A 56324-nucleotide genomic window follows, 5' to 3' on the forward strand; every position below is an offset into this window, starting at 1 on the left:
CTTGCTGACGTTGTTTAATTCCGAAGCGAGTTCTAGCAAACTGAGCTTCCTTCGTGCTACTTTGTGTTTGGTGGTCATGATGCTCTCCTGTCTTGAGGTTGATGAAGCTTCGCAACTCCATCTTTACCCCAACCAAGGGAGGCATGACCACCTCTTCATAAAAGAGGCTGACTGTCAGGTTATAACCATCTCAATACAGAAGGGATGCCCCATGGGGAATCCGCCTACTGCCCAAAAGAAAACACCATCCTGATCACAGCGGAACCCCCCACTCTCAAGCAGTACCGCCCCGCATTCCTCGACCAATTTGCGACTGTCATCACCTGCCGCGCCGATCTCAACCATCCCGGCATAATCATCGACCAACCCGGGCTCCCCTGGCATGTCGGCCGGCGCCAAAAGGACCATATGAATCTGTCGTGGTCAAAGGATTATGACGAACTCTCGGCCATCACCCAGTATGAAAAAAGAAAAGAACTGTCCGTCATCTCTTCCACCAAGGCCTTCAGTGACGGGCATCGGCTACGCCTTGCCTTTGTCAGCGCCCTGCAAAATCATTTCGGCGACCGCATTGACGTGTTCGGGCGCGGAATCAGGGAGATCGAGGACAAATGGGACGCCCTTGCTCCGTACAGGTATCACATCGCCATTGAAAATTGCGCGGTCAACGACTATTGGACGGAAAAGATCTCCGATCCGTTTCTGGCCGGCTGCCACCCCATCTATTACGGCTGCCCCAATATCGAAAAATATTTCCCCGAAAAATCTCTCACCAGGATCGACCTCCAACAACCGGAACAGGCCATCGCCATCATCGAAGAATGCCTCGCACGCAAGCGCTACGAGGAGTCCCGGCAGAAAATCCAGGAAGCCCGGGATGCCGTGCTGAACCGATACAACCTCTTTCCCATGCTCGCCTCGCACCTTGAGCGGTTGGCGCAACAAGACCGCGGCACGGGCAAACGCGTCAAAATCCACCTGGTGCCGGAAACCTCTGGCACCTTGTGGGATTATTGCCTCAGGGGGGTGCGGACAATATCTCCTCGTAGATGGTGACAACCTTGCCTGCAACCTCATCCCAGGAATGCTCTGCGGCCCGCTGGCGCGCGGCCCTGCCCATCCTTGCCCTGCGCTGCTCATCGCACAACGACATCAAATGGATGCTCACTGTTTCCGCATCCTCCTTGGCGACAATAAAACCATGCTCGCCATCGATTACGATATCCTTGGCCCCAACCTGGGTGCTGATAATGACCGGAAGCGAAGCGGCCATGGCCTCCAGCACGGTCATGCCGAAGGTGTCAAAGCCGGACAGCAAGACACATACCTCCGATGCCGCATATATTTTCTCGATGCCTTCGCGTTGCACCCCGGCAAAAAGAACATCCCCGCCTATCCCGAGGTCAGCCGCGATTTTGCGGTATTTGTCCTGATTTCCCTTCCCCACGACAAGTAGTTTCATCTCCTTGCCCGGCAGTTTGCCCTTTGCCTTGGCAAGCGCGGAAATTGTGGCCTGCAAGCCCTTGAGCGCAAAGTTCATACCCACAAACAACACCAGGAAATCATCGGCCCCTATCCCGAATTTTTTTCGGATCTCCCCCCGTATCTCCGCACGATCCGGCAGGTCAAACCGCGCAAGCTCGATCCCGGGATGGATCACCCGAACCCGATTTCTCTCCACACCAAATTCCCGGTTGAATTTCTCCAAAGCCAGACTGGATACTGGCAACAGAAATCTGCACCGGTGATCGGCGATCAACCGCTGTTCAACCCATGCGGTTACGCGGTCAAAAAGACTCATCCCTTTTTCCCGGACCTCCCGGACCCAGAAACGGTGCGGCACGCCATGCATGGTAAAGATATCGGCATGAAATATCCGGTCATGGGTGTGGATGAGATCGAAATCCTGGCGGGCGATTGCGGCATTGGCAAAAAAAGCAAAACTTATGGTGGTCAGGAAGCGTGGGAATCGGATCATGGGAACAAAATGAAAGGAAACATTGTTTGAAACCGCCTTCCATTTATTGGCAAAAACGTGGACATCATAGCGTGGGTTTTGGGCGATTTTTTCCGTCAAGTGCAAGGCAAACTGCTCGCCGCCGCCCACCAGCCCATATTTCGGGATGACCACTGCGATCTTCTTCACTTCGGCCGGCACCATCACAACTCCTATTCTGCCATTGAAGGCCGACTGTCCCTGTTGCTTCGCCACAATATTGTCCCCATGGCAAAAATCACGCAGAGAACCGACTCGGGATAATGACTAAAAACCGGTTCAAAAAATCCAATTATAAAAAATGACACCCCTGCTGCAATAACAGCGTTCACCCACGAGACAATGTTGTCGCTCGCGCCATTTTTCCGGAACTGCCACAGCATCCGAAAAAAAACGAAGATGACCCCGAGGAAAAAGATGATCCCCGGAATGCCGGTACGCACCGCAATGTCGGTATACATATTGTGGGGATTCAACAAGATCTCCTGCCCCTGAAACCTTTCCGGCAACCTGGCATTGTAGCGTTGCAAATCCAGATCTCCACCAAATGTTTGCATGCCAAAACCGATCCCGGTTACGGGATAATCCTTCACAACCTCCCACACAAGCAGTCCGTGTTTAATTCTCAGATTGTCCGCCATATTGCTTGTAAATCTTCCCCCGGCAGGACTGACAGACAGGATCACCCCAAGCAACAACAAAACTCCGGCGAGAACCTTCTTCCGCGCAGAAAGAACAACCGTCAAGGAAACAACCAAGGCAATCAATACGCTTCGGGTTTGCGCCAGAAAAATTACGGCCAGGGCGGGCAGAATACAGCTTGCGAAAAACATTCTCCCGGGCCACCCCTTTGCCTGGGAGATGTTGTGTATGCTGAAAACAATGGAAACAACGGCGATGATTCCGACCAGATTGGTGGTCACCTCGGTGAAGCTTGCGCCGAATCTCTCGGCAAAAGGGGTGCCGAGCTTTACATAGTAATAGTACAGCCGCCAGACAAAGAGACTTGAAGCGGAAACGATGAGTATCCAGGAGAGAACCGACAATTTTTTCAGTGAACAAAAACCATTCACCAGAATGAAATAGAGGAGAATATATTTCAATAAATGCGCATAGATATCATGCATGCTGTTTGCCGGGTTCACTGCGAAAAAAAGACCCAAAAAACACCAGGCCACAAAAAGAATCCCGGGAACAGCCAGGGGGGTCTGAAAAGAAAATTGTATTTTTCTGAACAGGATCAGCGCAACAACCACGAACACCGACAAATAATAGCATATTTCCTTGATCGTCGTTGTGTGGGGAAAAGGGACCAGAAAAACAAAAATCCCGAGGAGTACCGGAATACTTGCGGCTAAAAAAGAAACAATTTTACTGGAATTATCGGTTGATGCCGCATTCAAATCCATTTCATTCCGCCCTTTCCAGGACCCCTTTTCTTTTGCGTTTATGATGTCCCTGAAAAACAAAGCGGGCACCTAGTGCGAACGATTACAACAACGTATTGCGCAGATGCGACTCGACTCCCGCCCGGACCTCTTCAAGCGTCAATTCTTCCAGACAGGCACTCTTCTCACTGTCATGGCACCCCTTGTTTCGGCACGGGACACACGGCAGGTTTTTCTGGACGATGAGGTGCTGCTTGCCTCTCGGCGCCCAGGATACCGGAGAGGACGGCCCGAATATCCCGACCGTGGGGGTTCCCACCGCCGCTGCGATATGCAGGCCGGCGCTATCAACCCCTATGAACAACCGGCATTGCTGCAACAAGGCCGCATACATGGCGATGGAGGTCTTCCCGGCGAAATTATAGCATCCCGCGCCACAGCCCCGGACAATTTCCTCGGCCCGGTCTTTTTCCGAGATCGAGCCGGTGACAAGCACCGCCGCCCCGTGTTCCTTTACCAGCCCTTGGATAAGGGCGATATATTTTTCCTTGCCCCACTCCTTGTATTGCCAGAGGGAAAACGGCTGCACGGCAACAAGCTTTTTATCCTGGCAAATCCCCTCTCGCTCGAAAAGCAGCCGGATTTCCTCCTGCTTACCCCCAGCAACGGCCAGCGCCGGGGTTCTCTGTCCGGTTGTAATCCCGAAGGCGGCGAGCAATCCGAGGAGATAGTCGACAACATGCAAATCAGGGGTGTATTCCCGCTGCAGAAGACTGGTAAAAAGGCGATTCCGCCACAGCCTGCCATCCCCGGCATAAAAACCGAGCCGCTGGGACGCCCCGGAAAGAAAGGCCATTATGGCCCCGCGCGTTCCGGTTCGCAGGTCAATGGCCAGTTCGCAATGAAGGCTGCGCAGGTTGCGAAAAAAATCGCGCTGAAAGCGAAGTTCTTCCCGAAGCGACCGGGACCGCTTCGTAACCGCGATAACCTGATCAAGCCAGGGACAATCCTCCAACAGCTCGGCAGCCTTGTCCCATACGGCAACCACGATCCTGGCCTGCGGATAATTTTCCCGCAACGCCCTGATGCAGGGGGTAGAGAGGACAACATCGCCGATATCGCCGAGCTGCACAAGCAGAATGCTGCGCGGTGAACCGGTTATCGTTGTCTTGCCTGTGATCAAGGGGATATCCATAAAGGCCTCAGGGGCACCCCCGCACATGCCATGAAAGCAGTTGCAGATACAGCGCCAATCTCCCCCGGATGCCCCCATGCAATCCCAGGGTCATGATCAGGCCAAGCCCGTTCAATAGGACATTGATGAGCAGACGCGTCACAAGCAACAGGCCATGGAACGGCCAGAGGTGAGGAAACCACTTGCGGAGATAGAGATACCGGGCCCGGTAAAACATGATCCTGGCCCGGACATTATGCCCGGCGCTTTGCCCCTGCAAATGGTAAATATGGGCATCAGGGACAAAAATTGATTTCCACCCCCCCCTGTGCATGGCCAGAGCCCAGTCAGTCTCTTCCATGAAGAAAAAATAACGCTCGTCCAGCAGTCCCACCGTATCCATGGCCGCCTTGCGCACCATCAGGCAGGCGCCGATACAGGACTCCACCTCAATGGGCGCCCGATATTCCTGCCTTTTACTGGGAAATCTTCGCGGCCACAGCAACCGCAGTACGGTTTCATTGCAGAGCAGGCCCAACAAACCCGGGAAATTGGCAATGGAGTTCTGCTTGGAGCCGTCCGCGTTGAGCAACTGGCCGCAGGCCATGCCTGCCTCCCCATGGTTTTCCAGGTATGCAAAAAGTTTGGCAATGGCCCCTTCCGTCAATACCGTGTCGGTGTTAAGCAGCAACGCATACTTGCCCTGCATGATCCGCAAGGCCTTGTTGTTTGCGGCGGCAAAGCCGAGGTTTTTCTCGTTTTGGATGATTGTGACCTGGGGGTACTGGGCCTGCACCGCCGCGACGCTGCCATCGCTTGAGGCGTTATCCACCACGAAAACCTCGAAGCGCAGATCCCCGGCCATGGCATACACCGAGGCCAGGCAATCCAGCAGCAACGCCCTGGTGTTCCAGTTCACGATAACAATGGAGATATCCATGCGCTCAGCTCCTGCCTTTAGACACGGCCAGCGCTGCCTGCACTACCTGATCCACGGTGATCTGGGTCATGCAGGCATGACCGCGGTCGCACTGCTTCTTCAGACAGGGGCTGCAGGCAATATCCGCCCGCAGAATCCTGTGCCCCTCACCGAAAGGCCCGGTACGCCAGGGCGCGGTCGGCCCGAACAGGGCAACCACCGGCGCGCCTGTTGCGGCGGCAAGATGCATGGGGCCGGTGTCGGTGGTAATGAGCACAGCCACCCTTTCATAGAGCGCGGCCAAATCTTTGAGCGTTGTCCTGCCGGCCAGGCTCGCGGCTTTGCCGGTCATGGCGCCACGAATCTCTTCGATGCCCCGCACGTCCTGCGGGCCGCCGCTGAAAACAACGGCCATGCCCTTGTCAAGCAGGGCGTCCGCAACCCGGGCAAAACGGTCATTGCGCCAGTGCTTGGTTTCCCAGGTGGTCATGGGGTTGATCGCCACCAGGGGTTTGGCCGGATCGATTCCTTCGGCCGCAAGCAAATGCTCTATTTTTCCCCGCTGTTCATCGGTAACCGGCAGATCAAAGACAATCTCCTCGCTTTCAATACCGATCGCCTTAAGCAGCAGCAACTCCCGGATGGCCGCATGCTGGTCCATGTTCACCGGCGGGATGGGCTCATTGAGAAAGAGGTAGCTGCATTCGGCATGCTCCATCCCCTTGCCGAAGCCGACCTTTCTTGTGGCCCGGGCCAGCCCGACAAAGATTCCGCTTTTCAGCAGCCCCTGGAAGTCGATGAGCAGATCGTACTCCGTCTCCCGCAACTTTTTGACAAAGTCGGCAAACCCTCGGTAGGCTGCCAGCACCCGGCCCTGCTTCAGGTCCCGGATCCACGCCTTGCGCCGTGAGACCAGCACGGTATCAAGGGCCTTATGACCGATAACCAGATCCGCCGCAGCCTCCTCCACCAGCCAGTCGATCCGGGCGTCCGGATACTTGCGGCGCAGGGCATTGAGGGCGGGAAGGGTATGGATGACGTCGCCGATGGCGCTGGTCTTGACAATGAGGATATTCACGGAATCGGCATCAGGACGGCGTGTCTTTTTCTTTTTGCTTGTGCAGCTCGCGCAGCTTGGCATACTTGAAAAATACGTTCATAAAATCGGAAACAGCCATGATAAAACCTTCGCCCCGGTCAAGAAAACCGCCCCGGAGAATATAGCCATGCAGAAAAGCCCAGACGGCCCGCAGCAGCGCCTTGACGACCGAGGCTGTTTCCCCCTGGGCAAACAGCTCGTTGGCTCCGGCGGAAGAATAGTGGTTCACCTTGTCCAGGGTCTGCGCCAGATCTTTGTTGGCGTAATGGATCAGGGGATAACGCAGAGCCCCCACCGGGCCATGCACCTCCAGGGATTCATGCACCGAGCGCTCGGACATCCCGGCGGAATCCTTACGAAACAACCGGACAACCCGGTCCGGCCACCAGCCGGCATGCCTGAGCCAGCGGCCGCAGAAGTAATTTTTGCGGGGAAAGCTGTAGGCGACACAGGTTCCCGCAGCCAACACCTCCCTGATCTCCCACTGCGTCTCTACCCCAACCCGCTCATCGGCATCGAGCACCAGCACCCAATCGTGGCGGCAGCGGTCAATGGCCAACTGCTTTTGGCGGCCAAATCCCTGCCAGGGCTCGACATACACCACGGCGCCGAACTCGCGGGCAATCTCCACCGTTCTGTCCGTGCTGTCCGAATCCACAACGACGACCTCAGCGGCAAAGGCAACGCTGGCCAGACACTCGGGCAGACGGTCCTCCTCGTTCCTGGTGATGATGGCCACGGAGAGCGGCAGTTTGTCACTAGGCATATTGCTTTTCCAGCCAATCCCGGTAGCTGCCGTTCATCACCGCCCGCCACCATGTCTCATTGGCCAAATACCAATCAATGGTCTTCCGGATCCCGGTTTCAAAGGATTCCAGGGGCGCATATTCCAACTCGTTCCGGCTTTTCGCGGCATCGATGGCGTAGCGCCGGTCATGGCCCGGCCTGTCCTTGACAAAGGTGATGAGGGACTCCGCCGTGTGGCCCTGGCAGACCGGAGAGCGCGGAAAACGCTGCCGCAGGCTCTCGGAAGCGGCAAGCCGTTCGTCCACCAAACTACAGACCAGCCGGACGATCTCGATATTGCGCCATTCGTTGTTGCCTCCGATATTGTACACCTCCCCGACCCTGCCCTTGCGCAGAACCAAGTCGATGCCCCGGCAATGGTCCTCCACATAAAGCCAGTCGCGGATGTTCAGGCCGTCGCCGTAAATGGGCAGCGGTTTTGCTTCGAGGAGATTGAGGATAATGAGCGGGATCAGCTTTTCCGGAAATTGGTAGGGGCCATAGTTGTTGGAACAGTTGCTGGTGGTAACTTCCAGCCCGTAGGTGTGGTGATACGCCCGCACCAGATGGTCCGAGGCCGCCTTGCTCGCCGAATAGGGCGAGTTGGGGGCATAGGGTGAAGTTTCGGTAAAGGGCGGCTCCTCCGAGGTGAGCGAGCCGTAGACCTCATCGGTGGAAACGTGATGGAACCGGTGCGGCCGTCCGCCCCCGTCCAGCCAGACCTTTTTCGCGGCCTTGAGCAGGCTGTGGGTCCCGACCACGTTGGTGGTCACGAAGGGGTCCGGGCCGTGGATGGAGCGGTCCACATGGGATTCGGCGGCAAAGTTGACCACGGTGTCAAGCCCTTCTTCTGCCAACAGGGTTTCGACCAGGTCCTGATCCCCGATGTCGCCGTGGACAAAGCGAAAGTTCTCCAGCTCCAGACACCCGGCAAGACTGGCCATATTCCCGGCATAGGTCAGGGCATCGAGCACCACCACCCGGTCCTGCGGATATTGAGCCAGCCAGTAATGGGCAAAATTGGCCCCGATAAAACCGGCCCCGCCGGTGATCAAAAGCGAGTGCTTAGGGGCGAGTGCTGAGTGCTGAGTGCTTAGGGGCGAGTGCTGAGTGCTGAGTACTGAGGGCATGTTTGTTGTGCTTAACTCTTGATTTGATTGACAGTGCGGCGGAGACCGCCGATTATTCTTCCAACTTCTTCCGTCATGTCCGACAATCCACGAAACAGGTCTTCCGTAATATATCCGACATCCAAGGCAACATAAAGATGGGAGCGCACTTCGGCACATGATGCCTTGGCCACAACCAGAAACTGATGAAACTCTGCCCGGCCGGCCCGTTCAAAACCTTCGGCAATATTTGCCATAACCGACACACTCGCCCGGCGGATCTGGTCCCGCAATCCGAAGTCCTTTGCAAACCCACCAGAAGCAGTAACCAGATAGATTTCTCTGGTGAGAACACGAGCCTTTTGCCAAGCAACAATATCCTCAAATCGACCTATCCCCGCCATTCCAGCCCCTCAACACTCAGCACTCGGTTCTCAGCACTGAATACTCATGCAACATCCCCCGCAGGGCAACCCGCCAGTGAGACGGTGTCATCCCCAGAGCTGCCCAGGTCCCGGTCTTGTCCAGCACGCTGTAGGCTGGCCGCTTGGCCGGGGTCGGGTAATCAGCGGTATTGATGGGTAGAACGGGAATCTCCCGGGCAAGCAGCCCGCAACCAAGCCCCTCTTCCTGTATGGCCACGGCAAAATCATACCAACTGGCCACCCCGGCGTCGGTCCAATGGTAGATCCCCTTGGGCTGCACCCGAGACATCTGCCAGAGAGCCTCAGCCAGGCCGCGTGCCCAGGTCGGAGTGCCGACCTGATCCGCCACCACCCCTATGGTTTCCCGCTCCCCCATGAGCCGCAGCATGGTGGTGACAAAATTATTGCCACAAGCGGAATAGAGCCAGGCGGTGCGGACAATGGCCACCCCTTCCGGGTAGGCCGCCAGGGCCAACTGCTCGCCGGCCAGTTTGCTGGCCCCGTAGACCCCCAAGGGATTTGTCCGGTCCGTGGGCAGATAGGGACGGGATTGCGCTCCGTCAAAAACAAAATCCGTGGACACCTGCAGGCAATAGGCGCCCACCGCGCGGGCCGCCTGGGCCAGGTTCGCCGCGCCCTGGCCGTTGACGCCAAAGGCTGCTTCCCGCTCGTTTTCCGCCCGGTCCACTGCGGTATAGGCGGCGGCATTGATGATCACCCGGGGAAGAAAACCGCTCACCTTGGCCGCCACAGCTTCGGCCTCCCGAAGATCCAGCTCAGCGGAACCAAAGGCCAGCAATTCCATGTCGGCCGGTTTGCAGTGCTGCAGTTCCCTGCCCAACTGGCCGCTGCCGCCGACAAGCAACACCCTCATGGGTACAACTCCGCCTTGGTCAGCGATACCCCGGCAAGATCCTTGGGCGAAAGCAGGGGGGGCTGCCCCAGCAACGGCCAGGCGATAGCCAACTCGGAATCATCCCAACGGATGCAACACTCATCTTCCGGGGCATAGAATTCCGTGCACTTGTAGACAAACTCGGCCTCGGGGCTCAACACATAAAAGCCATGGCCAAAACCCGGCGGCACCCAAAGCATCTTCTTGTTTTCCGCGGAAAGAATCTCGCCGACCCATCGGCCGAAAAAAGGGGAGCTTTTCCGCAAATCCACGGCCACGTCAAACACCTCGCCGCTGATCACCCGCACCAGCTTGCCCTGGGGCTTTTTGATCTGGTAATGCAGCCCGCGCAAGGTTCCCTGCACCGACTTGCTGTGGTTGTCCTGGACAAAATTACAATCAAGCCCGGCCGCGGCAAACTTCGCGGCATGCCAGGTCTCCATGAAAAAGCCGCGGGAATCCCCAAAAACCTGGGGTTCGACGAGCAACACCCCGGGTATCTCGGAGGGCACGAACCTCATTGCCCCTGTCCCTCATCGAGAATCTGCAACAGATACTGGCCGTAGCCGTTTTTCTTAAGGGGCTCGGCCAGCCGCGCCAACTGCTTTCCATCGATATACCCCATCCGGAAGGCGATCTCCTCAAGACAGGCGATCTTCAACCCCTGCCGATCTTCCACAACCTTGATAAAGTTGGCCGCATCCAGCAGGGAATTATGGGTGCCGGTGTCAAGCCAGGCCGTGCCCCGGCCCAAAAGTTCGACCTGCAACTGCCCCTTGGCCAGATAAGCGCGGTTGACATCGGTTATCTCAAGCTCCCCCCGGGCCGAAGGTTTGAGATTGCGGGCAATTTCAACCACCTGGCTGTCATAGAAATAGAGGCCGGTCACGGCGTAGCGGGATTTGGGCTTGGCCGGCTTTTCCTCGATATCAAGCACGGTGCGGTCCGGAGCAAAGGAGATCACCCCATAGCGCTCGGGATCACGCACATAGTAGCCGAAAACCATTCCGCCCTTGGGATCGGCCCCTTTATCCAGAAGGGTCTTGGCCAGGCCATGTCCATAGAAGATATTATCCCCAAGAATGAGACAGACCGGCTCGTTGGCAATAAACTTTTCCCCGATCACAAAGGCCTGGGCAATGCCCTCGGGCCTGGGCTGCACCGCATACTCCAGGGTAATGCCCCACTGACGGCCATCGCCCAATAGCTCCATGAACTGCCCCTGATCCTCGGGGGTGGTGATGAGCAAAACCTCCCGAATCCCCGCCAGCATGAGGGTGGACAGGGGGTAATAAATCATGGGCTTGTCATAGACCGGCAACAGTTGCTTGCTCACCGAACGGGTCAACGGATAGAGCCGCGTGCCGGAGCCACCTGCCAGGATTATTCCCTTCACTTTCGCTCTTCTCCCAAGCAAACACCACGCCAACGGAAAGGCTTGCTTTTCTTGGCGGGTCATTTTATCTTCACACAGGATCTGGCCAGCATTATCCAGCCACCTGAAAAGGTCCGATATCCTAGCGCATTTTACAAGAAATAGAAAGTTTTATGAAGAGTGCCGACGCCCGTGTTGTTCGCCGCGAAGAACAACCCCACCCGCCCCGATTACCATCCGCCGGAGCCGTGCCATGATCAGTCAGGAACTGTTAGATATCCTTGCCTGCCCCAAATGCAAGGGAGAGGTAAAGCTCACCGAAACAAAAGACGGCCTGGTCTGCGAGAGCTGCAAGCTTCTCTATGAGATCCGCGAAGATATCCCCATCATGCTCATCGACGAGGCCAAGAAATTAACAGAAAGTGCTGAGCCAGAGACCAGTGCTTAGTTCTGAGTGCTGAGAAAAAAATCCAGCCTCGGCACTCAGAACTCAGAACTCGGCACTAAATATGTACAAACACATCACCTCGCGCTGTTTTATCAATTTTCCCTTTCGTCGGCTCCAGCAGGAGCTGGACGCTGTTCTCGCCCACCGTTTCCAGCCGGAAATCAGCCTGGAAGGCGATACGCTGTACACCGCCACCGAGGCCGAATACCGGGAGGTTGCCGAGGCGCTGGCTCGTGCCGGACTTGGCTGCACCCTGCACGCCCCTTTTTTCGATCTCGCTCCGGGCGGGCTGGACGAAAATATCCTGGCGGCCACCCGCAGCAAGCTGGGCAAGGGTTTTGACCTCATCGAGATATTTCGTCCTGCCGCGGTGGTCTGCCACCTGAACTACGAAGAAAACAAACACGGCTACAAACAGGCTGCCTGGTTCGACACCTCCCTGGCAACCTGGCGGGAACTGCTGGCAAAAGCCGCCGCCCATCAGGTTCCGCTGATGCTGGAAAACACCTATGAAACCGGGCCCAAGCAGCATATACAAATGCTCGCCGCCCTGGACTCGCCCTTTGCCAGGTTCTGCCTCGACGTGGGCCATGTCGCCGCCTTTGCCAAGAACACCTGGCAGGACTGGCTGCCCGCCCTGACTCCCTGGCTCGGCCACATCCATCTGCACGACAACCATGGCGACCGGGATGCGCACCTTGCTCCGGGCCGCGGGAGTTTTGATTTTTCCGGCCTGTTCGGCTATCTTAAGGCGCAGCGGCTGCAGCCCCTGGTCACCCTGGAGCCCCACAGCGAGGATGACCTGTGGGAAAGCCTGGCCGCCCTGGACCGGATGCAGTTTTTTGACGCAAAATAAACCCTGAACGCCCCCTTCGACAGGCTCAGGGCGAACGGAAATTATGTCTGAATCATTGCCTTTTTCCGTCGCCGTTAACACTGCGCGTGGTGAGCCTGTCGAACCACACATTAAACTTTTGCAATAATCTCATTTACCTGGAACTCCCCATGCCGGAAACCCCGCCAGCCAATTTCGTCCACCTCCATGTCCACACCCAGTACAGCCTGCTCGACGGGGCCATCCGGGTCGGCGACCTGCTGGCCAAGTGCAAGGAATACGGGATGGACGCCGTGGCCATCACCGACCACGGCTCCATGTTCGGCGCCTTGGAGTTCTACGTCCAGGCCAAAAAGGCCGGGATCAAGCCCATCATCGGCTGCGAGTTCTATGTCTCCCCCAGCCACCGCTTCGACAAATCCGCAAAAAGCGCGGGCAAGGCCGCCTTCCACCTCGTGCTCCTGGCCATGAACAACACCGGCTACCAGAACCTGCTCAAGCTGGCCAGCCTGGCCCAGTTGGAAGGGTTCCACTACAAGCCGCGCATCGATCTGGAGGTGCTGGAGGCCCATGCCGAAGGGCTCATCGCCCTCACCGCCTGTCTGCACGGCGGCATTCCCATGCGCATCACCGCCGGCGACATGGAAGGCGCCCGGGAAGAGGCGCGTCGACTCATGGGTCTGTTCGGCGACCGTCTGTATCTGGAGATGCAGGAAAACAATATCCCGGAACAAACGATAGTCAACCAGGGGCTCAAGGAACTTTCCAAGGAGCTGGGCATCCCGCTCATCGCCACCAACGACTGCCACTACCTCAACCGGGAAGAGGCCCAGGCCCACGAGGTGCTGCTCTGCATCCAGACCGGCAAAACCATGCACGATGCCAGCCGCTTCCGCTTCTCCACGGACGAGCTTTTTTTCAAATCACCCGACGAGATGAAGAGGGGGTTTGCCCATTCGCCCGAGGCCATCGCCGAGACGGTCCGCTTGGCTGCGCGCTGCAATGTCGAGCTGACCTTTGGCGAGTCCCATTTTCCCATCTTCCCGGTACCCGAGGGCGACAGCCTTGACTCCCTGTTCGAAAAGGCCGCCCTGGCCGGGCTCGAAGATCGGTTCAGCGACATGCGGGAGATCGATCAACTCACCCCGGAGATTGAAAAGACCTACCGCGACCGGCTGACCCACGAAATCGACGTCATCATCAAGATGGGCTTTCCCGGCTATTTTCTCATTGTGGCCGATTTCATCAACTGGGCCAAGGACCATGAGATTCCGGTGGGCCCGGGCCGCGGCTCCGGCGCGGGCAGCCTTGCCGCCTATTCCATGCGGATCACCGACATCGACCCCATCCCCTACGGCCTGATCTTCGAGCGGTTTTTGAACATCGAGCGCAAGTCCATGCCCGACTTTGACGTGGATTTCTGCCAGGAGCGCCGCGGCGAGGTCATCGAATACGTGCAGCAACGCTACGGCGGCGAGGCGCATGTGGCCCAGATCGTCACCTACGGCTCCATGAAGGCCCGGGCCGTAATCCGCGACGTGGGCCGGGCCCTGGGCGTGGCCTACGGCGACGTGGACCGCATCGCCAAGCTCATCCCGGAAGAGCTGAAAATCACGATCAAGAAGGCCATCGAGGCCGAACCCCGCCTCCAGGAGCTGATAAAACGCGACCCCCAGGTGGAGGAACTCCTGCGCATCGCCCAGACCCTGGAAGGCCTCAACCGGCACACCTCCATCCATGCCGCAGGGGTGGTCATCTCGCCCAGGCCCATGGTGGAATACCTGCCGGTTTGCAAGGGACCCAAGGGCGAGGTCTTGACCCAGTACGACATGATCCACACCGAGATGACCGGGTTGATCAAATTCGATTTTCTGGGCCTCAAGACCCTCACCGTCATCGACCGGGCCCTCAAGCTGATCGCCGCGGATATCGGGCATAAGCCGGACATCAACCGCATCCCCCTGGACGACACCAAGACCTACGACCTGCTGGCCAAGGGCGACGCCCTGGGGGTGTTCCAGTTGGAAAGCTCCGGCATGCGCGGGTTGCTGATGAAGATGAAGCCCGAGGTCTTTTCCGACCTCATCGCCCTGGTGGCCCTCTACCGGCCCGGCCCGCTGGAATCCGGCATGGTGGATCAGTTTGTCGATACCAAGCACGGCCGGATGCAGGCCATTTATCCGCTGCCGCAGTTGGAACCGATCCTGAAAGAGACCTACGGGGTCATCGTCTATCAGGAACAGGTCATGAAGATCGCCAATGTCCTGGCCGGCTACTCCCTGGGCGATGCCGACAACCTCCGGAGGGCCATGGGCAAGAAAAAGGCCGAGGTCATGGAGGCGGAGAAGGAAAAATTCCTGGCCGGGGCCAAGAAGAACAATATCCCCGCGGACAAGGCCGAGTATGTTTTCGACCTGATGGCCAAGTTTGCGGGCTACGGCTTCAACAAGAGCCACAGCGCGGCCTACGCCCTGATCGCCTACCAGACCGCCTGGCTCAAGGCGCACTACCCGGCCCAGTTCATGGCCGCCCTGCTCTCCTGCGACGTGGGCAACACCGACAAGGTGGTGCGCTACATCACCGAGGCGCGAGACATGGATATCGAGGTGCTGCCGCCGGACATCAACGAGTCGGACAAGGACTTTGCCGTGGTCAACGACCGCATCCGCTTCGGCTTGGCTGCGGTCAAGAACGTGGGCGGCGCGGCCCTGGATTCGATCATGGAGGTGCGGGCAGCGGACGGACCTTACGGCGGGCTGGAGGATTTCTGCGACCGGGTCGATTCCCGCAAGGTGAACCGGCGGGTCATCGAAAGCCTAATCAAGGCCGGGGCCTTCGATTCCTTGGGGGCCAAGCGCTCCCAGCTCTTCGCCATCTTGGACATGGCCATGGAGCAGGCGCAATCCGCCCAGCGGGATCGGTTAAGCGGCCAGATCTCGCTGTTCGCCGCCATGCCCCAGGCCCAAGGGAGCAAGGCCAATTCCATCGACCTGCCCAACATCCAGGAATGGACCGAGAAAGAACGGCTCGGTTTTGAAAAAGAAACCGTGGGCTTCTACCTCACCGGCCATCCATTGGACAACTTCCACCAAGAAATCATGGCCGTGGCCGACACCGACCTCACCGGCCTGGGCGACTGGGGCGACAACCAACCGGTGCGCGTGGGCGGGTTGGTGCGGGAATACAAGGACCACCGCAGCAAGAAGGGCGACCGCATGGCCTTCATCGTGCTCGAAGACCGGGCCGGGGCCACCGAGGTGGTCGTGTTCCCCGAGGCCTTTGCCAAATCCGGCCATCTCCTCACCTCCGACGAACCGCTCATCGTCCTGGGCACGGTCAAGCAGGAGGAACAGGGCGCCAAGATCATCGCCGAATCCGTGGACAGCTTAAGCGAGGCCCGGAGCAAATACACCAACGGCGCCCGCATCCTGCTTAAATCAGAGCAGGTGAACAGACAGAGGCTGGAAAGCCTGAAAACCAAGGTGCGCGAATTCCACGGCACCTGCCCGGTTTCCCTGACCCTGCATTTTGCCGGCCGGGGCGAGGTGGATATCGAGCCGCCCTCGGATTTCACCGTCCGGCCGTGCAAGGAATTCGATGCGGCCGTGGAAGGATTGCTGGGCTATGCGGCGGTGATGTATCTGAAAACCAAGGCGGAGATCCAGCCCCGGAACGGGGGCAAGGGCGGGCGCTGGCGGCAGAATGGGCAGGGGTGAGATGACGCATGGATGACCGGAACATACAACCGTACCCTCCCCTGCACACTCTTCCCTACACCGCGGACCAGATCCTGGCCGGCATCAGCCACGGCGTCTATGTCACGGACTTGGCGCGGCGAATCGTCTACTGGAACGAAGCCGCGGAAAAAATCACCGGCTGGAGGGCTTCGGAGGTCCTGGGCAGATCATGCAAGGACAACATCCTCCGCCATACGGACAAGGAAGGCAAGGAGTTGTGCGGCAAGGAATCCTGCCCCCTGTACCGGGCCATGATCACCGGCGCCGGTTCGACCTCCCCCTCCCTGGTGTTCGCCCAAAAAAAAGAAGGCGGCCGCTTGCCGGTGCAGGTCAGCGTCTCGCCCATCTGCAACGAACAGGGCACGGTCATCGGCGGGGTGGAGGTTTTTCAGGATCTTTCCCACCGGATGCGGGACCTGGAAAGGGCCCGGCAGATCCAGGCGTTGTCCATGGCCATGCCGGCCAACGACGACCCGCGCCTGCGCTGGGCTTTCCATTATGCTCCCCATGACATCGTCGGCGGTGATTATTCCACGGTGGAACGACTGGATCAAAACCGCTATGCCTTCCTGCTCGCCGATGTCATGGGGCACGGGGTGGCGGCAGCCCTGTACGCCATGCACCTGCACTCGCTGTGGGAAAGCAACCGCCGCTTGCTGGACCGGCCGGCCACGTTCATGACCGCCGTGAATCGCAATCTCTGCCAGTTGGTCCGGGACGGAGAGTCCTTTGCCACCTGCCTTTTCGGCCTCATCGATCTGGAAGCCCGAACCGTGGCCCTTTGCGGGGCAGGCAGCCCGCCTCTCCTGCTGACGCGGGGAAAAGAAACCCAGCCGATCCAGATGGCTGGACTGCCGCTGGGCATGATGCCGGAAACCCAATACAAAGCGAGCCTCATCCCCTTTTGCCACGACGACGGCCTGCTCTTTTTCAGCGACGGCGCCATCGAAATCGCCGACGCCCGCGGCAACATGCTTGGCAGCGATGGACTGGCTGCATTGGTGAGTAGACAGGGCTTCCCGGACACCGACCAGAAGATGCAGCATCTTATCGAAAAAATGCTGCTTTTTTCCAATGACATCCGCTTCCCGGACGACCTGACCATGCTGGGTGTCCGGTTTCAGACCGAGGTGTAACCCGTTTCTCCCAGTCACACTCTTCCCTGGATCGAGCATGACTCCAACACAGAAAACACCCCCCGCCCCGCCTCTCCTCGGCCGGGAGCATTCAATCCGCACGGCGGACAACGGCGAGATCGACCGGTTTGTAGCCGAGGTCTATGCCACGATGGAACCCGCGCTCATACAGCACCATTTCATCAATCCGGAATTCCGCATTAACCTGGCGCTGCACGAGGCCGTAATCAATGCCTGGCGCCACGGCAACCGAAAAGACCCGGGCAAAACCGTCACTGTCCGCTGGCGCGTCAAGGAACATCTTGTCCTTGAGGTGATGGACCAAGGTGCGGGCTTCGATTTCCAGGCACTCAAAGATCCGCGGACCGACGAAAATATTCGCAGATCCAACGGCCGGGGCATCGCCATCATTATTCACCTGGCGGATCATGTCTCCTGGCAGGACCAGGGACGTCACCTGATCGCTTCTTTCCGCAGTATTTCGATCCGGGAGAAGAAAAAACCAGCCTGACGATTTCCCAACAAGCCCGAACAAATTTCTCCCCGCGAAATTGCCGGATCGGCTCGTGCAAAGATAGCAATGGAGGGAAAGAGAATTCTTCACAAATAGCGGAGTTTGTGGTTCACTAGCAGGATGATGAAAAAAGCCGTCCCGGCTTTTTTCATCATCCTGCTAGATCGTATTGCGCAACAGTTTTCCTGGTCTTTTTTGCGACCAGCAATTTTTGCTATTTTTTGTTCCCCTTGTCCCCAGCGAGGACTTGCCGGAACGGAGGAAAAATCATGACCATGACCTGCGAAACCGCAACCCAAGGAGAAACCGCGTCCCTCACCTTGTCGGGAACCATCGACGAAGAGGGCGCTGCGACTCTCAAACAGCAGTTCAACACCCTCCCCCACTCCCAACTCAAGGAATTGGTCGTCGATCTGGCCGGCGTCAGCCGCATCGGCAGTTCCGGCATCGGCAAGCTGCTCCTTTTCTACAAGCACATGGCGGCCCATGGGGGAACAATCCGCCTGACCAGAGTCCCTCAGCCCATCCATGATCTTTTCACGGAGTTGCGGCTGGACACCCTCTTTTCCATGAGTACCGGCCGCTGAACAGGCCGGACACGGAAACAGCATCCCGCCACAGAGGAGAAAAGCATGGGCTGGAACAATCTGAGCGTCAACCAGAAAATCACCATCGGCTTCGGCTGCATTCTGGCGCTATTCGTGGTCACCGGAGTGGTTACCTATCTGGGAGTCAACCGCATCATCACCGGGGCGGAAGAAGTTATCAGCAGCAACCAACTGGACGGAATCCTGGCCCAGCGCGAGGTGGACCATCTCAACTGGGTCAATCAGGTCAACGCCTTGATCGTCGATGACCGCGTCACCACCCTGAAGGCGGAAACCGACGACCACAAATGCGGTTTCGGCGCCTGGCTTTACGGCGAGGGCCGCAAACAGGCAGAAAAACAGTTTCCGGCCCTGGCGCCGATCCTGTTGAGCATCGAAAAACCGCACCGCGACCTGCATCAGACCGCCGTGGCCATCAAGGAACAGTTCCGGCCCGAGGACCGCACCGCAGCCAAGGAAATCTTTCTCGCCCAGACCCTGCCGGCCCTGAGCGAGGTGCAGCGCCTGCTCAAGGAAATCAGGAGCACAACCAAGGAGAACGTGCTCACCGATGAAGCCATGCTCGCCGCCGCCACCGCCACCAAGTACAGCGTTGCCGCCCTCACCATTGCTTCGGTATGCGTGGGCATGTTTCTCTCCTTTCTCACCGCTTCCGGGCTGAGTCGGCTTCTTTCCCGCATCACCGAGACCATCCGCGACAACTCCCACCAGGTGGCGGAAGCCGCGGCCAAGATCTCCCACACCAGCAATACTCTGGCCGAAGACGCCTCGGAACAGGCGGCGGTGGCGGAAGAGACCGCCGCGGCCCTGACTTCGATGAGCGAAGTAGGCCAACAAACAGCGGCACTGACCGCTGGCAGCGAAAAACTGATGAATGAAAATATCGAGAAATCCGGCCAGTCTCTCCGCGCCCTGGTGGATCTCACCCACAACATGGGGTTGATCGAGCAGGACAGCGACAAGATCGGCCATATCATCACCACCATCGGCTCCATCGCTTTCCAGACCAACCTGCTGGCCCTGAACGCAGCGGTGGAAGCAGCCAGGGCCGGCGAGGCCGGAGCCGGTTTCGCGGTGGTGGCCGATGAGGTCAAAAACCTGGCCATGCGCACGGCCACGGCAGCCAAGGACACCCAGCATCTGCTGGAAGGCACCGTGCAGCGCATCATCCAGAGCACCAACGCCCTGAAAAACGTGAACAACGATTTCGAGGGTATTATCGAGTCCGCCACGGGAATCGGCGACAAAAACACCGCCATCACCAAGGCCACCCAAAATCTGGCCGAGCAGATCCGGCAAATGCAGGAGGCAACCAGCTCCTTGAGCAACGCCACCCAACGGGTTGCCGCGTCCTCCGAAGAGTCAACCACTGCCTCGGGGGAGTTGTCCGCCCAGGCCGACGAGCTGGAAGCGGTGGTCAACGAGCTGACCAGGGTGGTACAGGGCGGCAGCGCGCCTTAGCAGGAGGGTGTGCCACCCCCTGTTTTCGGCTTCCGCACCCCCTGGACGTAAGACATCGACGCAGCATACCCCCCATGCCATGCTCCGTTGCTTCCGGCTTGTTCGACCCAATCTCCCCATCCACCTTTGAGGTACCCCAACCAATGGATACGCAAAAAACACTACAGGCCCGGAGCGAATCCCTTTGTGAATTATGCGGCGCCGCAGAGAGCCTTGGGGTGTTTGAAGTGCCTCCCAGCTCAAACGGCAGTGCGGACCAATGCGTGCTTCTCTGCGCAACCTGCCGCGCACAGCTCGAAAATCCGGAACAGGTTGACGTACATCACTGGCGCTGCCTGAACGAAAGCATGTGGAGCCAGGTGCCCGCGGTGCAGGTAATGGCCTGGCGAATGCTCAAGCGCTTGAGCGGTGAAGGCTGGGCGCAGGACCTGCTCGACATGCTCTTTCTGGATGAAGCAACCCAGGCCTGGGCGCAAGCAACGGGCGAAGGGGAAAGCAAGGAAGCAGCAGTCCGGCATCTCGACAGCAACGGCATCCTGCTTGCCACAGGGGACACGGTCACACTGATCAAGGATTTGGATGTCAAAGGGGCCAACTTTACGGCCAAACGCGGCACTGTTGTGCGGGGCATCTCATTGGTGGCGGATAACCCCGAGCAGATCGAGGCGCGGGTGAATGGCCAGAGGATTGTGCTACTGACCCAGTTTGTGAAGAAGGCCAACTAAGAGCTTGTCCGTAAATAATCTTTTCAGGGATCGCGCCGGATTTTGCGAGGGATGTGGCAGGGACGATCGACGGTAAGGCCATATTCCTGGCCGCTATTGACGCCACCTGCATTTCTGCTTATTCATACTATAGAGATTCGAAAGAGCATCAGCCACATGCGTCTGCTCCGCGAAAAGGGGCAACACCCCACGGAGATGAAAAAAAGACATGGCGATTGACGACATCAACACCACCAATCCCGTTCTGCCTGCGGCCCTGCAAGGCCGCACCCAGACCTCTGTCCCCCTTGCCACTTCCCCGCTGAACATCGTGAAAAATCCTGTTGCCGTGGCGACCGCGGCGACTCAAAACTTGACCGCTGCCCAACAAGCGGCCTTGCTGGGCAGCGAGGCACTGCGGACCTTGACTCTTGAGCCGACCTCCCCGGCCGAACCACTCCTGGCGACGGGGACGACTACCGGAATAACCACGGTGACGGAATCTGAAGGATTAAGCCCTGCCCAGCAAGCAGCCTTGGCAGTGAACGAAACGGTGCAAACCGCGATTGAGAGCCAAAACCTGACCCCAGCCCAACAGGCCGCGTTGACGGTTAATCAAGCGACGCAAACCCTGACCGCCCCGCTGACCCCCGCGGAAACCGCGACTACAGCCGGGATCGCCGGGCAAACTCCGTCCCCTGCCCCGGGGAGTGCAGTGGTGGCGACCGGGACAGCAACGGCTGCGGTGGCAACAGAAGCTGTTCCTGCCACCGCAGCAGCCACACCAACGGCGACTGCCGCCTCCGTTGCGGAAGCCACCGTTGCAGGCCAAGGGCTCAACCTCGCCCAGCCGCCGGCAACCCGGGATATTCCGTATAAAAATGCATTCGCGGTGTATGAACTCAAAAATCCAACCCCTCCCCCCACTGACCCGGAACCGATACGAAAAGACCTCCAACCACCGCTGCCCATCGGCAGGGTGCGGCGCGTTGATCCACTGGTTCTCAGGCAGGAGTGGGAAAAGAGAAAAAAAACCAAGCGCAAGGAATCCGGGGTTCGGGAAGAACTTCCACCCCGGCCGCCACTGGCGGAAAAATCCATCCACGATTTGATACAACAGACCAATGAAGATCTGAATGCCAGCGGGGTGCCCGTGCAATTGGTCCTTGCCAAGACCGAAGAAGGCTTTGCCTTGGACATCTATGACTGTTCAGACGATGCGGTGTGTACAGTGACGCAGGAGGTTCCCCTGGACCTCGACAATCTCTTGACCATCCTGGACAATCTTGAGCATGAGGCGGGGATTATTATCAATATTAAAACCTGATGCACAACAGGGCCACATCCCGCCATGGTGTCCCCGCGCATCCCTTGCGCCGCGCATCACGCACACTGAAAATCCTCCCCCGTTTTCTCCCTGCCGATACTGCCATCAGAACCGCAGTTCCAGGCCCACTCCCCACTGATACGCCGAATGCCAGCGGCCCACCAAGGAAAGCGGCTGATTGATCAGGTAGGCGAGGCCGACACTCCCTTCCCATTTTTCGTGGGTGTCGTACTCCGCCTCACCCGTCAGCTTCAGACGCGGGGTCAGGGGGAGATTTTTTTCAAGACTGACCCGAGCCCCGCCGTCCACATCGAGCCAGGCCCGCGACTCCACCATGAGCGGCAGCAGTGCGCTGATTCCGGCCACGCCGCGATGGTGCTCGATTTCATCCCGCTCGCCAAGGAGATCGAGGCCGACAAAGAGGGCAAAAAAGGTGTTCAACGGACGCTCCCAGGTGAGAAGCGTCTCCCATTCGGTCTCCTCCACCCGCTCCCATCCCGCCTCCCACGATGCGCTGAAAATCTGGTGCCGGTCGGCGAGGGTGAGACCGCCCTCGGTCATGGTGTTGAGCAGCGCAGCCTCACCCCAGGCGAACCAGGTATTCTGGTGCAGCTTGGCCCGGCCGGCCAGCAATGCCGGATCGGCGGCAAAATCCTCGTAGTGAACGATCCGCGCCATACCGCTTTCCATATGGTAGAGCAAGTGGCAGTGGAAGAGCCAGTCGCCGGGCTCGTCGGTATAGAATTCAATGACCGTGGTGGCCATCGGCGCCACATCCACGGTGTGCTTGAGCGGCGCCCGTTCATCCTCCCTGCCGCTCAACACCCGGAAGAAGTGGCCGTGCAGGTGCATGGGATGGTGCATCATGGTGCGGTTGATCATGATGAAGCGGGTCACCTCGCCGCCCCGGATGGTGATGGTGTCGTCCGGGGCGAGGGCGGCATTGTTCATCTCCCAGACATAGCGTTCCATGTCGCCGTCCAGGGTGAGACGGATCTCGCGGACGGGCTTGTCCTGCGCGAAGGCGGTGGGCTTAGTGGCGCGAAGCCGCTCGTAGGGCGGCCAAGGACGGGCGGGGGCCATGCCATCCATGGCCAGGTCCGGGGCACCGGCGGCATCGGCGCCGAGCAGGGTGAAGTCGGCCGCGCCCTTCTTGCCGTTGGGGTCCATCACGGATAGCGGCGGCGGCATCCCATGGCCGCCGTGGCCGTGCGCCATGGCCGGCGCGGGCGGTCCTGCATGCATGGCTCCGTGATCCGGCTCGCTGGCCGGCGTGGCAGACGAATGGTCCATGGCTCCGTGATTCGGGGTGTCAGCCATGGTTGCCATGTCATGCATGCTCATCATGCCGGGCTGATCGAAGCGACCGGCTGCCACCGCCTCATCAGCCATGCCCATCCCCCCGGCCGGGGTGAAGGCGAACACCTCCTTGAGGCCGAGATGGCCCATGGTCTGATACAGGTTCGGCCTGGGCACGTCCGGCGCCGGGCGGAGCGAGCCTTCGCCGAGCCAGACCGAGGCGAAGCCCGAGCCGTCGTGGGCCGTGGCCCGGAACTCGTAGGCTCCGCCGGCCGGGACCTTGATCAGCACATCGTAGGTTTCAGCCACGGCCATGAGCAGCCGCTGCTCGCTCAGCGGCTCCACCTCCTGGCCGTCGGCCGCGACAATGGTCATCGGCCCCCCGGCGAATTCGAGGTGGAAATAGGTGGTGGCAGAGCCGTTCACCAGCCGCAGCCGTAGCGTCTGATCCGGCGCGGCAGGCAACACTATTTCCTGCTGGCCGTTGGCCAGGAATCGGTCGTAGGCCACATCGGCGATATCCATGGGCGGCATGCGCTGGAGTTCGCGCTTCAGAAAATCCCCCAGCATGCCGAGTCGCGCTGCGCCCAGCAAGCTCTGGCCGCTGCCCTTGGCCACCGCGAACCAGTCGCTGCCGCGTTTCAGGGTACGCAACACCGCATGGGGATCTTCGTCGGTCCAGTCGGAAAAAAGAATCACCTGTTCCGGAACCTCTTGGGCAATGCTCCCGCGCGGGGAGATGACGATGGCGCCGTAGACGCCGCGCTGCTCCTGAAGACCGGAGTGGGAATGGTACCAGTAGGTGCCGCTTTGGCGGAGGGGGAATTCGTAGGTAAAGGTGGCGCCGGGCTCAATGGGCGGGAAACTGACATAGGGCACGCCGTCCATGCCCGGCGGCACCAGCAGGCCGTGCCAGTGGATCGAGGTCTCGGTCGCCATACCGTTATGGACCCGGATGCGGGCAAGGTCGCCCTCGGTGAAGCGCAGGAGCGGACCGGGAATGGTGGTGTTGATGGTCATGGCCGTAGTCGGGTGTCCGGTGAGGTTGACCTCCTGTTCGGCAATGACGAGGTCGTATTCGACGGTGGCGGCAAAAAGCGGCGGAGCGGCAATGAGCCCCAGCAACACCAGGAGCGCGGCAAGAGAGAATCGCATGGCGTACCTCCATATGGTTCGTGTTTCTTGTCAGTCTATCACACACTCCAGCGTCCGGACGCCACAAGGGGATTCACCCCTCTCCCCAGCCCGTCCTCCGCTGTTGCATTTCCGTCTCGATACCGGGCAAAAAATCAGGTTATTTGAGCAAGGGTTCTACAATGACGGGGATGTCCCGCTCGACTTCGTCGGTGAGGGCGGAGCCGTCCTTCCGCAGGTTTTCGGGTTCGCCCACTTCGGGCGTCTCCGTGCGCACCTGCTCTTCGGGAACCTTGGGCTTCGCCTCCGCGCCGGGGCTGACAACGGGCTTCTCGTCAGCCGGCTCCTGGCCAGGGCTTGCCTTCTGTGGGACAGGAGCCGCTTCCTTGCCGGGGCTGATTACACCCTTCTCCTCCACCGGTTTCTCGACAGGACTTTGCTGCTCCCGGACAGGGGGCTCCCTGTCCGGGACGGCCGTCTGCATCGCCGGTTCTTCCGCCTTTTCCTCCGCGGGACCCAGCGGGGATTTCCGGAGCTTCAGGCGTGGATCCTCGGCTTCGACACAGGTAAAATACAGTTCATAGGAGACCATGTCGATGCCCAGGCTGCTACCGTACTGAAAAATATTCTTCACGAAGAGGTACTGTTTCTTCTCTTGCGCACAACGCTCATTGGCGGTTTGCACTGTTTCGCGAAGAATTTTTTTAGAGGTGCCCCAGGCACTGATCCGGTACACATCGGGCCCCATTGTTTCGGGAGGGACCGTTCGCACCGGGGCGCAGCCATTCGCCATGAGGGCTGCGGCGCCAAGCAGAATAAGAAAAAATATTTTTTTCATCCAAAGATTGATCCCGGAAGAGGTCAGTACTGCAGACGAAGGGTAACACATACGAACGGGCAGGAAGAAGAGAAATTATCCTCACAAACCCAGCACCGTCTCCCGGTCCGGTTCAACCGGCGCATCGGTCACCACGCTGAAAGCATGAACGACAACCGTGTGGCCGCTTTCGGTTTCCACATTCACCCGCCATTGCCCCGGAGCCACCTCCTGCTTGTAGGTGTAGCCGCGAAAACCGCCATCACGGCCGCCAAAGAGGCCAAAGCCCATGCGGGAGACAGTAACCCAACCGCGGAAGGGATCATAATGCTCCCAACGGTGATAGAGGCGAGTGCTTAACCCTCCCGGCGCAAAAACCGAGGAAACACAGTACAACCGCTCTCCCGGCGCAAGATGCACCTCGTGCGACAAATCCCGCCAGAATACCCACCTGGGTGCTTTTTCCAGGGTGAGGCGATACTCGTCCGCCACCCGCGCAAAATTTCGCCCCACCTGAATATCCCGCTTCACCAGGGGAACCGGCGGAATCATATCCAGGGGATAGGCCACCGCCAGCATGGCGGCGATGACCCAAACCGGCGCAGCCCGGCCGGGACACCCGGGCGTTTTCTTGCGCAGCCAGTGGGTGAGACCCGCCCCGGCAAGGGTGCTGAGATAAAACCAGGCCATACTGATGCTGCCGGCCAGAAACGGCAGGAGAAAATTGAACAGCAGCATGGCGCAAAGCCCGAACAGCGCCCAGGTGAGGGTGAAGCGGCTGTATTTGCCGTCAATAAATTCGTTGGCCACCAGCAGTCCGCCAAGGCCAAGGGACCACAGCATGGCGGCCAGATGGCTGGAACTCTGAAAATAGAGGATGAACAGCGCGCTGAACAGCCCACCGAAGAGGAACTGGAGCAGCAGGTACGGCGCGCGGTCCCACCAGGATGACAGGAAAGAGGGGGATTGGGACTCAGCGATCTGCGGGACATCTCCAGAGGCAGTTGCGGCCAGGATGTGGCGCCGGTGCCCCAGCCACCAGAGGATTACGGCTGCACAGGCGAGGTAGCCGGAGAGGAGCCAAAGATCCAAGGGCGTTACAGCCCGACCGATGGTGAGCGCATCCCACGAAAATCCGCCGAAAAAGGCGAGGACCGGAAGATAGGCGCGGAGATGTGCAAATCTGGTTTTCACGAATACGTCCCGCATCACGGCAAGGAATTGCCCGTTGCCTTATCGCTTCAACTGGAGGGTGGGCTTGTTGCCGAGCACCAGCTTGAGCCAATCGTAGCCAAAGGTGAGCAGGGCCTCGTCATCGGTCTCGATGAGGCGTTTGCGGGATTTGTCCAACCGGTAGAGGTTGAGCAGGTTGTGCTCGGCCACATACTGGCGGAAACGGTCGATATTGTAGCAGACCATGAAGGCCAACTGCTGCCTGGGTCCGGCCGCGCCCTCGCTCTGCCAGGGGTTTGAGGAAAAAAGGGTGTCCATCTCGGCCCAGAGATCGTCCATGGCGTTGTAGTAGACCAACTGCTGGTCGCGGAGCCATTCCTTCACCGTCCACTCCTTTTTTTCCTGATGCCCCAGACAGTACGAGTGATCGGTCATGAAATAGTAGGCACGGGGCTGGCCGCGCTCCGGGTTGCGGTCAATGGCCCGTTCCAGGGGATAGGTGCGGCAGGCGGAAGGACGGTCCTCATACACGAGGCACCCCCGTTCCGGATCGAGAAACGGGCAACTGTTTTCCGCGTCATCCCGCATCCGCATGACAATGGCGGGAAAGAGCGGGTTGGCCCCCTGGGCCACGCCGGTGTAGGTGTTGAGCAACTCCTCCGAGGTGATCCCCAGCCTTTTTTTCAAGCGGATGAGATCGTAGGGATAGAGAAACAGGGTCAGTTTCCGGCAGCAGCGGGTGAAGCAGGGAACCTCGGGGTTGCAGGCAAAAGGAAACGGGGAGTCGCCCAGGGGCTGCATGCCTTCGGGGAATTTTTTCAGGTCGGTCATCATTTTTTTCCTGGTGCAATATGCGGGCAGCGCGGTAACAATACAGTGGGCGGCATGGCCTTCCCATGCCTGAAACGATCGCGCAAAGTACCATCCCGCCGCCAAAAGGTCAACCCGGATGCCAAGACCACAACCCTGTTCCCTGCGCGCCTTGCTCCCAGCCCTGGCCCTGCTGCTGCTCGTCTCGGCCTGCGCCCCACGACTGCGGACCGCGGCCTGGGTGGTCCGTTTCGATCTGGACGACCCGGCGAAGATTGCCGCCCTCTGCCCGCAGGCGAAGCAGGCAGGGCTTGACCACCTGCTGGTGCAGGTCCGGGGCCGGGCCGACGCCCTGTATCGAAGCAACCTCGCGCCTCGGGCCGGGAATCTGGCCCAGGCCCCAACGGATTTCGACCCCCTGGCCCAGTTGCTCACGGAGTGCGCCCCCCTGCCCCTCCATGCCTGGCTCAATGTTTTTTATCTCTGGGGCGGCGACACCCCGCCGGAATCCCCGGAACACCCCGGACACCCCGGCCAGCCCTGGATCCTTTCCGACAACACCGGACGGCCGGTTTCCGGCTATTCCGCCCGGGAAAAACGGCTGGGCTGGATCGAAGGCAGCTATGCCGACCCGGCTTCCACGGAATACCGCACCCTGTTTGTCGCAGTGGTCCGGGAATTGCTGGCCCGCTACCCGGTGGCCGGTATCCATCTTGACTTCATCCGCTACCCTGGCCCAGGCTACGGGAAAAGCGACTCGCTTGCCAAACAATTTGAACGATCCCATGGCGTTGACCCCAGGCTTCTGCCGGAGCGAATCAACGCTGGAACCGTGACCGACTGGCTTGAAGGGAAGCTGTCGCCAACGGACCGGGTGCTTACCACGGCAGCGCTCTTCTGGAACGAGTTCCGCGCAGGCCAGGTCACCCAGCTTCTTCGGGAGGTCCGACAGGCTGTGAACCACAGCGGCGCAACCGGTATAGTCCTTTCCGTTGCCGTCTTTCCCGAGCCCGCGGCCGCCTATCTGGAAAACGGCCAGGAATACCAGGCCTGGGCCGCGGAGGGGCTGGTGGACAGACTGTACCCAATGGCCTATTTCGGGGATGCCGACCGGGTGAACGCCCAGCTCCGGGAGATTACCGCGACCACCCCCCGTCCCTCACAGGTCAGCCTCTGGGCCGGACTGGGCGCTTTAGGCAAAAACTCCGCCCAGCTCGGCAAGGAGGCGCGGATCGCCGGAGAAAACGGCTATGAGGGGGTCGCCCTCTTCAGCCTGGGGCATCTCCTGAAAAAAAATGCTGCTTTGGCCGGGGCCGAGGCGGTGCGGGCTCCCCGCCTGTCTCCTGTCCGCAAAGCCGAGCCGGGCGAAACAAAACTCCTTGCCTCCGCCCCGCCCGAGCTTCTCCCCCCGAACATGCCTGCCCTGAAAAACATCGCCTGCAAAGCTCTGGGCGGATCTCCCCCCCAAAAGGGCCTGGAGGCCAAACTGGCCTTGCGCTTGCAGGAGTATGATCACGCCCGGCAACACAGCATCCCCAAAACCCTCAACCAACTAAAAAGCGGCCTGATCACTGTGCCGGAGCGCCTCACCCTGGGCGGCATTTTCCGCTACGCCAGCCCCATGGACAGCCCCGCCCGCTGGCAGGAGCAGGAAGCCTTCTGTGAAAAAGCCCGGCAAAGGCTGCTGGCCGGAGAAGAGCTGGCCGCGGTGGCTGAAGAGATGTCCCAGGACAGCAGCAAAACCATGGGCGGCCTGCTTGCCCCCCGTTTTCTCGACCTGCTCGATCCCCAGGATCAGGAGCTTGCCCAACTGCTCCCGCAGGAAATCAGCCGAATCATGCGGGTTGCCAACGGCTTCTGGTGCTACCGGCTCGAAGACCGTGAGATCGGCAGAGGGATGACCTTTGCGGAGGCGCCCTGGGAAGCGAAGCGAATCCTCTTCCGCCGGGGGCTGGGGGAAATGTTGGCAGGAACCGGACGGGGATTATAAGCCCTAGCAGGGTGTTGAAAAATTCGTTTTTCAACACCCTGCGTGAGATCAAACAGAATTCACTTCTGGCCGAGCGTGGTTAAAAAAAGCCAGGACGGCTTTTTTCAACATCCTGCTAGCTATGGATGAACACATATTCCCTGTCGTTGAAGATGATCTTCAGCCGCCCGCCATGATTCTCGCCATACACCTCCCATCCCGGCTTCCCCTTGATCTCGCACTGCACGCAGCCCGGAGAATGGCTTTGCCGGCGGGCATCGGACCAGGCCAGGCAATCGGTTTCAGCGTTCCCTTGCCGGGCGATGATTTTCGCCATGTTCCGGGCCGTTTCAAACTCAAGATCCGCCCCGGTGATTGCAATCAAAATGTCTTTCATGCTACTATCCCTCCGTTGAAGAATGCCTCGCTTTCTCTCAGAAAAACAGGGCAACGCCCGTTACGCAACAAAAACCAGAGCCAAGGCCTCCCATGAAACTGCGGACCATCATCTTCATCATCCTCCTTGCCCTTGGCATCCTGCCCATCCTCACCCTGGTGGGAGTCAATCTCCGCGCCCACATCAACCAGCACGAAACAGTGGAGACAAAACGGACCGCCGCCGCTGCCGAAAGCAGCTTTGTTTCCCTCAATGCCAGGGTGAAATGCATCAAAAAAAGCCTCCTCCAGGCAGCCGCCACCCCCCTGAGCGCCGGGCTCACCCCCTCCTCCCTGGACCCTGCCGGTCGCCAACGGCTTGCAGAGCTGCTCCGGGGGCAGTTGAACACGGAAAAGATGATCCTCGGCGTTCGGCTGCTCGATCCCTCGGGCAACCAACTGATTTCCCTCCGCAGAAACAGCGATTCCCTGGAAGCCGCCCTCACCGAAGCGGCACAGCCCGAAGCACAATCCCAGCTCCTCCAGAAAGGGCTGGCGCTCAAAACATCCGAGGTCGACACGCTCCTGACCGGGGATCAGGCCGATCCCGCCGCCACCCGTCTGAGTCTTGCGACCCCGATTCCCGGAGCGGAGGACGGCGCGGCCGGGGTGCTCATCCTGGACCTTGCCCCGGATCTGTTCCTCGATGCCCATGTCGATGCCTGCAGGGTAACGCCCGCGGGCATCATTGTCCATGTTCCGGCCACCTTTCCCGATCTGGAGCCGATGCACCCGGTCACACCCGGCGCCGACCTCCTTGCCCTTTTCCCCGATCTTGCCTCCCATCTTGCGGAGAACCGCCCCTTTGTCTGGGAGAACGGCTCCGGCCAAAGCCTTGTCTGGCTGCCGCTCATTTTCAACGACCATCTCCCCCCGGCCCTGTGGCTGGGCACGCCGGTGGATCGCAGCGCGGCCAGGGAATGGAAGCTTTCCCTGATTTATAACATCGTCGGGATCGTAATCACCATCGCGGTGATCGTTTCGCTCATTGCCAACGCCATCGCCAAAAAAATCGACCGGATCAAGGACGCCATCCTCACCGGCCTGGACTCCATCCTGAACAAGGGGCAGGAAAACGTGCAATTCAACTGGACCGGCCCTCGCGAGGTGGTCAATCTGGCCGAGGAGCTCACCACCCTGGCCAGCCGCTATGCGATCACCCGTACCCGGCAGCAGGAGGCGGAAGCCGACCTGCGCCAGAGCGAGGACAAGTTCAGAAACCTCACCGCCTCTGCCCAGGACGCCATCGCCATGATGGACCACCACGGCAATATTTCCTACTGGAACGAGGCCGCCGCCGAGATCTTCGGCTTTTCCGCGGCCGAGGCCCTGGGCAAGCCGATCCACACCCTGATCTCCCCGCGTCTTTCCGAATCCGGCCAACGGGACGCGGTTGCGGAAAAGCCGATGAGCGACGGACCCATCCGCGAAACCATCGAGCTGATCACCAGACGCAAGGACGGTTCGGAACTGCCCATCGAACTTTCGCTTTCCGAGGCCCGGATCAAGGATAAGTGGAACTCCATCTGGATCATCCGGGACATCACCGAACGCAGGCGGGCCGAGGACGAAACCAGGCTCCAGCAGCAGCAGTTGGTCCAGGCGGACAAGATGATCTCGCTGGGGGTGCTCATCTCCGGGGTGGCCCATGAGATCAACAACCCCAACAGCATCGCCATGCTGAACACCTCCATGCTCTTCAAGGCCTGGGAAAGCGCCAAGCCGATTCTTGAGGCATACTACCGCGAACACGGCGATTTTCTCATTGCCGGGCTGCAATACAGCGAGATGTGCGAGCAGATCCCCCGCCTTTTCCTCGAACTGGAGGAAAGCGCCCGGCGGATCAAAAATATTGTCCATGATCTCAAGGATTATGCCCGGCAGGACACCAGCCGCCACATGGAACCGGTGGAGATCAACGAGATCGCCAAAGCGGCGGTGCGCCTCAACCACAACAAAATCAAAAACGCCACCCGGAATTTCAGCACCGATCTGGCCCCCAACCTGCCGCCCATCCGGGGCAACAGGCAGCGGCTGGAGCAGGTGCTGATCAACCTGATCCAGAACAGTTGCGAGGCCCTGACCAATCCGGAGGCGGCCATAGCCATCGCCTCCCGCTATGACGCGGACAACGACGAAGTGGAGGTGCGCGTCCACGATCAGGGCACCGGCATCGCCCAAGAGATCATCAATCAGATCACCGACCCCTTCTTCACCACCAAGCGGTCATACGGCGGCACCGGCCTCGGCCTCTCGGTTTCCGCCGGGATCATCAAGGAACACCAGGGCAGACTGCGCTTTGCCTCAAGCCCGGAAGCAGGCACCACCGCGACGATCTCCTTTCCGGCCTGGCGGGAAAAAGCATCGGCCCTCTCTCCCAAAGCCGGGTGACAAAATGGCGCAAGCCGGGTAGGGTAAACGGCGCGCCCTGCCCTTTAGCTTGGCAGGAATTTTCAGGAGGATTTTTTCCCATGGATAAACAGCTTTCCCCGTTTCGGCCCATTCTGCTGGTTGACGATGAAGAGGCCTGGCTGCACAGCTTCAGCCTGACCCTGCGCTCCGTGGGACTCAGCAATATCCGCTGCTGCGCCGACAGCCGCAAGGTCATGGAAACCCTGGCCGCCGAGGATATCGGGGTGATCGTTCTGGATCTCACCATGCCCCACCTCTCGGGAGAAGAATTGCTGCCGCAGATCGTGCGCGAACATCCGCAGATCCCGGTGATCATCATCACCGGTCTTGATCTGGTGGACACCGCGGTGCAATGCATGAAACTCGGGGCCTTTGACTACTACACCAAGGTCAGCGAGGAGACCCGCCTCATCGCCGGGGTGCAGCGGGCCGTTGACCTGAGCCGGTTGCGCCTGGAAAACGACCTGCTCAAGGAGCATTTCCTCAAGGACAAGCTGGACCGCCCCGAGGCCTTCAGCCGGATCACCACCCACAACAAGGGCATGCGCTCCATCTTCCAGTACATGGAATCCATTGCCGACACCAGCGAACCGGTGCTGATCTCCGGCGAAACCGGGGTGGGCAAGGAGCTTATCGCCCAGGCCCTGCATGTGCTGAGCAACCGCAAGGGCGAGTTTGTCCCGGTCAATGTGGCGGGCCTCGACGACACCATGTTCTCCGACACGCTGTTCGGCCACAAGAAAGGGGCCTTCACCGGGGCGGACCAGACCCGGCGGGGGCTCATCGAGCAGGCCGCGGGGGGCACCCTGTTTTTGGATGAAATCGGCGACCTTTCCCAGCTTTCGCAGACCAAGCTGCTCCGCCTCCTCCAGGAGCGGGAGTTTTTGCCCCTGGGTTCGGACATCCCCAAACGCACCGATTGCCGGATGATCTTCGCCACCCACCAGAACCTCCAGGAGATGCAGGAACACGGCGGTTTCCGCAAGGATCTCTACTACCGGCTCCATGCCCACCGCATCCACATCCCTCCCTTAAGGGAAAGGCTCGACGACCTGCCCCTGCTGGTCGATCATTTCTTCGAGGAGGGGGCGGCCCGGCTCAACAAGAAAAAACCGAGCTTTCCCAAAGAACTGATCTCCCTGCTGGGCACCTATGATTTCCCCGGCAATATCCGGGAACTCCAGAACATGGTCTTTGACGCCATGAGCACCCACAAGAATCGCACCCTGTCCATGGATTCCTTCAAGGAGTACCTCCGGCTCAGAAGGCCCAATCTGGAAGAAGAGGTCAGAAACCACCCGGAAACCCGGACCCCGTTTGCCGATCTCCCGCAGCTTCCCTCCATCAAGGAGGCGAGCTATCTCCTGGTGCTGGAGGCGCTGAACCGGGCCAACGGCAATCAGGCCATTGCCGCGGAGATGCTCGGCATTACCCGTCAGGCCCTCAACTGGCGGCTCAAACAAGCGGACCGGGGTGAGTGAGGGAAGGCGGCCGTCAACACTCAGCTCCCAGCACGAAGCACTCTGCACTCAGTTCTCCCGCGCAAATCTCCTTGCACCCCATTGCCCCAAATTCCCTGCCCGCCGAAAACAGTATTCATTATAATTCCAAATAGATACCACGAAAACACCACCTCTGGCACCCATATTGCTTCTTTCAGCATAGAGCATGGCCAGTCCCTTTTTTGAGCAAAACAATTTTACACTGTGGAACGCATGGCCACACAACACATCCTTCTCACGGAAAACAGGCCCAATCTGCAGCACAGCCTCGGCCTCATGCTCAAACAGGCGGACTACCGCGTCAGCCTTGCGGAAAACACGGAGGAAGCCGTTGCGTTGCTCAAGACCTTGGCCAACACCCCGGACCCCGTTGATTTGCTGATCGTTGATCTCGATTCGGCCTCGCCGGAGGCATGCGCCACCTTCATGCATGCCCTGTCCGGAAGCAGTCTTGCCATACCCTATCTCGTCCTGGCGGAAGATATCCGCGACACAACGGGCGATGCCTTAACAAAACACGGCTGCCTGGCCTGCATCACCAAGCCATTCGAACCGGCAACCCTGCTCCGGAGCGTGCATCAGGCTCTGGACCGGCTGAAACAACAAGACGGACACCAACCAGGGAGGAAACCAGAGATAACCAGGACCGAATGCCCCACGAACCAACCCGGATAATCATCATTTTTTCAAGGAGAACGATTATGCACAACAAACCGTTACGCAGATGGATTCCATTCCTGCTCATTACCGGGCTTCTCGCAGGCGGCCCGAGCCTTTCCGGCTCGCCGGCCTTTGCGGCGGACCCAGCCCCGCAGGCGGCAGCCCAGGATGCCAACGCCTTTACCGGCAAGATCACCGGCAAATCCAACAAGGCCAAAACCATCTCCATCGAGGTGAAGGGCAAAAACGAATTCCTCAAATTCGACGACAAAACCAAGGGGATGGATCACGCGGTTGAAGGCGAGGCCGCAATCGTCAAGTTTGAACTACGCGGGGCGGACCGCTTCGCCACCTCCGTGGAGCCAAAGCTCGCCGCTCTCCCGGCGGGGGTAACGGAGATGAAGGTCGATGAACTTGCCAAGCTCATTGCCATGGGGCCGGAAGAGGGCAAGTATGTGCTGGTCGATTCCCGGCCTGCCGCCCGCTACCACGAGGGGCACATCCCCACCGCCATCTCGCTTCCCGACACGGTGCACGCTGAGACCGGCGACGCCTACCTGCCCGCCGACGCCCGCCTGAAGAAGACCACCCTGATCTTCTATTGCGGGGGCTTCACGTGAGGCATGAGCCCTAAATCCGCCGGTCTGGCGAAAAAAATGGGTCACACCGATGTACGCGTCATGCTTGCAGGCATCCCCGGCTGGAAAAAAGCCGGCAAGAGCGTCACCGCCTCGGAAAAATTTGTCCAAACAGGCAACATAGTCTTGGTGGATCTGCGCTCCAAGGAAGAATACGAAGCGGGCCATATCCCCAAAGCGCACAACATCCCCCTGGCCTCTCTGGCCGCAAAAGAGGACGATATTCCGATCAAAGCCCCTGTCGTGGTCTATGCCGACTCCTTTGTCGAGGCGCAGCAGGGCTATAACCTGATGAAAAAATGGGGCGTCAAAACCGGCTCCATCTGGCCGGGCGGGGTTAAATCCTGGACGGACAAGGGCAACAAGCTGGCCACCGGCCCCACCCCTGCCTCCATCTCCTGGGTCCGGAAACTGGGCAAGAACGAGGTTGGCCTGGCTGAGTTCAAAAAAGCCATGGATGACGGCGCCAATCAGCTCATTCTGGATGTCCGCACCACGGATGAGGTGAAGGACGGGGTACTCAAGAACTCCAAGCACATCCCCTTGGACGAAATCGAAAAACGGGTCGGCGAATTGCCCAAGGGCAAGGAGATGCTGATCCATTGCTCCACCGGAGCCCGGGCGGAAATGGCCAAAGCCGCTCTGGACAAGGCTGGGCTCAAAAGCCGTGTTCTGATCGCCGACGTGGAATGCGAGCAGGGCAAATGTGAGATCACGGACTAATTCCACTGCTCCTTAAGAAACAGCCGCTTCGCCGGGGCTGTTTTTGCTGTGCAAGGCCCTGCCGGGACCATCCCCCCGGCAGGGCCTTTTTTTTCAATCACCGACAAGCGCGTTCCGGGACATTCTTTCCTTGCCCAACATCCCCAAGCGGTCTATAATTGCGTTTCTTGTATCCTTCCGGCTGGTTGCACCCTATTGCCCCAGCCGTGCCCATTCTGCAACCTGACCCCGGGAGCCGGTCCGTGACTCTGTCCAGCACAAAGAAAAAACAACTCCGCGCCGCTGTCGGCACATTCAGCTCCGCCAATATCCTGGTGCTCGGCGACATCATCGTCGACCATTTCATCTGGGGCTCTGTTTCCCGGATCTCCCCGGAAGCGCCGGTGCCGGTGGTGGATGTCACCCACGAAAACCTGCTGCTGGGCGGGGCGGCCAACGTCCTGCACAACATCTACGCCCAGAACAGCCGCGCCTCCCTCTGCGGGTTGATCGGCAACGACGCCATGGGCGACCATCTTTTGAGTCTGCTGGCGGACATCGGCTCGCCTGCCGCGGGCATCGTCCGCACCGCAAACCGCCCCACCACCCTCAAGACCCGAATCGTGGCCCAGCACCAGCAGGTGGTCCGCTTTGACCGGGAAAAAACCGGGGAACCCAGCCCGGAGCGGCTGGCGGAGATCTGCCGTTTCATCGACGACAACCTGGAGAGCTTTGATGCGGTGATTGTTTCGGACTACAATAAGGGGATGATCAACCTGCCCCTGATGGACCACCTGCGGAGCCGGCTCAAAAAACGAAGCATCCCGCTGATCATCGACCCCAAGCCCCAGCATCCGGAACGCTTTCGCGGCGCCACCATCATCACCCCCAACCTGCACGAGGCCGAGCGCATGGCCGACATGGCCATCAAAACCGAGACGGACCTGCAGACCGCGGCCCATCTCCTGCAGAAAAAGCTGGCCAGCGACGCGGTTCTCATCACCCGGGGCGAGGCGGGCATGGCCCTGTACGAAAAGGGACGCCCCCTCTTCACCATCCCCACCATGGCCAAGGAGGTGTACGATGTCACCGGCGCAGGCGACACGGTGATCGCCACCCTGGCCCTGGGCTTGGCCGTGGGCCTATCCGCTGCCGATGCCGCCACCATCGCCAATTTCGCCGCAGGCATCGTGGTGGGCAAGGTGGGCACGGCCACGGCCTCCACCGCCGAACTTCTTGAGGCCATCGGATGAAAAGACCGTTGAGCATGACTGGTTATGGCCGGGGTGAAGCAGCCGGGGCCAAGAGCTGGACCGTGGAGGTCCGCTCGGTGAACCACAAGTTCCTGGACTTGAGCATCAAAATTCCCCGCAAGTATCTCGGCCTGGAAGATCGGATCAAAAAAGAGATCTCCGCTTACTACAGCCGGGGTCATGTGGATGTCTACGTCAACCCCGGCGCGGAGGCGGGCGACAATATCCGCTTGGCCGCCAATCTGCCCCTGGCCCGCAATTATCACCAATGCCTGGAGGCGATCCGTGAGGATCTCTCCTTGAGTGATCCCCCAACCCTGGCCATGATCCACAGCTACAAGGAGATCATCGTTGCCCATGAGGAGGAGGAAGACCTCGAGGCCGTCTGGCCGCAGGTCTCCGGGGCCCTTACCCAGGCGCTGACCATGGCGCAAGGTATGCGGGAACAGGAAGGCGAGGCGCTCAAGAACGAACTGCACCAGCGGTTGCAGGAGTTTGCCAAGACCGTGGAGGGAATTGCCCAAGATATCCCCGGTATTGTCCAGCGGCGGACCGAGAAACTGAAGGAACGGTTGGCCATTCTCCTGCAAGGGGTTGACCTTGACCCCCTCCGCTTGGCCCAGGAGGTGGCGATCATGGCCGACAAGGCGGATGTCACCGAGGAGGTGGTTCGCCTGAGAAGCCACATCAGCCAGTTTTCCGGCTTTCTTGAGGCGGATGAGCCCGTGGGCCGCAGGCTTGATTTTCTCCTCCAGGAATTCCTGCGGGAGATCAACACCCTGGCCTCGAAGATCAGCGACGCACCCACCGCCCATCTCACCGTGGAATTGAAAACCGAGGTGGAAAAACTCCGCGAACAGATTCAGAACATCGAATAAGGGAAGACCATGGACCAAAGAATGATCAACGTGGGCTTCGGCAACGCCGTGCTTGCCGGCAGGGTGCTGGCGGTGGTGAACCCGAAGTCCTCCCCCATGAAAAAACTGCGGGAAGAGGCCAAGGAACAGCGGCGGCTCATCGATGTGACCGAAGGGAGGCGGACCCGCTCCATCATCATCCTGGACAGCAACCACGTGGTCCTCTCTTCGGTGCAGCCGGAAACCATCACCTTGCGCTTCATGGCCTCCCTCGACCGGCGCGATGACGAGCAGCCGGAAAAGGCGGACAAATGAGCCGAGGCAATCTGTTTGTCATCTCCGCGCCCTCCGGTGCGGGCAAGTCCACCATCCTCAAAAAATTGCTGGCCGAGGTGGACAACCTCGCCTTTTCCGTGTCGCACACCACCCGCGCCCCGCGCCCCGGAGAGAGCAACGGCCGGGAGTACCACTTTGTCGATCGGGCGACCTTTGAAGGGATGCGCGCAGATCAAGCCTTTCTCGAATGGGCCGAGGTGCATGGCAATCTCTACGGCACCAGCCGGGCGGCCATCGAGGCCCAGCAAGCCAAGGGGATCGACGTGTTTCTCGACATCGATGTCCAGGGAGCCCGGCAGCTCCGTGATTGCGGGCACCCTGGCGCCGTATTCCTCTTCATCGCCCCGCCCTCTTGGGCGGAGCTGGAACGACGGTTGCGGGGCCGGGGCACCGATCCCGAGGAAACCGTGCAGTTGCGCCTGCGCAACGCCCGGCTGGAGATGACGGATGCAGAACGTTACGACTATCTGGTGGTCAACGACCAACTGGATGAGGCGGTGGATACCCTGCGCGCCGTGGTTATCGCCGAACGCTGCAAAGGGCGCCGCACCCCGGATGGCCACCCCATTGATTGGGAGAAGGTTAAAGGCGCAAGGTGAAAGGTTCAAGGCGCAAGGCTAAAGGTCGGACCTGCGCTCACCCGGCGAAAGCCGGGTTTCAGTGTTGACCCATCTTCCAGAAATACGGGATCGGAATCTCACACGTTTATCTGCGAGGCCTTGCGCCTTTAACCTTTCACCTTGAGCCTTTCAGCCATGAGCAACCCGCCGGACACTGACGACATCCTCTGGGGCATCCATCCCATCCTCGAACTGCTGCGGCTGCAGCCGAAAAAGGTGCGGGAGGTGGTGATCCAGCAAGGCAAGGGCGGAGCCAAGCTCCAGGAGATCATCGCCCTGGCCCAAGAGCAGGGGGTCAAAATCCGCTTTTTACCCGGCCAGCGCTTCCCCAGCTCTCCGGACAAAACCCATCAGGGGGTGCTGGCGAAAACAGCGCCGGTGTCCACCTGCAGTCTGCATGAACTGCTCAAGAAGGCCAAGGAAGAGGAACAGCCCCTCATCGTGGCGCTGGACTCCATCCAGGACCCGCACAATCTGGGGGCCATCATCCGCAGCGCCGCGGCAGCCGGGGCAACCGGCATCATCCTGCCCAAGGACCGGTCGGCCCCGCTCAACGCCACCGCCGCCAAGGCGGCAGCCGGAGCCATGGCCCATCTCAAGCTCTGCCTGGTCACCAACCTGGTTACCAGCCTGCAGGCCATTAAGGAAAAAGGGTTTTGGGTGTACGGAGCGGCAGGCGAGGCAAAAAACACCGTGTACGGGACCTCCTTCGCAGGCCCCGTCTGCCTGGTGATAGGCGGCGAGGACAAGGGCATGCGCCCCCTGGTTCGCGAGCAATGCGACGAGCTGGTCTCCATCCCCATGGCCGGCAGTCTCAACTCCCTCAACGCTTCCGTTGCCGCCGGGGTCATTCTTTTTGAGGTCGTCCGCCAGCGGCAGGGCCGCCGCTGATCCTGCAAAATCCTGGCTACCAGTACCAGCTCACCGCTTGCGGCGGCAGCGCCAAGGCTCTGCCCCTTTTTGCACACGCCCTGGAAGCCTTTGTCCTGACGAACCCGGTCTCGGGGCGGGAACTGGCCCAAACGGTGCGCAAGGTTTTGGAAGCGCCCGGATAATCCGGCTCACTTCCCGTCGAGCAGCCGCAAAGTCGACATGGAAACCTCCTGCAGCGCACTCACCGGAGCGTCCGCCATGGCCAGCACAACCATCCCCGACGTGGCCGCGGTGATCGCCCAGGCCGCTCCGGCACAATCAAATCCCGCAGGAAATTCTCCCCGCTCCACCCCTTGTTCAAGAACCCGCACCATCACTTCCCGCTCGTGGCGAAACAATGCCGCCACCATGTCCTTGGTTTCCCGGTCATGCTGATAGCGCTCGAGCGCGGAAAGGATCACCAGACATCCGCCGGGCGTTTCCGGGCTGAAGTGAAAATCAATAACAAAGGCCAGCCAATTCTTAATCGCTTCCCGCGCTGACGCCGCCGCCCCGGTAATACTGCCAAGCTTAGCCTCCACCCGACTCACATAGCGGGCCAAACATCTTTTGAACAGGCTGCGCTTGTTGCCAAAGGCGTTGTAGATGCTGGCCCGGTTCAAGCCCATTCCCTTTTCCAGGTCTTGCAGCGATGTTGCGGCATAGCCCTTTTCCCAAAAAAGACGCAATGCCGCCTCCAGCGCCTGGTTTTCATCAAACCCCTTTGACCGCGCCACGGATTCCCCCTACCAATAATTTCTTTACCAATCGATCAAGAAAAACAATTGACACTATAAAACATGACTTATATGGTACTTTATATTGTATCGTTCGGTACAGAAAAAACAGGAGGACATCCATGAAGCACTTCGCACTTTTTTTCGCCGCCCTGCTCCTTATTCCCGCCTTGAGCAACCAGGCGGCCGCTGCTCCCAAAACCCGCTACGACGCCACCACCCAGACCTGCCGGGTTCTCAACGACGGGCCGCTGGAATGGGAAAGCCGCCCCTGGGGCGAGGGCGGCAAGCTCTTCAAGGATGTCTGCAAGAGTTGCCACACCCGCAACAACGATACAGGCGCCCCCTTTCTCTGGGTGGAATCAAAAAACTCGACGGGCTGGAACCGGATCTTTGAAACCCGCTCGCCGAAATGCGCCAAACAAGGCGCCTGGGATGGCATTACCCTGGAACAGCAACTGAAACTCAACGACTACCTGTACCGCTGGGCTGCAAACAGCCAGGATCCTAACGACGGTTGCTGACGCTAAGGTCAACTCTCCCGGTCCGGGAGAAATAGAGCACACAGACCGCACCCCCGGGTTATTTCCCCTGCCCCTTCCCTTTGCCGAACAGATCGGCAAAGGTGCCCATGGGTTTGGCATCCTTCTTCTTTTCCGCGATGTACTGACGAAAATCATCCCGGTTTTCGCCCTCACCCGCGCCTTTGTCTTTTTTGCCCCCTGCCTTGGCAGCCTCACCCCCCTCAGCCTTGGCAGGCAGGGGCAAGGAAAGGGACAACCGTTTTTTCTCAGAATCCACACTGTCGATCTTCACCTCAAGGGCATCCCCCACCTGCACGACCTCGCGCGGATGACTGATGCGCCGTCCCGCTCCCAGTTTGGAGATATGCACCAGGCCGTCGATGCCCGGGGCAAGCGAAACAAAGGCGCCGAATTCCGTGAGACGAACAACCTTGCCGGTGACGACGCTGCCCTCGGGGAACATCCCGCCGATCTCCTCCCACGGGTTGGGCAGGGAATCCTTGAGGCTGAAAGAGTAGCGGTCCTGGTCCCAATCGAGCTTGAGCACGGTGACAGAGACTTCCTGACCCACGGCCAACCGCTCATGGATATCCTCGATCCGTCCCCAGGCGATCTCGGAAACCGGGATCAATCCCTCGATGCCGCCGATATCGACAAAGGCGCCGAAATCGCGGATGGAGGTGATGACCCCCTTGACCGTCTGGCCGACGGCCAGGGATTCTTGCAGCCCCTCCTTCTGCTGGGCCCGCTCCTCCTCGAGCAGAGCCCGGCGGGAAACCACGATGTTCTTGCCGTGCTCGCCGAATTTGGTGATCCGGAAGGCAAATTTCTTGCCGATGTATTCTTCGGCGTTTTCGATCCGGCGCATCTCCATCTGGGAAAAAGGGCAAAAGGCCCGGACGCTGCCGGAAAAGCGCACCTCAAAGCCTCCCTTGGTCTCGCCCGTCACGGTGCCCTCCACTGGAATGCCGTTTTGGCACGCCTCGTCGAGGTGACCGGCCACCGCGCCGCCGCTCACCTTGGCGGTGAACAAACGCTCGTTGTTCTTCTCGGACAGAAAATAAACCTGCACCCGGTCGCCTTCGGCCACAGTCAGGTTGCCCTCTGCATCGGTGAATTCGTTTTTGGCCACCGCCCCTTCGCTCTTGGCGCCCAGATCAAGAAAGATCCATTCCCTGGCAATGCGCACCACGGTGGCCTCGATCTTCTGGCCCGGCCGCAACCGTTCCTTGGTGGTGGCTGCGGTTTCCTGAAACATCTCGGCAAAGCTTTTATCATTATCGGTCATTGTCGTCACACTCACCTGAAAGTTGTTGTTCTCATAAAGACTTCAATCATTAGCAATGGCGGAGCCGATCTCTACCCGCTCCACCTCTTTTGTTTCGCACTGCAGGATACAGAACCCGGGCTGCCCGTCCTTGCCCAGCAGCTCGCCGGGATTGACCAGCAGACACTCGCCGACCTTTTCCACCTGATAGCGGTGGTTATGCCCGCAGCACACCACGTCGAACATGCCCTGGCAGGCGATGCCGCGGGCCATCTGCGGATAATGGGTAAAGGCAAGTTTAAGCCCCCCGGCTTCCACCGCGCCCAGGATGCCGTGGTGGCTGATCGTGGGAAAGCGCAGCCCGCATGACTGGGAGATGACATGCTGGTCGCCGATGTTGTTGCCGTAGATCAGATGCACCGCCCCGCTGAAGCGGGCAAGCTCGTCGAGCATGAACGGAGAGATCAGATCGCCGCAATGGATGATCATGCTCACGCTGTAGGCATTGCAGTATTTCACCGCAGCCCGCAGGTTGAGGATGTGGTCGTGGGTATCGGAGATGATCGCTATTCTCATGGGTTTTCTCCGAGGATCCCGGCAAGCGCGGCGAGACACCGTTCGTTGCGACCGGGCTCTTGCAGCGAGACCCGGAAATAGTGATCATCCAGCCCGGTGAAGTTGCGGCAATCCCGGATCATGATGCGCTGGGCGAGCATGCCCTCCCGCAATTGGGCTGCGGTCAGCGAGCCGGTCAATTGGCAGAGGATGAAATTCGCCGAGCCGGGGATTACCCGCACCCCGGGCAGAGCCGCGAGCCCGGCGACAAAACCCGGCCGGGTCCGGGCAAGAAAGTCGCGCACCGACCGGACATACCCGTCACCATGCTCCAGCAGATACTCCCCTGCCACCTGGGCCATGCGGTTCACGCCCCAGGGCTTGCGGTGTGCGGCAAAGCGGGCCATCTTCTCCTCGCTGGCCACAAGAAAGCCGAGGCGCAGTCCGGGGATGCCGTAAATCTTCGAGGAGGAGCAGAGCAGCAACAGGTTGGCAGGCAGAGGGAACCCGGCAAGGGTTGGCTCATCCACAAAAGGCAGATAGGATTCATCGATGAGAAATTCCGTGGCAGGATGGGCAAGGATGAAATCGAACAACTCCCGGCTTGATACCACCCTGCCGGTGGGGTTGTTGGGATTGCAGAGAAACACCAGCTCGCCCCCGGTCAGGCAACCGGAAAGACGGTTGAAATCAAGGGCGAAATCCTCCTCTGGTTTGAGAAAAAAGAACTCAACCCCAAGCCCGGCCCAGTCGCCAGCCGTCTGGTAGTCGCCATAGGTTGGGGCAACCACCAGGGCGCGCTTGCTCCGGACGCTGGCAGGAACCGCATAGATAAATTCGGTGGTGCCGTTGCCCGCCAGAACCTGTCGAGGGTCGCAGCCGTATTCCCGGGCAAAGAGCCTGACCAGGGTCTCGCTGCCGCTCTCCGGCAAAAAGCTGATCTCCGGCAACTTGTCAATCAGCGCTTCCCGCAGTCCTGTGGGCATGCCCAACGGGGTGAGGTTGCTGCTCATATCGATGAGATCGCCAACTCCACAGCCCAACTGTTTGGCCATGGAAAGAATATCCCCGCCATGGACGCCCTGGGCGCTGATCACGCTCGTCTCCATTTTCAACCCTTGAGCCGCAGGGGCAGGCCGGCTGCGACGAAAACCACCTGCTCGCAGACCAGGGCCATCTGCTGATTGGTCCAGCCGGCCAGATCGCGGAAACGCCGGCCCAGAGGCGATTCCGGCACGATGCCTAAGCCGACCTCGTTGGCAACCAGGACCACCGAGGTGTCGAGAGTGGCCACGGTTTTGCACAACCGGGCGACCTCCCCCTGAATCTTTTCGTCGCTGAAATCCTGCATCATCATGTTGGTAAGCCACATGGTCAGACAATCCACCAAAAACACCTCGGAGCCGGTCTGGTTTTTGTCCAGCACCCCAGCCAGATCCAGCGGCTCTTCCACGGTCAGCCAGCCGATGCCCCGGCTCTGCCGGTGCAGGGCGATGCGCTGGTCCATCTCCGCGTCGTTGCGGGCTTCCAGGGTGGCGACAAAGACCTTGTCTGAAAAATTTTGGGCAACCCATTGCTCGGCGTAGCGGCTCTTGCCGCTGCGGCACCCGCCGATCACCAGTTTTTTCACGGGGAGCTGGGCGATCCTGTGTGTGTTCATCATACACCGTTTCCTGCGGCAGTGGTATGCACCGCCAGGGCAAGGTACCTTGTTCCCTGGACAAAGAGCAACCGTTTTGCCGTGAGTTCCTCAAGAAAAGTTGCCAACTGCGCCGTGTTGAGCTGGGGAAACAGACGGGCAAGCGCAGCGAACTCGACCACTGTGTCGCAGGCAAGATAGATGGCCCGGGAAGTACCGCGCAACCGGTGATGCAGGGTCGCCTGCCCGGGCAGCTCCTGGCGGATAATGAGCAGATTGCCCGCATCCCGGTAGGAAAGCGGCGGAACCAGATGAGCCGGGCTGCGCCGCGCCGCATGAAACCGTTGCCAGTCCCGGATTTTTTTGACCACCGGCTGCCAGAGCCTGCACTGGTGCGCCCTGTCCCCGCGATAGTCGTTGAGCAGCAGGGTCAAGCCCGGCAAGACGTGCGGCGGGAAGAGCTTGCGATTGTGCGGGTGCTGAACAATGGCGCGGATGCCGTAATCTTGGGGATTTTCAGCCACCCCAGAGCCATGGCCGAGGAAAAAAGCCGCACCGGTCAGAGGAGTAAAGGGCAGGACAAACTCAAGATTGGCCAGGGTTTCCGCCACCTCCGCCTCGGTGGACCCGGGAAAGCCGGTGATCAGATTCCCGTCCAGCCGGATGCCCAGGGCAACACTCTCCTTCATCAGGGCCAGGTTCTCCATGACCGTGGCCCCCTTGCGCATCCTTTCAAGCAGCCCCTGGCTGAGCGCCTCGATCCCGGCCTGCACCGCCATCAGCCCGCCCTGCCGGTACCCCTTGAGGGTTTCCCCCCGCTGGTTGACCCGGAGTTCGGCAAAAAAGCGGAAATCCCGTGTGCCGGAGGCCATCTTGGCAAAAAAAGGCGCGGCTTCCCGTCCGGGCAACACATTATCCGTAAAGCTGAAATCAAGGCAGCCATGCCGCTGGGAAAGGGTCAGCACCTCTCGCTCCATCTGTTCCGCACTCTTGCCCCGATAGCCGTGCCATTGGAGGTTGAGATTGCAGAAGGTGCATTTCCCCCACCAGCAGCCCCGGGAAAATTCCACCGGCAACTCCGGCACGAAGGGCTCCCCGGAAAACTCTTGGCGCAGGTCGAGAAAATAATCAGCGTAGTCAGGGGGCGGCAGCTCGGCAAGGGACTTGAACTGGTGGCCGGAGAATGCCTCTTTGTGTGCCTGCTGGTTTCGAGCCAAGACCTGGGGCGCCAGACTGGCCTGGCGCCCGGCCAGCACTTGGCAGAGGTTGGCAAGCACCAGCTCCCCCTCGCCGTGCACCACGTAATCGAGCCAGGGAAACGTTGCCAGCAGGGAACTGCCCATTTCCGCCACACAGGAAGAGCCGCCAAAGACGATGGGCAGTTGCGGCTGCAGTGCCTTGAGCGATCTAGCCGCCAGAAGCGAGGCCAGCAATTGGTTGAAGCAGACGGAAAACCCTACGAGATCGAACCGCTCCCATTCTTGCCGGGCAAGCCAGTGCTGGAGATGCGCCTCCACCTTGTGCCAGAGGCTCTCTATATCATGGTCTCCCGCCGCCTTGCAGCGCCTGAGCCTTTTAGCAAGAAACCCACGCAGCGCCCCGCGCTGCTCCGGAAAGAGCAGGCCGGCGTACAACCCCTCGCAGAGCCAGACATCCTGGGAGATTTCCCGATAGAGGTCAAGGCCAAGGGACTTGGCCAACCCCAGATAGGGATGGAAACAACTCACCTGCACATCCGGCTCGGCCTGGGCCAGATAGCCCTTGAGCGCGCCCAATTGCACGGAGGGCCGGTTGAACAACGCCCAGGGCATGGCGATCAGCCCCAGACGAAACGCGGGGCTCGGCTGGTTTGCGTTTTCAGCCATCCTTGCTGCTCATAATCGCTAGAAGCATTAAAAGTTTCGGCGCCACCGGATCAAAAAACGTTCAGCAGTGGTGCAGATGCGCGGAAGAGGCCTACGAAGTGTGCTGGTGCACACAAGCAGGCCGATGACAAAGCAGATGCGGTGCTGCTGAACGTTTTTTTACTGCTCGATGATTTCCGTGCCCAGCGGCGGGGTGAAAACAAAAGTCTCCGGCGGCACCGGTTCGTTCCGTCTGATATTGGAAAAAGCCAGATCGGTTATGCTGCCGAAATGATCGACAATCTCAAGCCGGCGCACCATAAAATTGTCGTCGATCCAGACATGGAGGTAATCCACTTGCGGATGCGCGGTCTTGGGCACGAGCTTGATCGCCTTCAGGCTTGCATCCCCCTGCCTTTCCGGCGGCAGCACCTTGAAATCGCGGACAATATTGCCGGTGCCGACAAAAAAAGCATAGGTGACATCGGAGTTGATATACTGCGAAACCGGCTGCACGATCATCTGGGCGGAATCGGCAAGATACATGAAGACCTTCTTGCCGTCGCTGATCAACACCTGCTTGTCCGGCGTCTGGTAATCCCAGCGGATGCGGCCTGGCTTAAAAATCACCACCTTGCCCGCGCCCAGCCGCTTACGGGTGCTCATGGGCACCGAGGTGGACTGTTTGAAATCGGCGGTCATGGTTTTGGTCTCTTCATAGCGGGCCTGGAGCTTTTGCGCCAGCTCAAGGGGTGTCGGGGCAGCGCACTGTCCGGCCCCTGGAAAAAACGCCAGGAACATACCGCCAACCACCAGGGAGAGCAAGGGTTTCAGACAAAAAGCAATGCGGTTCATGACAAATGACTCCTGTTAAAGATATCAGAGGCAACTTTTTCCAAGTGAATGGGGCGGCCAAAGACCTTGCGGGCAATATCGACGGCCGCGTCGGTTACGTCGGAAACATAATAATGGCTTTCCCCGTTGCGGTCGATCTGCTGCTCGATGGCCGGATTGTTTTTGAGAAAAAGGGCCACGCTTTCCGCCACCACCTCCGAGGAATCGATGATCGCCACCCGCTTACCGATGCGCGGCTGGATCAGATCCTTCAGCAGCGGATAATGGGTGCAGCCCAGAACAAAGGTGTCCACCTGCCTCAGTCGCAACGGCTGGAGATAACGGCGGAGGATCATCTTTGTTTCCTTTTTGTTCAGCCAGCCTTCCTCAACCAGGGGAACCAGGAGGGGGCAGGCTTGGGAATAGACGGTGTATCCCGGCTGTTCGGCCAGGATCTTTTTTTCATACACCCCGCTCTTGATGGTGGCCCGGGTGCCGATCACCCCGATGCGGCCGGAACGGCTCGTGGCTGCGGCCTTGCTCACCGCCGGGGTGATGACCTCGAAGATGGGCACGGGAAACTCCTGCTGGAGAATCTCGGAGGCCACACTGGCCGCGGTATTGCAGGCGACAATGATGATCTTCGCCCCCTGGCCGAGGAGAAACTCCGTATTCTGCCGGGCATAGGCGATAATGGTTTCCGGGCTCTTGGAACCATAGGGGGTTCGGGCCAGGTCGCCGAAATAGGCAATGCGGTATTGCGGCAAAAGCTGCTCCACAGCCTTGGCCACCGTCATCCCGCCCACGCCCGAATCAAAAATACCGATCATGCTCGTCTCACACAAAAAAAGGAATAGGTGGATTATACACCACCCATGACCCGATGTACAAAATACCGGGACTATGCTGCGTATTCGGGAAAAAGTCAACAGCCATCCCAGCCATGGGGCAACCCCCTGGGCCAAAGGGAGAAATGATTGCCATGACAAAAAAGGAGGGCCTCCGACCCGCAGGTCAGAGGCCCTCCTGAAAGGACCAGATGGGACACCCCTGGTTGGGCTATTTTTTCTCGGCCGCCTTCTTGGCCTGGCCGTTTTTCTTGCGCTTGGCAATGGCCTTACGCAAATTCTCCGGCAGCCCCCGGTCCTTACCGGCTTTCTTGCGCCGTTCGGAAAGGGCCTTTGCGCAGAGCGGCTGCCGCAGAGGAAAACCCCACTTTTCACGGTACTCCCTGCCGGTCAAGCCATGGGAGCGCAGATGTTTTGGCGACAGCATCTTGAATTCCTGCCCGCATTCCAGGCAGACTATTTTATTTTTCTGAATGGATTTTTCAGGGGCCATGCTTGGAGCACTCAGCGCCACGGCAGATCCATCTGGAATACCAGCCTGCAGTTTTGCTTCACCTGCCTGCAACACCTGCAACGCATTAAACGTAGATTGCAAGGCCAGGGTTATTTCCTCTGTATTCATAGCCTTTGAAGCACATTGCGACTGAACCAGATCCGCCGCCATTTCCACAAGTGATTTCCCCATCTTCATATCCTCCACAATTAATCATTACGAGTAAATTTCATACAGAGTAATACGTATCGCAAAACAAATATCAAAGCAAGTTTTTTTAAGCCAACACTCAAGCTCCACAATTACAACCCCGTCAATTTGTCCACCATTGCAGAACAGTTTTCTGCCCTGAACGCTTGCCTCATCATCCGGAAAGAAGCAAGACAAAAAAAAGCACCTGCATCCACATTCGGCGCAGGTGCTGCATCTCTCATCTGTTCCAAGCCACGGTCCGTCCCCATGTTTCCGGATAGAGCAAACCGGGTGTTATGTCTCCCGCCGGTCAATCAGATAGTTGCTGCCATCCATTTTTTTCACGCAATGCTTGAGCTGCGAAGCAACAGAAGAAACCTCGCCGTAATGGGTGTATCTGCCGTCGCCGGTGGTCACCGCGGCAATGGAAAGGCTCAAAAGCCCGAAACGGGTCTCGCGGTCCTGGCGGTCGCGGCCGACAAACTCGCCGACGGCAATGTCTTCCGCGCTCAAGAACATGTTCCGCACCAGATCGAAATTGAGCAGAATCTTCTTGCAGACCGCTTCCACCATCTCTTCCCGGACGATGAACACAAAATCATCCCCGCCGATATGCCCGACAAAACTGCCTTTCCTGGCCAGCTCATCCACAACGTTGACCATGACCCGAGCCACCATGAGGATCACCTCATCCCCCCGGGAAAAGCCATACCGGTCGTTATAGGGCTTGAAGTTGTCGATATCCACATAGCAGACCGCGTAACCGTCCGATTCCCCGAGCACCCGCTGAATGGCGCGAATAATCGAGGTGTTGCCGGGAAGCCGGCTGAGGGGATTATTATCAAAAGCCCGGATCATGCGGGATTCGGCAAGGCGGATCCGGGTGAGCAGGACTTCGGGGGTAAAAGGCCTGGTGATGATATCATCCACCGGATAGTTGTCCCAGTCCAATTCCACCTGAAGCTGGCTCTCGTCGACAACCAGAAAGATGGGGATGTTGGCCTTTTGCAGACAAGCCTTCACGGCCCGGATCAATTCGACATCACCGTTTTTGCCGGAAAACCCTTTTTCCGTCACCAGCAGATCCGGCGGATCTTCCAGAACCTGCGCCAGGGCATCATGGAGATTGGCGCAATGCTTCATGGTGTAGCCCTTGGCGTCAAGGAGCAGCCGGCATTCCGGCATGATCAGCGATTCGCTGCCGGCAATCAGGATACGGGACATTTTCGCCGCGCCTTGGGCTGGAATCGCAGAAAAGAGAAAATCCTCATGCCGCTCCTTCCTGGCCGGTCTGGATATCGAGGCTGAAGCCCTTGACGTCCCAGAGCTTTTCCTCCACCTCCCGCAGCAGCGGATCAATATCCGCCGGGGCAAGAGCGAGCAGTTTCCAGGCCTTGTTGTTCAGCGGCGGCACCCAGATATCCCCGGCATGGCCGTAGCCAAGCCCCCGGATCATGATATTGGCGAAATGGACAATGGCGCTGGCCTGCTGTTCCTCCTTGGCAAGATGAGGATCGTGGTGGCAGGCGATGGGCTCGACCAGTTTGTTGGGCAGATTCCAGCTCTTGGCAAGCCAACTTCCCACCTCGGAATGATCAAGGCCCAGGATCTCCCTTTCCGCCTCAAGTCTCGAAATCTTTTTTTCCTGGGACAATTCCGTAATTTTTTCGTATTCCCTGGGCAACTCCATCTTGATGGCAACCTTGCCTATGTCATGGATAAGCCCGGCGGTGCTGATCTCTTCCGGATCTTTCACCCCCAAATGCCGGGCCAAGACGTTGCAGACCACGGCGCAGCCCAGGGAATGCTCCCACAACTCAACATCCTGCGCCTCCATGACCTCAAAGATGGAGGCGCTGATGATCAAGCTCTTGATAACATTGAACCCCAGCAGGATGATGGCGCTGTTCAGGGAACTGATCCGCTGCGGAAAGCCGTAAAACGCCGAGTTCACCAGCTTGAGCAGCTTGCTGGCCAGGATGTGATCCTTACTGATCACCCTGCCCATCTGCTCCGTGGTCGTATCCGGATCCTCCGCCATCTTGCCCAGCTTGGCAACAATACCGGGCAGGGTCGGCAGATTTTTTATCTCCCGCAGCACCTTTTTGAACTGGGCACGTTTTTGCTCATCCATCATAAGCCGCCATTCAGAATGTGTACCATTGCCCCCTCGCACACGGCATGAGGGGCCGTAACGACAGGGGAAAGAATATGCCGGTTATTTCGCGGCCGCCTCAGTATTCCGAGCGGCTGCCAGCTTTGCCTGAATCCTCTTCTTGAGATACATGAGCGGGGCGATGTCTTCAACCCGCTGAAAACGCACATCGATTTCGTGCAATTCCTCCTGCAGGGTTTTTTCTCCCTCCAGGATCACGGGATGCCCTTCCACGGTCACGTCAACGATGTCCATGCCGATCAAACGCTCGATCAGGGCCGGGGTCAAAGCCGTTCCCGCCCCGCAGAGCACCATCCCCTCGGGGTTAAGGATTTCCTTGGCCAGAACCATTCCCGGACCAGCCTGGGCTATCAATATTCTCTGCACGCCTGTTCCTCTTTATGTATTTCCGGGACAACCCCTTCCCTCAATCCCGCCGGGGAATCCGACGCTAGACATTGACAGATCCATCAAGCGGCATTAAATTATACCGCATTTCGGGGAATGCCCATATCGGAAAGTATAGCAAGTTTACAGATGTTTCGCTGGAAACAACAAAAAAAATTGTTTCCAGCTCTTTTTTTAATGTTTCACCGGACCGGACTGAAAACGGAGGGACCAGAAATGCCTATCTATGAATACCAGTGTGAGGCCTGCCAGGATATAATCGAGGCGCAGCAGAGCCTGTCCGAAAAACCGCTGACCACCTGCCCCGCCTGCACGGGCACCCTTAAAAAGCTTATCTCCCGGAGCTCCTTCCAACTCAAAGGCGGGGGATGGTACTCCGATGGCTACAGCAGCACCGGAAAAGCCGCCTCATCCTGCCCGGCGGCAAGCTCCGACGCAGCCCCGTCCTGTGCGGCCAAGGAAGGCTGCGCCTGCAAGTGCGACTGAGGAAAATCACCTGAGCGGGGGATGCCTGGTAATCAAGACCATGGCGTCCCCGTAGCTGTAAAATCTATAGCCTTTTTCCACCGCCTCTCCGTACGCCGCCAGAATCTTCTCCCTGCCCGCCAAGGCGCTGACCAGAAATAACAGGGATGACTGCGGCAGATGGAAGTTGGTGATCAGGTTGTCCACCACCCTGAACTGAAAGCCCGGATAGATATAGAGGTCGCAGAAGCCGCTGCGGGCTGCAACCCGCCCGGTATCCCGGGCGGCAAACTCCAGGGCCCGCACCGAAGTAGTGCCCACCGCCCAGATCCTACCCCCTGAAGCCTTTGTTTCGTTGACCAGCGCGGCGGTCTCCTCGGAAACCATGAGATATTCGGCATGGATCGCATGCTCCCGGATATCCTCGACCCGCACCGGGGCAAAGGTGCCGTAGCCGACATGCAGGGTGACCTGGGCCACGCGAACCCCTTGCGCCTGAATCCTTGCCAAAAGCTCAGGGGTAAAATGGAGCCCCGCGGTGGGTGCAGCCACGGCGCCGGGACTTTCGGCATACACCGTCTGATAGCGCTGCCGGTCTTCTTCGCTCTGCCCTTCCTCCCTTCGGATATAAGGAGGCAGGGGCATCTGCCCATGCGCGTCGAGAAGCCCGGCCAGATCTCCGCGAAAATGCAAGGCAACCCGCACCTTGCCGTCGGGGAGCAGCTCCCGCACCGTGCCGACCAGATCCTCGGAAAAAAGCAGCTTTCCTCCCGGCTGCGGCCGCTTGGCGCTTTTCACCAGCCCCACCACCTCGGCCTGTTGCCAGCCATCGCTCTCTCCTTCTGCCCCCTGTGGTTCCGGCACCGGATATTCCAGGATCAACAGCTCCGCCTTGCCGCCGGTCTCCTTCCTGCCCAGCAACCGGGCCGGAAAAACCCGGGTGTTGTTGACCACCAGAAGATCCCCTGGCGCAAAATAGTCACAGAGGTCGGCAAATTGGCGGTCCCTGGTCTCTGAGGTCAGGCAATCCACCACCAGCAACCGCGAGGAATCGCGGCACCCAAGGGGATGCTGGGCGATATTCTCCTCGGGCAGGACGAAGTGGTAGGAGGCAAGAAAAAAATCAGCGTTGCTGGTCATGGATTCCATTTGCGTTTACTGGTACGGGGAAGGAGCGAAAAATCGGAGGAGCCGAACTCTGGGTCAGGGAAACAGCCCGGTTCGCTGGGTGAGATAGCAGAGTAGCAGGCCAAGCCCAAGGGCAAAGAGTCCCGTGGCCCGCAAGGCCCCGGCCTCCATCTGGCCGATTCGCGCCAGCCACCGCTGCATGGCCTCGGGAAAAAGGACATAGGGAATCGCTTCCAGAATAAAGACCAACCCAAGCACGGTGACAAGAAGTTTCATGGCCGCACCCTACCAGCCGCCCAGCTTTTTTTCAAGGCCAGGATGACCAACGAATTGCATCAAAAAAAACCAGTCACCCTCCCCCGCATCCACAAAAGGAAACCGACCGGGGCGCGACGGGCTCCCTTTTTGTTGGTTGTTCTTGTTCGGTCACCTCATTTGTTGGCCTTGTACGAGGCATTTCGGATAGCGATAGCGGTCTTGGGGAGGGGTCTGGTTGTTGTACATGAAGCAGACGCCTTTCACTCGCACGCTCTTGTCGTTGAGCAGCGTGTAGCGGCAAGCGTTCATCAGGTCCGGATGCGATAAGGGCTGGTTCGGGTTGCTGTTCCGGTAGCAAAACCAATCGCCCCTCTCGGGGAAGAATTTGCCGACATCGTAATTGCCGCCCATACTGGAGCGACAATAGTTGTGCACAAATCTGTCAGGGGTATAGATGCGAAGATCGTCGGTGATGGCGTCGCAACTCATTTTCTGAATCCCTCGCGCCTCGCAATCGGCATAGGTCGTGAACAAAAGGCCGACGGTGAGGGCGACAAGTGCTGTAAGATTCTTCATGTGTTCCTCCTTTGTTTCACTCGGTTGCCTATGTGGCAAGGTCTTTTTTTTATCTGATTACCACTAATCTTCAGCCAGTTCTTTAACGTCATTCCCGCGCAGGCGGGAATCCAGAGGAGTTAGCCAGATGGCCTGGATTCCCGCCTGCGCGGGAATGACATGGTTGCGCCAGACGAACAATACAAAAAACGTTACTTATCAACACGTTGCCCTACCAGGCTTGAATGTTGGCTGAAGTTCGATGGTAATCAGATTTTTTTAAGTTACCGCACTTGGGCTCCATATGGGAGTTCCGGGGACAGCACATGAAACTACCTAATAACATCAGGGTAATCCGTGTTTTCTCCCCAAACATAGACATATATGTTGTTGCCTATCCTAGTAGCGGTTTGTTTTGGTTGTCAACGGCTTTTTGTTAGGCAAAGAAAACAGGGGTGCTCCCTTCCCACGTCGAAGTAAATTCCAGCAAACCGAGTTTCATGCGCTGACATGCTGTGCGTGCTGAAGAATGTATCTGGTCGTGTTACCTCCCCGGCAAAAGATGGATGCAGGAAGAAAAGCAACCGTGTATAATCCCGCACCATGATAACCCGTAAAAAAACACGCCAAATCAAGGTGGGCAACGTAGCGGTGGGCGGAGACGCCCCCATCGCCGTGCAGTCCATGACCAATACCGACACCCGGGATGTGGCTGCCACCGTGGCCCAGATCGGGCGTCTCACCGAGGCGGGTTGCGAGATCATCCGGGTGGCGGTTCTGGACCTGGAGGCGGCCGCGGCCATCACCCGGATTCGCGAACAGATCACCATCCCGCTCATCGCCGACATCCATTTCGATGCCCGGCTGGCCATCGCCAGCATGGAGCACGGCGCCCAGGGCATCCGGATCAATCCCGGCAACCTCGGCGGCCCGGACAAGCTGGCCAGGGTAGTGGCCGCTGCCAAACAGCACCTTGTGCCCATCCGAGTGGGGGTCAACTCCGGCTCGGTGGAAAAAGATATCCTGGCGAAACACGGCCATCCGACGCCGGCAGCATTGGCGGAAAGCGCCCTGCGTAATGTGCGCCTGCTGGAGGAGCTGGATTTTGACCAGATCAAGATCTCCCTCAAGTCCTCGGACGCCCTCACCACCCTGGAGGCATACCGGCTGTTGTCCTCCCAATGCGACTACCCTCTGCATCTCGGGGTCACCGAGGCGGGCGGCCTCATTGCCGGCACGGTCAAATCCAGCGTGGCCCTGGGCATCCTGCTCTACGAAGGCATCGGCGACACCTTCCGCATCTCGCTCACCCGCGATCCGGTGGAGGAGATCCGGGTCGGCTTTGAACTGCTCCGCAGCCTGCACATCCGCGAACGGGGGCCGGAGCTGATCTCCTGCCCCACCTGCGGCCGCTGCCAGGTGAACCTTTTCTCCCTGGCCGAGCAGGTGGAGCGCCATATCCAGAACATCGAAACGCCTCTAAAAATCGCGGTCATGGGCTGCGTGGTCAACGGCCCGGGCGAGGCGAAAGAGGCCGATATCGGGGTGGCAGGCGGTCACGGGGTCGGCATTATTTTCAAGAAAGGCCAACTGTATAAGAAGGTGGCAGAGGACAAACTCCTGGCTGTTTTCCTGGCCGAGATCGACGCAATGATCGAAGAGGCGCGCCAGGACGGCGCATAATTTGTAAATGTTCAGCAGCACCGCATCTGCTTTGTCATCGGCCTGCTCATGTGCAACAGCACACTTCGCAGGCCTCTTTCGCGCATCTGCGGTGCTGCTGAACATTTACATCTCAAAAATTGAGTCATATTTTTTCGTTCCCAATGAACGAATCACCATAATCCATAACTGCTTACCAGGTGCCCCATGCGTTTTTCCCAACTGCTCATCCCCACCCTGAAAGAAACCCCCTCCGAGGCCGAAGTGGTCAGCCACCAGCTCCTGCTCCGGGCCGGATATATCAGAAAACTCTCTTCCGGCATTTACTCCTACCTGCCCCTGGGCCTTGCCGCCATCCGCAAGGTCGAGCGCATCGTTCGCGAGGAGATGAACCGGGCCGGGGCCCAGGAGCTGCTCCTACCCATGGTCCAGCCGGGGGATCTTTGGCAGGAGTCGGGGCGCTGGGAAAAGTATGGCCCCGAGTTACTGCGCTTCACCGACCGGCATGGGCGCGAAAGTTGCCTCGGACCCACGCACGAAGAGGTGATCACCGACCTGATCCGGTTCAATGTCCATTCCTACAAGGAACTGCCCCTGAACCTCTACCAGATCCAGACCAAGTTTAGGGATGAGATCCGGCCCCGCTTCGGCCTGATGCGCGGCAGGGAATTCATCATGAAGGACGGCTACAGCTTCGACGCCACCGAGGAAGGGGCCGACGCGACCTACAAAAAGATGCACGAGGCCTACCACCGGATCTTCAGCCGCTGCGGCCTGGCCTTCCGGGCCGTGGAAGCCGATACCGGCACCATCGGCGGCAGTTTCTCCCACGAGTTCATGGTCCTGGCCGATACGGGCGAAGACACCATCGTGATCTGCAAGGGGTGCGAATACGCGGCCAACATGGAAAAGGCCCGCTGCCAGACCCCGGCCGCGCCGGCCGCGCCGCCCCTGCTCGCCCTTACCAAGGTCGAAACCCCGGGCAAGAAAAAGGTGGCCGCGGTCACGGAATTTTTGAAGATTTCAGCCAAGGAGCTGGTCAAGACCCTGGTCTACATGGCCGAGGACAAGCCGGTGGCGGTCCTGCTCCGCGGCGACCACGAGGTGCAGACGGTCAAGCTGGCCAATGCCTTGGGGGTGAACACCGACAACCTGCGCCTGGCCGACGACAAGGAGATCTTCGACGCCACCGGCGTGCCCAGCGGCTATCTCGGGCCCATCGGCCTGAAAATCCCGGTGCTGGCGGACGAAGAGCTCTCCCGGATGCACAACTTCGCCATCGGTGGCAACGAAAA

At 59.1% G+C, this 56324-nt stretch carries 57 protein-coding genes (1 of these 57 running past the window's edge); 25 read left to right on the forward strand and 32 right to left on the reverse strand.

Annotated elements, in window-relative coordinates; all coding sequences use genetic code 11:
* Positions 1–174: 174 nt before the first annotated feature.
* Entirely contained in the window at positions 175–408 is a 234-nt protein-coding gene (locus tag MWR57_RS00960; protein ID WP_423122909.1) for a hypothetical protein, read from the reverse strand.
* Here MWR57_RS00960 and MWR57_RS00965 point away from each other — a divergent pair, their 5' ends adjacent.
* Entirely contained in the window at positions 409–1056 is a 648-nt protein-coding gene (locus MWR57_RS00965; protein ID WP_423122910.1) for a glycosyltransferase family 10 domain-containing protein, read from the forward strand.
* Here MWR57_RS00965 and MWR57_RS00970 read toward each other — a convergent pair.
* The 11 genes from MWR57_RS00970 to rfbA all read right to left on the reverse strand — a co-directional run bounded on the left by MWR57_RS00970 (position 1019) and on the right by rfbA (position 11187).
* Positions 1019–2161 (reverse strand): glycosyltransferase family 4 protein, encoded by a 1143-nt coding sequence (locus MWR57_RS00970; protein ID WP_423122911.1) that lies wholly within the window; start codon positions 2159–2161, stop codon positions 1019–1021. The two genes, MWR57_RS00965 and MWR57_RS00970, sit on opposite strands and share 38 nt — an antisense overlap.
* A gap of 8 nt (positions 2162–2169) precedes the next feature.
* Entirely contained in the window at positions 2170–3141 is a 972-nt protein-coding gene (locus tag MWR57_RS00975) for an O-antigen ligase family protein (protein ID WP_423122912.1), read from the reverse strand.
* Between the two features lie 346 nt (positions 3142–3487).
* Positions 3488–4579, reverse strand: a complete 1092-nt coding sequence (locus tag MWR57_RS00980; RefSeq protein ID WP_423122913.1) for a glycosyltransferase family 9 protein — start codon at positions 4577–4579, stop codon at positions 3488–3490.
* Positions 4580–4586: 7 nt separating this feature from the next.
* Positions 4587–5498, reverse strand: a complete 912-nt coding sequence (locus tag MWR57_RS00985) for a glycosyltransferase family 2 protein (RefSeq protein WP_423122914.1) — start codon at positions 5496–5498, stop codon at positions 4587–4589.
* Between the two features lie 4 nt (positions 5499–5502).
* A complete protein-coding gene (waaC, locus tag MWR57_RS00990; protein WP_423122915.1) occupies positions 5503–6555 on the reverse strand; it encodes a lipopolysaccharide heptosyltransferase I in 1053 nt (350 codons plus the stop codon).
* A gap of 10 nt (positions 6556–6565) precedes the next feature.
* Complete coding sequence (locus tag MWR57_RS00995; protein ID WP_423122916.1) at positions 6566–7342, reverse strand: glycosyltransferase family 2 protein; 777 nt, start codon at positions 7340–7342, stop codon at positions 6566–6568.
* The gene (rfbB, locus tag MWR57_RS01000) at positions 7335–8417 is read right to left on the reverse strand and encodes a dTDP-glucose 4,6-dehydratase (protein WP_423122917.1); all 1083 of its coding nucleotides are present in this window, start codon (positions 8415–8417) and stop codon (positions 7335–7337) included. The genes MWR57_RS00995 and rfbB overlap by 8 nt, the downstream gene beginning before the upstream one ends.
* Before the next feature lie 86 nt (positions 8418–8503).
* On the reverse strand, positions 8504–8875 hold the full coding sequence (locus tag MWR57_RS01005; RefSeq protein ID WP_423122918.1) for a four helix bundle protein: 372 nt from the start codon (positions 8873–8875) through the stop codon (positions 8504–8506).
* Positions 8876–8891: 16 nt separating this feature from the next.
* Positions 8892–9770: a dTDP-4-dehydrorhamnose reductase gene (gene rfbD / locus MWR57_RS01010; RefSeq protein WP_423122919.1), complete on the reverse strand. Its 879-nt coding sequence runs from the start codon at positions 9768–9770 to the stop codon at positions 8892–8894.
* Positions 9767–10312, reverse strand: coding sequence for a dTDP-4-dehydrorhamnose 3,5-epimerase (rfbC, locus tag MWR57_RS01015; protein WP_423122920.1), 546 nt, complete (start codon positions 10310–10312; stop codon positions 9767–9769). The genes rfbD and rfbC overlap by 4 nt, the downstream gene beginning before the upstream one ends.
* A complete protein-coding gene (gene rfbA / locus MWR57_RS01020) occupies positions 10309–11187 on the reverse strand; it encodes a glucose-1-phosphate thymidylyltransferase RfbA (RefSeq protein ID WP_423122921.1) in 879 nt (292 codons plus the stop codon). The genes rfbC and rfbA overlap by 4 nt, the downstream gene beginning before the upstream one ends.
* 232 nt (positions 11188–11419) lie before the next feature.
* Between rfbA and MWR57_RS01025 the strand changes: the two genes are divergently transcribed.
* The 9 genes from MWR57_RS01025 (at position 11420) to MWR57_RS01065 (ending at position 21936) form a co-directional block, all read left to right on the forward strand.
* The gene (locus tag MWR57_RS01025; protein WP_423122922.1) at positions 11420–11614 is read left to right on the forward strand and encodes a Trm112 family protein; all 195 of its coding nucleotides are present in this window, start codon (positions 11420–11422) and stop codon (positions 11612–11614) included.
* A gap of 61 nt (positions 11615–11675) precedes the next feature.
* The gene (locus MWR57_RS01030) at positions 11676–12470 is read left to right on the forward strand and encodes a sugar phosphate isomerase/epimerase family protein (protein ID WP_423122923.1); all 795 of its coding nucleotides are present in this window, start codon (positions 11676–11678) and stop codon (positions 12468–12470) included.
* A gap of 149 nt (positions 12471–12619) precedes the next feature.
* Positions 12620–16165, forward strand: a complete 3546-nt coding sequence (dnaE, locus tag MWR57_RS01035) for a DNA polymerase III subunit alpha (protein ID WP_423122924.1) — start codon at positions 12620–12622, stop codon at positions 16163–16165.
* Positions 16166–16173: 8 nt separating this feature from the next.
* Complete coding sequence (locus MWR57_RS01040; protein ID WP_423122925.1) at positions 16174–17322, forward strand: SpoIIE family protein phosphatase; 1149 nt, start codon at positions 16174–16176, stop codon at positions 17320–17322.
* A 37-nt stretch (positions 17323–17359) separates the two neighbouring features.
* Positions 17360–17833 (forward strand): ATP-binding protein, encoded by a 474-nt coding sequence (locus tag MWR57_RS01045; RefSeq protein WP_423122926.1) that lies wholly within the window; start codon positions 17360–17362, stop codon positions 17831–17833.
* A gap of 272 nt (positions 17834–18105) precedes the next feature.
* Complete coding sequence (locus MWR57_RS01050) at positions 18106–18423, forward strand: STAS domain-containing protein (protein ID WP_423122927.1); 318 nt, start codon at positions 18106–18108, stop codon at positions 18421–18423.
* 45 nt (positions 18424–18468) lie between these two features.
* On the forward strand, positions 18469–19905 hold the full coding sequence (locus MWR57_RS01055; protein ID WP_423122928.1) for a methyl-accepting chemotaxis protein: 1437 nt from the start codon (positions 18469–18471) through the stop codon (positions 19903–19905).
* A 143-nt stretch (positions 19906–20048) separates the two neighbouring features.
* Entirely contained in the window at positions 20049–20630 is a 582-nt protein-coding gene (locus MWR57_RS01060; RefSeq protein WP_423122929.1) for a PhnA domain-containing protein, read from the forward strand.
* Positions 20631–20838: 208 nt separating this feature from the next.
* Positions 20839–21936 (forward strand): hypothetical protein, encoded by a 1098-nt coding sequence (locus tag MWR57_RS01065; RefSeq protein WP_423122930.1) that lies wholly within the window; start codon positions 20839–20841, stop codon positions 21934–21936.
* 105 nt (positions 21937–22041) lie between these two features.
* Here MWR57_RS01065 and MWR57_RS01070 read toward each other — a convergent pair whose 3' ends face one another.
* From MWR57_RS01070 to MWR57_RS01085, 4 genes are all read right to left on the reverse strand, one after another.
* Positions 22042–24390 (reverse strand): multicopper oxidase domain-containing protein, encoded by a 2349-nt coding sequence (locus tag MWR57_RS01070; RefSeq protein ID WP_423122931.1) that lies wholly within the window; start codon positions 24388–24390, stop codon positions 22042–22044.
* Between the two features lie 139 nt (positions 24391–24529).
* On the reverse strand, positions 24530–25207 hold the full coding sequence (locus MWR57_RS01075) for a hypothetical protein (protein ID WP_423122932.1): 678 nt from the start codon (positions 25205–25207) through the stop codon (positions 24530–24532).
* Between the two features lie 81 nt (positions 25208–25288).
* Positions 25289–26380: a DUF2914 domain-containing protein gene (locus MWR57_RS01080; protein ID WP_423122934.1), complete on the reverse strand. Its 1092-nt coding sequence runs from the start codon at positions 26378–26380 to the stop codon at positions 25289–25291.
* Positions 26381–26419: 39 nt separating this feature from the next.
* The gene (locus tag MWR57_RS01085) at positions 26420–27193 is read right to left on the reverse strand and encodes a YkgJ family cysteine cluster protein (RefSeq protein WP_423122935.1); all 774 of its coding nucleotides are present in this window, start codon (positions 27191–27193) and stop codon (positions 26420–26422) included.
* A gap of 115 nt (positions 27194–27308) precedes the next feature.
* Between MWR57_RS01085 and MWR57_RS01090 the strand changes: the two genes are divergently transcribed.
* Positions 27309–29159 (forward strand): family 10 glycosylhydrolase, encoded by a 1851-nt coding sequence (locus tag MWR57_RS01090; RefSeq protein WP_423122936.1) that lies wholly within the window; start codon positions 27309–27311, stop codon positions 29157–29159.
* Between the two features lie 115 nt (positions 29160–29274).
* On the opposite strand, the gene MWR57_RS01095 is transcribed toward MWR57_RS01090, so the two are convergent.
* Entirely contained in the window at positions 29275–29535 is a 261-nt protein-coding gene (locus MWR57_RS01095; RefSeq protein WP_423122937.1) for an AF1514 family protein, read from the reverse strand.
* Positions 29536–29627: 92 nt separating this feature from the next.
* On the opposite strand from MWR57_RS01095, the gene MWR57_RS01100 reads away from it, so the two are divergent.
* From MWR57_RS01100 to rlmB, 10 genes are all read left to right on the forward strand, one after another.
* Positions 29628–31964 carry a two-component system sensor histidine kinase NtrB gene (locus MWR57_RS01100; RefSeq protein WP_423122938.1) on the forward strand — a complete coding sequence of 779 codons (2337 nt, stop codon included), beginning with the start codon at positions 29628–29630 and terminating at the stop codon, positions 31962–31964.
* Between the two features lie 80 nt (positions 31965–32044).
* On the forward strand, positions 32045–33466 hold the full coding sequence (locus tag MWR57_RS01105) for a sigma-54-dependent transcriptional regulator (RefSeq protein WP_423122939.1): 1422 nt from the start codon (positions 32045–32047) through the stop codon (positions 33464–33466).
* Between the two features lie 234 nt (positions 33467–33700).
* On the forward strand, positions 33701–34162 hold the full coding sequence (locus tag MWR57_RS01110) for a response regulator (RefSeq protein WP_423122940.1): 462 nt from the start codon (positions 33701–33703) through the stop codon (positions 34160–34162).
* Between the two features lie 26 nt (positions 34163–34188).
* Entirely contained in the window at positions 34189–34767 is a 579-nt protein-coding gene (locus tag MWR57_RS01115) for a rhodanese-like domain-containing protein (protein WP_423122941.1), read from the forward strand.
* A 3-nt stretch (positions 34768–34770) separates the two neighbouring features.
* Positions 34771–35508 (forward strand): rhodanese-like domain-containing protein, encoded by a 738-nt coding sequence (locus MWR57_RS01120; protein ID WP_423122942.1) that lies wholly within the window; start codon positions 34771–34773, stop codon positions 35506–35508.
* Positions 35509–35750: 242 nt separating this feature from the next.
* Complete coding sequence (gene rfaE1, locus MWR57_RS01125; protein WP_423122943.1) at positions 35751–36740, forward strand: D-glycero-beta-D-manno-heptose-7-phosphate kinase; 990 nt, start codon at positions 35751–35753, stop codon at positions 36738–36740.
* Positions 36737–37618: a YicC/YloC family endoribonuclease gene (locus tag MWR57_RS01130; RefSeq protein ID WP_423122944.1), complete on the forward strand. Its 882-nt coding sequence runs from the start codon at positions 36737–36739 to the stop codon at positions 37616–37618. Before rfaE1 ends, MWR57_RS01130 begins: the two co-directional genes overlap by 4 nt.
* A gap of 9 nt (positions 37619–37627) precedes the next feature.
* Positions 37628–37912, forward strand: coding sequence for a DUF370 domain-containing protein (locus tag MWR57_RS01135; RefSeq protein WP_423122945.1), 285 nt, complete (start codon positions 37628–37630; stop codon positions 37910–37912).
* Positions 37909–38532: a guanylate kinase gene (gene gmk, locus MWR57_RS01140; protein WP_423122946.1), complete on the forward strand. Its 624-nt coding sequence runs from the start codon at positions 37909–37911 to the stop codon at positions 38530–38532. Before MWR57_RS01135 ends, gmk begins: the two co-directional genes overlap by 4 nt.
* A gap of 156 nt (positions 38533–38688) precedes the next feature.
* Entirely contained in the window at positions 38689–39444 is a 756-nt protein-coding gene (gene rlmB, locus MWR57_RS01145; protein ID WP_423122947.1) for a 23S rRNA (guanosine(2251)-2'-O)-methyltransferase RlmB, read from the forward strand.
* Between the two features lie 170 nt (positions 39445–39614).
* Here rlmB and MWR57_RS01150 read toward each other — a convergent pair whose 3' ends face one another.
* Complete coding sequence (locus MWR57_RS01150) at positions 39615–40202, reverse strand: TetR/AcrR family transcriptional regulator (RefSeq protein WP_423122948.1); 588 nt, start codon at positions 40200–40202, stop codon at positions 39615–39617.
* Between the two features lie 122 nt (positions 40203–40324).
* On the opposite strand from MWR57_RS01150, the gene MWR57_RS01155 reads away from it, so the two are divergent.
* Positions 40325–40726: a hypothetical protein gene (locus tag MWR57_RS01155; protein ID WP_423122949.1), complete on the forward strand. Its 402-nt coding sequence runs from the start codon at positions 40325–40327 to the stop codon at positions 40724–40726.
* Between the two features lie 58 nt (positions 40727–40784).
* Here MWR57_RS01155 and rpsA read toward each other — a convergent pair whose 3' ends face one another.
* From rpsA to MWR57_RS01210, 11 genes are all read right to left on the reverse strand, one after another.
* A complete protein-coding gene (gene rpsA / locus MWR57_RS01160; protein WP_423122950.1) occupies positions 40785–42014 on the reverse strand; it encodes a 30S ribosomal protein S1 in 1230 nt (409 codons plus the stop codon).
* A 42-nt stretch (positions 42015–42056) separates the two neighbouring features.
* Complete coding sequence (locus MWR57_RS01165) at positions 42057–42569, reverse strand: YfcE family phosphodiesterase (RefSeq protein WP_423122951.1); 513 nt, start codon at positions 42567–42569, stop codon at positions 42057–42059.
* Positions 42566–43645 (reverse strand): pyridoxal phosphate-dependent aminotransferase, encoded by a 1080-nt coding sequence (locus tag MWR57_RS01170; RefSeq protein ID WP_423122952.1) that lies wholly within the window; start codon positions 43643–43645, stop codon positions 42566–42568. Before MWR57_RS01170 ends, MWR57_RS01165 begins: the two co-directional genes overlap by 4 nt.
* 14 nt (positions 43646–43659) lie before the next feature.
* A complete protein-coding gene (gene cobU, locus MWR57_RS01175) occupies positions 43660–44211 on the reverse strand; it encodes a bifunctional adenosylcobinamide kinase/adenosylcobinamide-phosphate guanylyltransferase (protein WP_423122953.1) in 552 nt (183 codons plus the stop codon).
* Positions 44208–46052, reverse strand: a complete 1845-nt coding sequence (locus MWR57_RS01180; RefSeq protein WP_423122954.1) for a RiPP maturation radical SAM C-methyltransferase — start codon at positions 46050–46052, stop codon at positions 44208–44210. The genes cobU and MWR57_RS01180 overlap by 4 nt, the downstream gene beginning before the upstream one ends.
* 159 nt (positions 46053–46211) lie before the next feature.
* Complete coding sequence (lolA, locus tag MWR57_RS01185; protein WP_423122955.1) at positions 46212–46886, reverse strand: outer membrane lipoprotein periplasmic chaperone LolA; 675 nt, start codon at positions 46884–46886, stop codon at positions 46212–46214.
* A complete protein-coding gene (gene murI / locus MWR57_RS01190; RefSeq protein WP_423122956.1) occupies positions 46883–47695 on the reverse strand; it encodes a glutamate racemase in 813 nt (270 codons plus the stop codon). The genes lolA and murI overlap by 4 nt, the downstream gene beginning before the upstream one ends.
* Positions 47696–47924: 229 nt before the next feature.
* Entirely contained in the window at positions 47925–48398 is a 474-nt protein-coding gene (locus MWR57_RS01195; protein ID WP_423122957.1) for a Ros/MucR family transcriptional regulator, read from the reverse strand.
* A 294-nt stretch (positions 48399–48692) separates the two neighbouring features.
* Complete coding sequence (locus tag MWR57_RS01200) at positions 48693–49622, reverse strand: diguanylate cyclase (protein ID WP_423122958.1); 930 nt, start codon at positions 49620–49622, stop codon at positions 48693–48695.
* A 43-nt stretch (positions 49623–49665) separates the two neighbouring features.
* Positions 49666–50535 (reverse strand): HDOD domain-containing protein, encoded by an 870-nt coding sequence (locus tag MWR57_RS01205; RefSeq protein WP_423122959.1) that lies wholly within the window; start codon positions 50533–50535, stop codon positions 49666–49668.
* An 81-nt stretch (positions 50536–50616) separates the two neighbouring features.
* A complete protein-coding gene (locus MWR57_RS01210) occupies positions 50617–50940 on the reverse strand; it encodes a hypothetical protein (protein ID WP_423122960.1) in 324 nt (107 codons plus the stop codon).
* 237 nt (positions 50941–51177) lie between these two features.
* Between MWR57_RS01210 and MWR57_RS01215 the strand changes: the two genes are divergently transcribed.
* On the forward strand, positions 51178–51447 hold the full coding sequence (locus tag MWR57_RS01215) for an FmdB family zinc ribbon protein (protein WP_423122961.1): 270 nt from the start codon (positions 51178–51180) through the stop codon (positions 51445–51447).
* A 6-nt stretch (positions 51448–51453) separates the two neighbouring features.
* Here the strand turns inward: MWR57_RS01215 and queA are convergent, their stop codons facing one another.
* The 3 genes from queA to MWR57_RS01230 all read right to left on the reverse strand — a co-directional run bounded on the left by queA (position 51454) and on the right by MWR57_RS01230 (position 53388).
* Positions 51454–52575, reverse strand: a complete 1122-nt coding sequence (gene queA, locus MWR57_RS01220) for a tRNA preQ1(34) S-adenosylmethionine ribosyltransferase-isomerase QueA (protein ID WP_423122962.1) — start codon at positions 52573–52575, stop codon at positions 51454–51456.
* Positions 52576–52629: 54 nt separating this feature from the next.
* Positions 52630–52830 (reverse strand): DUF2065 family protein, encoded by a 201-nt coding sequence (locus tag MWR57_RS01225; protein ID WP_423122963.1) that lies wholly within the window; start codon positions 52828–52830, stop codon positions 52630–52632.
* 150 nt (positions 52831–52980) lie between these two features.
* A complete protein-coding gene (locus tag MWR57_RS01230) occupies positions 52981–53388 on the reverse strand; it encodes a hypothetical protein (protein ID WP_423122964.1) in 408 nt (135 codons plus the stop codon).
* A 582-nt stretch (positions 53389–53970) separates the two neighbouring features.
* On the opposite strand from MWR57_RS01230, the gene ispG reads away from it, so the two are divergent.
* Positions 53971–55050: a flavodoxin-dependent (E)-4-hydroxy-3-methylbut-2-enyl-diphosphate synthase gene (gene ispG / locus MWR57_RS01235; RefSeq protein WP_423122965.1), complete on the forward strand. Its 1080-nt coding sequence runs from the start codon at positions 53971–53973 to the stop codon at positions 55048–55050.
* Positions 55051–55236: 186 nt separating this feature from the next.
* Positions 55237–56324, forward strand: the 5' portion of a protein-coding gene (locus MWR57_RS01240) for a proline--tRNA ligase (RefSeq protein ID WP_479723928.1). It continues 637 nt past the right edge of the window; 1088 of the gene's 1725 nt are visible here — the first part of the coding sequence; it begins with the start codon at positions 55237–55239; its stop codon lies off the right edge, out of view.

This window comes from Hydrosulfovibrio ferrireducens (assembly GCF_046883345.1).
In the GTDB taxonomy this organism is placed as follows: Bacteria; Desulfobacterota; Desulfobulbia; order Desulfobulbales; family Desulfurivibrionaceae; genus Thiovibrio; species Thiovibrio ferrireducens.

What these genes read in the sequence shown, in the direction of transcription:
- MWR57_RS00960 (WP_423122909.1), bottom strand. Translation starts at nt 408, where the DNA reads ATGGTCCTTTTGGCGCCGGCCGACATGCCAGGGGAGCCCGGGTTGGTC.
- MWR57_RS00965 (WP_423122910.1), top strand. Translation starts at nt 409, where the DNA reads ATGAATCTGTCGTGGTCAAAGGATTATGACGAACTCTCGGCCATCACC.
- MWR57_RS00970 (WP_423122911.1), bottom strand. Translation starts at nt 2,161, where the DNA reads ATGGTGCCGGCCGAAGTGAAGAAGATCGCAGTGGTCATCCCGAAATAT.
- MWR57_RS00980 (WP_423122913.1), bottom strand. Translation starts at nt 4,579, where the DNA reads ATGGATATCCCCTTGATCACAGGCAAGACAACGATAACCGGTTCACCG.
- MWR57_RS00985 (WP_423122914.1), bottom strand. Translation starts at nt 5,498, where the DNA reads ATGGATATCTCCATTGTTATCGTGAACTGGAACACCAGGGCGTTGCTG.
- MWR57_RS00995 (WP_423122916.1), bottom strand. Translation starts at nt 7,342, where the DNA reads ATGCCTAGTGACAAACTGCCGCTCTCCGTGGCCATCATCACCAGGAAC.
- MWR57_RS01005 (WP_423122918.1), bottom strand. Translation starts at nt 8,875, where the DNA reads ATGGCGGGGATAGGTCGATTTGAGGATATTGTTGCTTGGCAAAAGGCT.
- rfbD (WP_423122919.1), bottom strand. Translation starts at nt 9,770, where the DNA reads ATGAGGGTGTTGCTTGTCGGCGGCAGCGGCCAGTTGGGCAGGGAACTG.
- rfbC (WP_423122920.1), bottom strand. Translation starts at nt 10,312, where the DNA reads ATGAGGTTCGTGCCCTCCGAGATACCCGGGGTGTTGCTCGTCGAACCC.
- MWR57_RS01025 (WP_423122922.1), top strand. Translation starts at nt 11,420, where the DNA reads ATGATCAGTCAGGAACTGTTAGATATCCTTGCCTGCCCCAAATGCAAG.
- MWR57_RS01030 (WP_423122923.1), top strand. Translation starts at nt 11,676, where the DNA reads ATGTACAAACACATCACCTCGCGCTGTTTTATCAATTTTCCCTTTCGT.
- dnaE (WP_423122924.1), top strand. Translation starts at nt 12,620, where the DNA reads ATGCCGGAAACCCCGCCAGCCAATTTCGTCCACCTCCATGTCCACACC.
- MWR57_RS01040 (WP_423122925.1), top strand. Translation starts at nt 16,174, where the DNA reads ATGGATGACCGGAACATACAACCGTACCCTCCCCTGCACACTCTTCCC.
- MWR57_RS01045 (WP_423122926.1), top strand. Translation starts at nt 17,360, where the DNA reads ATGACTCCAACACAGAAAACACCCCCCGCCCCGCCTCTCCTCGGCCGG.
- MWR57_RS01050 (WP_423122927.1), top strand. Translation starts at nt 18,106, where the DNA reads ATGACCATGACCTGCGAAACCGCAACCCAAGGAGAAACCGCGTCCCTC.
- MWR57_RS01055 (WP_423122928.1), top strand. Translation starts at nt 18,469, where the DNA reads ATGGGCTGGAACAATCTGAGCGTCAACCAGAAAATCACCATCGGCTTC.
- MWR57_RS01060 (WP_423122929.1), top strand. Translation starts at nt 20,049, where the DNA reads ATGGATACGCAAAAAACACTACAGGCCCGGAGCGAATCCCTTTGTGAA.
- MWR57_RS01065 (WP_423122930.1), top strand. Translation starts at nt 20,839, where the DNA reads ATGGCGATTGACGACATCAACACCACCAATCCCGTTCTGCCTGCGGCC.
- MWR57_RS01070 (WP_423122931.1), bottom strand. Translation starts at nt 24,390, where the DNA reads ATGCGATTCTCTCTTGCCGCGCTCCTGGTGTTGCTGGGGCTCATTGCC.
- MWR57_RS01075 (WP_423122932.1), bottom strand. Translation starts at nt 25,207, where the DNA reads ATGAAAAAAATATTTTTTCTTATTCTGCTTGGCGCCGCAGCCCTCATG.
- MWR57_RS01085 (WP_423122935.1), bottom strand. Translation starts at nt 27,193, where the DNA reads ATGATGACCGACCTGAAAAAATTCCCCGAAGGCATGCAGCCCCTGGGC.
- MWR57_RS01090 (WP_423122936.1), top strand. Translation starts at nt 27,309, where the DNA reads ATGCCAAGACCACAACCCTGTTCCCTGCGCGCCTTGCTCCCAGCCCTG.
- MWR57_RS01095 (WP_423122937.1), bottom strand. Translation starts at nt 29,535, where the DNA reads ATGAAAGACATTTTGATTGCAATCACCGGGGCGGATCTTGAGTTTGAA.
- MWR57_RS01100 (WP_423122938.1), top strand. Translation starts at nt 29,628, where the DNA reads ATGAAACTGCGGACCATCATCTTCATCATCCTCCTTGCCCTTGGCATC.
- MWR57_RS01105 (WP_423122939.1), top strand. Translation starts at nt 32,045, where the DNA reads ATGGATAAACAGCTTTCCCCGTTTCGGCCCATTCTGCTGGTTGACGAT.
- MWR57_RS01110 (WP_423122940.1), top strand. Translation starts at nt 33,701, where the DNA reads ATGGCCACACAACACATCCTTCTCACGGAAAACAGGCCCAATCTGCAG.
- MWR57_RS01115 (WP_423122941.1), top strand. Translation starts at nt 34,189, where the DNA reads ATGCACAACAAACCGTTACGCAGATGGATTCCATTCCTGCTCATTACC.
- MWR57_RS01120 (WP_423122942.1), top strand. Translation starts at nt 34,771, where the DNA reads ATGAGCCCTAAATCCGCCGGTCTGGCGAAAAAAATGGGTCACACCGAT.
- MWR57_RS01130 (WP_423122944.1), top strand. Translation starts at nt 36,737, where the DNA reads ATGAAAAGACCGTTGAGCATGACTGGTTATGGCCGGGGTGAAGCAGCC.
- MWR57_RS01135 (WP_423122945.1), top strand. Translation starts at nt 37,628, where the DNA reads ATGGACCAAAGAATGATCAACGTGGGCTTCGGCAACGCCGTGCTTGCC.
- gmk (WP_423122946.1), top strand. Translation starts at nt 37,909, where the DNA reads ATGAGCCGAGGCAATCTGTTTGTCATCTCCGCGCCCTCCGGTGCGGGC.
- rlmB (WP_423122947.1), top strand. Translation starts at nt 38,689, where the DNA reads ATGAGCAACCCGCCGGACACTGACGACATCCTCTGGGGCATCCATCCC.
- MWR57_RS01155 (WP_423122949.1), top strand. Translation starts at nt 40,325, where the DNA reads ATGAAGCACTTCGCACTTTTTTTCGCCGCCCTGCTCCTTATTCCCGCC.
- rpsA (WP_423122950.1), bottom strand. Translation starts at nt 42,014, where the DNA reads ATGACCGATAATGATAAAAGCTTTGCCGAGATGTTTCAGGAAACCGCA.
- MWR57_RS01165 (WP_423122951.1), bottom strand. Translation starts at nt 42,569, where the DNA reads ATGAGAATAGCGATCATCTCCGATACCCACGACCACATCCTCAACCTG.
- cobU (WP_423122953.1), bottom strand. Translation starts at nt 44,211, where the DNA reads ATGATGAACACACACAGGATCGCCCAGCTCCCCGTGAAAAAACTGGTG.
- MWR57_RS01180 (WP_423122954.1), bottom strand. Translation starts at nt 46,052, where the DNA reads ATGGCTGAAAACGCAAACCAGCCGAGCCCCGCGTTTCGTCTGGGGCTG.
- lolA (WP_423122955.1), bottom strand. Translation starts at nt 46,886, where the DNA reads ATGAACCGCATTGCTTTTTGTCTGAAACCCTTGCTCTCCCTGGTGGTT.
- murI (WP_423122956.1), bottom strand. Translation starts at nt 47,695, where the DNA reads ATGATCGGTATTTTTGATTCGGGCGTGGGCGGGATGACGGTGGCCAAG.
- MWR57_RS01195 (WP_423122957.1), bottom strand. Translation starts at nt 48,398, where the DNA reads ATGGGGAAATCACTTGTGGAAATGGCGGCGGATCTGGTTCAGTCGCAA.
- MWR57_RS01200 (WP_423122958.1), bottom strand. Translation starts at nt 49,622, where the DNA reads ATGTCCCGTATCCTGATTGCCGGCAGCGAATCGCTGATCATGCCGGAA.
- MWR57_RS01205 (WP_423122959.1), bottom strand. Translation starts at nt 50,535, where the DNA reads ATGATGGATGAGCAAAAACGTGCCCAGTTCAAAAAGGTGCTGCGGGAG.
- MWR57_RS01215 (WP_423122961.1), top strand. Translation starts at nt 51,178, where the DNA reads ATGCCTATCTATGAATACCAGTGTGAGGCCTGCCAGGATATAATCGAG.
- queA (WP_423122962.1), bottom strand. Translation starts at nt 52,575, where the DNA reads ATGGAATCCATGACCAGCAACGCTGATTTTTTTCTTGCCTCCTACCAC.
- MWR57_RS01225 (WP_423122963.1), bottom strand. Translation starts at nt 52,830, where the DNA reads ATGAAACTTCTTGTCACCGTGCTTGGGTTGGTCTTTATTCTGGAAGCG.
- MWR57_RS01230 (WP_423122964.1), bottom strand. Translation starts at nt 53,388, where the DNA reads ATGAAGAATCTTACAGCACTTGTCGCCCTCACCGTCGGCCTTTTGTTC.
- ispG (WP_423122965.1), top strand. Translation starts at nt 53,971, where the DNA reads ATGATAACCCGTAAAAAAACACGCCAAATCAAGGTGGGCAACGTAGCG.